The organism is Massilia pseudoviolaceinigra, assembly GCF_030846505.1.
Classification (GTDB): domain Bacteria; phylum Pseudomonadota; class Gammaproteobacteria; order Burkholderiales; family Burkholderiaceae_D; genus Telluria_A; species Telluria_A violaceinigra.
This window is the reverse complement of record NZ_JAVCWL010000036.1, coordinates 1-57,671: the sequence shown is the minus strand read 5'-3', so window position 1 is coordinate 57,671 and position 57,671 is coordinate 1. Positions and strand designations below refer to the sequence as shown.

47 protein-coding genes and 2 tRNA genes (1 of these 49 running past the window's edge) are annotated in these 57,671 nt (G+C 63.9%); 13 read left to right on the top strand and 36 right to left on the bottom strand.

Annotated features, from left to right (window positions below; genetic code table 11):
* From RBA40_RS27570 to RBA40_RS27560, 3 genes are all read right to left on the bottom strand, one after another.
* Window positions 1-393: the 5' portion of a recombination-associated protein RdgC gene (locus RBA40_RS27570; RefSeq protein ID WP_306651574.1), read on the bottom strand. 504 nt of this gene lie to the left of the window's left edge; only the first 393 of its 897 coding nucleotides appear in the window; its start codon is at window positions 391-393; its stop codon lies off the left edge, out of view.
* Between the two features lie 282 nt (window positions 394-675).
* Window positions 676-1,749, bottom strand: coding sequence for a DNA polymerase IV (gene dinB / locus RBA40_RS27565; RefSeq protein WP_306651572.1), 1,074 nt, complete (start codon window positions 1,747-1,749; stop codon window positions 676-678).
* Between the two features lie 150 nt (window positions 1,750-1,899).
* Window positions 1,900-2,577: a TetR/AcrR family transcriptional regulator gene (locus RBA40_RS27560; RefSeq protein ID WP_306651570.1), complete on the bottom strand. Its 678-nt coding sequence runs from the start codon at window positions 2,575-2,577 to the stop codon at window positions 1,900-1,902.
* Between the two features lie 298 nt (window positions 2,578-2,875).
* Here RBA40_RS27560 and RBA40_RS27555 point away from each other — a divergent pair, with 298 nt between their 5' ends.
* On the top strand, window positions 2,876-3,787 hold the full coding sequence (locus tag RBA40_RS27555) for a lipase family alpha/beta hydrolase (protein ID WP_306651569.1): 912 nt from the start codon (window positions 2,876-2,878) through the stop codon (window positions 3,785-3,787).
* A gap of 10 nt (window positions 3,788-3,797) precedes the next feature.
* On the top strand, window positions 3,798-4,715 hold the full coding sequence (locus RBA40_RS27550) for a lipase secretion chaperone (protein ID WP_306651567.1): 918 nt from the start codon (window positions 3,798-3,800) through the stop codon (window positions 4,713-4,715).
* 91 nt (window positions 4,716-4,806) lie between these two features.
* Here RBA40_RS27550 and RBA40_RS27545 read toward each other — a convergent pair whose 3' ends face one another.
* Complete coding sequence (locus tag RBA40_RS27545) at window positions 4,807-6,630, bottom strand: S8 family serine peptidase (RefSeq protein WP_306651565.1); 1,824 nt, start codon at window positions 6,628-6,630, stop codon at window positions 4,807-4,809.
* A gap of 222 nt (window positions 6,631-6,852) precedes the next feature.
* Between RBA40_RS27545 and RBA40_RS27540 the strand changes: the two genes are divergently transcribed.
* Window positions 6,853-7,026 carry a hypothetical protein gene (locus RBA40_RS27540; RefSeq protein ID WP_306651563.1) on the top strand — a complete coding sequence of 58 codons (174 nt, stop codon included), beginning with the start codon at window positions 6,853-6,855 and terminating at the stop codon, window positions 7,024-7,026.
* 796 nt (window positions 7,027-7,822) lie between these two features.
* Here the strand turns inward: RBA40_RS27540 and RBA40_RS27535 are convergent.
* The 5 genes from RBA40_RS27535 to RBA40_RS27515 form a co-directional block, all read right to left on the bottom strand.
* Entirely contained in the window at window positions 7,823-9,640 is a 1,818-nt protein-coding gene (locus RBA40_RS27535) for a S8 family serine peptidase (protein ID WP_306651561.1), read from the bottom strand.
* 808 nt (window positions 9,641-10,448) lie between these two features.
* Window positions 10,449-12,668 (bottom strand): TonB-dependent receptor, encoded by a 2,220-nt coding sequence (locus RBA40_RS27530; protein ID WP_306651559.1) that lies wholly within the window; start codon window positions 12,666-12,668, stop codon window positions 10,449-10,451.
* Between the two features lie 206 nt (window positions 12,669-12,874).
* On the bottom strand, window positions 12,875-13,750 hold the full coding sequence (locus tag RBA40_RS27525; RefSeq protein WP_306651557.1) for a helix-turn-helix domain-containing protein: 876 nt from the start codon (window positions 13,748-13,750) through the stop codon (window positions 12,875-12,877).
* Between the two features lie 145 nt (window positions 13,751-13,895).
* Window positions 13,896-14,732 (bottom strand): alpha/beta fold hydrolase, encoded by an 837-nt coding sequence (locus RBA40_RS27520; protein WP_306651555.1) that lies wholly within the window; start codon window positions 14,730-14,732, stop codon window positions 13,896-13,898.
* An 84-nt stretch (window positions 14,733-14,816) separates the two neighbouring features.
* The gene (locus RBA40_RS27515; RefSeq protein ID WP_306651553.1) at window positions 14,817-16,097 is read right to left on the bottom strand and encodes a glycerate kinase type-2 family protein; all 1,281 of its coding nucleotides are present in this window, start codon (window positions 16,095-16,097) and stop codon (window positions 14,817-14,819) included.
* Between the two features lie 103 nt (window positions 16,098-16,200).
* Between RBA40_RS27515 and RBA40_RS27510 the strand changes: the two genes are divergently transcribed.
* The 5 genes from RBA40_RS27510 to RBA40_RS27490 all read left to right on the top strand — a co-directional run bounded on the left by RBA40_RS27510 (window position 16,201) and on the right by RBA40_RS27490 (window position 20,475).
* Complete coding sequence (locus RBA40_RS27510; protein WP_306651551.1) at window positions 16,201-18,333, top strand: S9 family peptidase; 2,133 nt, start codon at window positions 16,201-16,203, stop codon at window positions 18,331-18,333.
* A 158-nt stretch (window positions 18,334-18,491) separates the two neighbouring features.
* Window positions 18,492-18,567, top strand: a tRNA-Val gene (locus RBA40_RS27505).
* A 48-nt stretch (window positions 18,568-18,615) separates the two neighbouring features.
* Window positions 18,616-18,692 (top strand) — tRNA-Asp (locus tag RBA40_RS27500).
* Window positions 18,693-18,769: 77 nt separating this feature from the next.
* Window positions 18,770-19,855 (top strand): hypothetical protein, encoded by a 1,086-nt coding sequence (locus tag RBA40_RS27495; protein ID WP_306651548.1) that lies wholly within the window; start codon window positions 18,770-18,772, stop codon window positions 19,853-19,855.
* Window positions 19,846-20,475 carry an ABC transporter ATP-binding protein gene (locus tag RBA40_RS27490; protein ID WP_306651546.1) on the top strand — a complete coding sequence of 210 codons (630 nt, stop codon included), beginning with the start codon at window positions 19,846-19,848 and terminating at the stop codon, window positions 20,473-20,475. The genes RBA40_RS27495 and RBA40_RS27490 overlap by 10 nt, the downstream gene beginning before the upstream one ends.
* Window positions 20,476-20,540: 65 nt before the next feature.
* On the opposite strand, the gene RBA40_RS27485 is transcribed toward RBA40_RS27490, so the two are convergent.
* Window positions 20,541-21,701, bottom strand: a complete 1,161-nt coding sequence (locus tag RBA40_RS27485; RefSeq protein ID WP_306651544.1) for a GGDEF domain-containing protein — start codon at window positions 21,699-21,701, stop codon at window positions 20,541-20,543.
* Between the two features lie 256 nt (window positions 21,702-21,957).
* On the opposite strand from RBA40_RS27485, the gene RBA40_RS27480 reads away from it, so the two are divergent.
* Both RBA40_RS27480 and RBA40_RS27475 read left to right on the top strand, forming a co-directional pair.
* Window positions 21,958-22,440, top strand: coding sequence for a cyclic nucleotide-binding domain-containing protein (locus tag RBA40_RS27480; protein WP_054265216.1), 483 nt, complete (start codon window positions 21,958-21,960; stop codon window positions 22,438-22,440).
* Window positions 22,437-23,555: an AI-2E family transporter gene (locus tag RBA40_RS27475; protein WP_099872879.1), complete on the top strand. Its 1,119-nt coding sequence runs from the start codon at window positions 22,437-22,439 to the stop codon at window positions 23,553-23,555. The genes RBA40_RS27480 and RBA40_RS27475 overlap by 4 nt, the downstream gene beginning before the upstream one ends.
* Here the strand turns inward: RBA40_RS27475 and RBA40_RS27470 are convergent.
* The 24 genes from RBA40_RS27470 to RBA40_RS27355 form a co-directional block, all read right to left on the bottom strand.
* The gene (locus RBA40_RS27470) at window positions 23,524-26,394 is read right to left on the bottom strand and encodes an EAL domain-containing protein (protein ID WP_306651542.1); all 2,871 of its coding nucleotides are present in this window, start codon (window positions 26,392-26,394) and stop codon (window positions 23,524-23,526) included. The two genes, RBA40_RS27475 and RBA40_RS27470, sit on opposite strands and share 32 nt — an antisense overlap.
* A 200-nt stretch (window positions 26,395-26,594) precedes the next feature.
* Complete coding sequence (locus RBA40_RS27465; protein ID WP_510184489.1) at window positions 26,595-28,874, bottom strand: YgiQ family radical SAM protein; 2,280 nt, start codon at window positions 28,872-28,874, stop codon at window positions 26,595-26,597.
* A gap of 163 nt (window positions 28,875-29,037) precedes the next feature.
* Entirely contained in the window at window positions 29,038-29,409 is a 372-nt protein-coding gene (locus tag RBA40_RS27460) for a DUF4404 family protein (protein WP_306651538.1), read from the bottom strand.
* 10 nt (window positions 29,410-29,419) lie between these two features.
* The gene (locus RBA40_RS27455; protein WP_099872889.1) at window positions 29,420-29,632 is read right to left on the bottom strand and encodes a VF530 family protein; all 213 of its coding nucleotides are present in this window, start codon (window positions 29,630-29,632) and stop codon (window positions 29,420-29,422) included.
* Window positions 29,633-29,668: 36 nt separating this feature from the next.
* Window positions 29,669-30,130 carry a hypothetical protein gene (locus RBA40_RS27450; protein WP_306651536.1) on the bottom strand — a complete coding sequence of 154 codons (462 nt, stop codon included), beginning with the start codon at window positions 30,128-30,130 and terminating at the stop codon, window positions 29,669-29,671.
* Window positions 30,123-30,614: a DUF4279 domain-containing protein gene (locus RBA40_RS27445; RefSeq protein ID WP_306651534.1), complete on the bottom strand. Its 492-nt coding sequence runs from the start codon at window positions 30,612-30,614 to the stop codon at window positions 30,123-30,125. The genes RBA40_RS27450 and RBA40_RS27445 overlap by 8 nt, the downstream gene beginning before the upstream one ends.
* 25 nt (window positions 30,615-30,639) lie before the next feature.
* Window positions 30,640-31,107 (bottom strand): hypothetical protein, encoded by a 468-nt coding sequence (locus tag RBA40_RS27440; RefSeq protein WP_306651532.1) that lies wholly within the window; start codon window positions 31,105-31,107, stop codon window positions 30,640-30,642.
* A gap of 70 nt (window positions 31,108-31,177) precedes the next feature.
* Window positions 31,178-31,744 carry a metal-dependent hydrolase gene (locus RBA40_RS27435; protein ID WP_306651531.1) on the bottom strand — a complete coding sequence of 189 codons (567 nt, stop codon included), beginning with the start codon at window positions 31,742-31,744 and terminating at the stop codon, window positions 31,178-31,180.
* Window positions 31,732-32,007, bottom strand: a complete 276-nt coding sequence (locus tag RBA40_RS27430) for a hypothetical protein (protein WP_306651530.1) — start codon at window positions 32,005-32,007, stop codon at window positions 31,732-31,734. Before RBA40_RS27430 ends, RBA40_RS27435 begins: the two co-directional genes overlap by 13 nt.
* Before the next feature lie 22 nt (window positions 32,008-32,029).
* Entirely contained in the window at window positions 32,030-32,671 is a 642-nt protein-coding gene (locus RBA40_RS27425; RefSeq protein WP_306651529.1) for a hypothetical protein, read from the bottom strand.
* A gap of 103 nt (window positions 32,672-32,774) precedes the next feature.
* Window positions 32,775-33,323, bottom strand: coding sequence for a prolyl hydroxylase family protein (locus tag RBA40_RS27420; RefSeq protein WP_306651527.1), 549 nt, complete (start codon window positions 33,321-33,323; stop codon window positions 32,775-32,777).
* Between the two features lie 10 nt (window positions 33,324-33,333).
* Window positions 33,334-34,608: a tetratricopeptide repeat protein gene (locus RBA40_RS27415; RefSeq protein ID WP_306651525.1), complete on the bottom strand. Its 1,275-nt coding sequence runs from the start codon at window positions 34,606-34,608 to the stop codon at window positions 33,334-33,336.
* A gap of 33 nt (window positions 34,609-34,641) precedes the next feature.
* Window positions 34,642-35,979, bottom strand: coding sequence for a hypothetical protein (locus RBA40_RS27410; protein WP_306651523.1), 1,338 nt, complete (start codon window positions 35,977-35,979; stop codon window positions 34,642-34,644).
* A 14-nt stretch (window positions 35,980-35,993) separates the two neighbouring features.
* Window positions 35,994-38,123 (bottom strand): M3 family metallopeptidase, encoded by a 2,130-nt coding sequence (locus RBA40_RS27405; RefSeq protein WP_306651521.1) that lies wholly within the window; start codon window positions 38,121-38,123, stop codon window positions 35,994-35,996.
* A gap of 100 nt (window positions 38,124-38,223) precedes the next feature.
* Window positions 38,224-40,374: a M3 family metallopeptidase gene (locus RBA40_RS27400; RefSeq protein WP_306651519.1), complete on the bottom strand. Its 2,151-nt coding sequence runs from the start codon at window positions 40,372-40,374 to the stop codon at window positions 38,224-38,226.
* A gap of 145 nt (window positions 40,375-40,519) precedes the next feature.
* Entirely contained in the window at window positions 40,520-40,723 is a 204-nt protein-coding gene (locus RBA40_RS27395) for a SlyX family protein (protein ID WP_167086071.1), read from the bottom strand.
* Window positions 40,724-40,765: 42 nt separating this feature from the next.
* Window positions 40,766-41,635 (bottom strand): DUF4214 domain-containing protein, encoded by an 870-nt coding sequence (locus RBA40_RS27390; protein WP_306651517.1) that lies wholly within the window; start codon window positions 41,633-41,635, stop codon window positions 40,766-40,768.
* 59 nt (window positions 41,636-41,694) lie between these two features.
* The gene (locus tag RBA40_RS27385) at window positions 41,695-43,317 is read right to left on the bottom strand and encodes a DUF4214 domain-containing protein (RefSeq protein WP_306651515.1); all 1,623 of its coding nucleotides are present in this window, start codon (window positions 43,315-43,317) and stop codon (window positions 41,695-41,697) included.
* Between the two features lie 238 nt (window positions 43,318-43,555).
* A complete protein-coding gene (locus tag RBA40_RS27380; RefSeq protein ID WP_306651513.1) occupies window positions 43,556-46,072 on the bottom strand; it encodes an Ig-like domain-containing protein in 2,517 nt (838 codons plus the stop codon).
* Between the two features lie 336 nt (window positions 46,073-46,408).
* The gene (locus tag RBA40_RS27375) at window positions 46,409-48,859 is read right to left on the bottom strand and encodes an Ig-like domain-containing protein (RefSeq protein WP_306651512.1); all 2,451 of its coding nucleotides are present in this window, start codon (window positions 48,857-48,859) and stop codon (window positions 46,409-46,411) included.
* A gap of 165 nt (window positions 48,860-49,024) precedes the next feature.
* Complete coding sequence (locus tag RBA40_RS27370) at window positions 49,025-49,360, bottom strand: cache domain-containing protein (RefSeq protein WP_306651615.1); 336 nt, start codon at window positions 49,358-49,360, stop codon at window positions 49,025-49,027.
* The gene (locus RBA40_RS27365) at window positions 49,357-49,509 is read right to left on the bottom strand and encodes a hypothetical protein (protein ID WP_306651510.1); all 153 of its coding nucleotides are present in this window, start codon (window positions 49,507-49,509) and stop codon (window positions 49,357-49,359) included. The genes RBA40_RS27370 and RBA40_RS27365 overlap by 4 nt, the downstream gene beginning before the upstream one ends.
* Window positions 49,510-49,598: 89 nt before the next feature.
* On the bottom strand, window positions 49,599-51,659 hold the full coding sequence (locus tag RBA40_RS27360; protein WP_306651509.1) for a UvrD-helicase domain-containing protein: 2,061 nt from the start codon (window positions 51,657-51,659) through the stop codon (window positions 49,599-49,601).
* A gap of 155 nt (window positions 51,660-51,814) precedes the next feature.
* Window positions 51,815-52,807: a zinc-binding alcohol dehydrogenase family protein gene (locus RBA40_RS27355; protein WP_306651507.1), complete on the bottom strand. Its 993-nt coding sequence runs from the start codon at window positions 52,805-52,807 to the stop codon at window positions 51,815-51,817.
* A 100-nt stretch (window positions 52,808-52,907) separates the two neighbouring features.
* Between RBA40_RS27355 and RBA40_RS27350 the strand changes: the two genes are divergently transcribed.
* On the top strand, window positions 52,908-53,828 hold the full coding sequence (locus RBA40_RS27350; protein WP_306651506.1) for a LysR family transcriptional regulator: 921 nt from the start codon (window positions 52,908-52,910) through the stop codon (window positions 53,826-53,828).
* Here RBA40_RS27350 and RBA40_RS27345 read toward each other — a convergent pair.
* On the bottom strand, window positions 53,825-54,361 hold the full coding sequence (locus tag RBA40_RS27345; protein ID WP_306651504.1) for a DUF1003 domain-containing protein: 537 nt from the start codon (window positions 54,359-54,361) through the stop codon (window positions 53,825-53,827). The two genes, RBA40_RS27350 and RBA40_RS27345, sit on opposite strands and share 4 nt — an antisense overlap.
* Window positions 54,362-54,505: 144 nt before the next feature.
* On the opposite strand from RBA40_RS27345, the gene RBA40_RS27340 reads away from it, so the two are divergent.
* A complete protein-coding gene (locus tag RBA40_RS27340) occupies window positions 54,506-54,991 on the top strand; it encodes an SRPBCC family protein (protein ID WP_306651503.1) in 486 nt (161 codons plus the stop codon).
* Between the two features lie 112 nt (window positions 54,992-55,103).
* Here RBA40_RS27340 and RBA40_RS27335 read toward each other — a convergent pair whose 3' ends face one another.
* On the bottom strand, window positions 55,104-56,546 hold the full coding sequence (locus tag RBA40_RS27335; protein ID WP_306651501.1) for a dihydrolipoyl dehydrogenase: 1,443 nt from the start codon (window positions 56,544-56,546) through the stop codon (window positions 55,104-55,106).
* Between the two features lie 174 nt (window positions 56,547-56,720).
* Here RBA40_RS27335 and RBA40_RS27330 point away from each other — a divergent pair, with 174 nt between their 5' ends.
* Complete coding sequence (locus tag RBA40_RS27330; RefSeq protein WP_306651500.1) at window positions 56,721-57,644, top strand: ArgP/LysG family DNA-binding transcriptional regulator; 924 nt, start codon at window positions 56,721-56,723, stop codon at window positions 57,642-57,644.
* Window positions 57,645-57,671 lie beyond the last annotated feature (27 nt).

The following is a 57,671-nucleotide window of genomic DNA, read 5'->3' as shown; positions in this document are numbered from 1 at the left end:
GTTGACCGGATCGATCCAGGTGAAGGTGTTGCTGCGGATGCTGAAGGCGCGCGGCAGCAGTTCATCGGCCACGCGCTCCTTGAGTTCCTTCATGGCTTTCTTGCCCGGTGCAAAGCCCTGGGCTTCTTCCAGCTCGGCCGCCTTGGCCTTGGCCACCTGGTTGATGACCGACGATGGCAGCAGCTTCTTTTCGGTGCCCAGCAGAATCAGCATCTGCTTGTTGACGGTGTGAACCAGCATGCCGTTATTGCGCGGCGAATCCCAGCCCTGGCGCAGCAATTCGTTACTGGTGGCCGGAACAAAACTCATGGGCGCCAGCGCCGCTTCGAGTTGCTCAGGAGTGAAGGCCCACGGTGCGGGAAGACGGTAAATCTGAAGATTCTTGAACCACATTGTGCTTTACCTTGTTTGAGTCAGTATTTACAGCGGGGTGAAGCAGGAAGTCGCGGCAAACCGCTTTCACTCCCTGCGTAACGGCCTGCCCACGAGAGCCTGGCGTTGACTTAAGCGCCGTCTCCCCCGCGCCGGCGGGGGGCCATAGCACCGATGATCAGCAGTGCTATGGATTCCCGCCTGCGCGGGAAAGACGGTTTTATGGTCGCCGGCAGCTCCAACCGTGGAAGCAGGACTTGCGTCATCCCAGCGACAAATCATCTGTGCGAAGGGAACGACATTTTACACGTCCGCATCGGCGAACAGGCTTAACTGTTCGAGGTTTTCGGCCTCGCCCAGGCGCACCCCGACGCCCAGCAGGCGCACAGGCTGCTTGCCGCGCGCATAGCCGGTTTCCATCAGTTTGGCGTATTGCCCCATGTGTGGCGCGGTGCCAACACATTCCACGGTGGTCTGGTGAAAATCGGCGAATTTGAGTTTAACGAACAGCTTTTGCACGCTTTTCTGGGCCCCGGCACGGGCAATGCGGGCGTTGAGGTTGTCGAACAGTTCCGGCAGCAGGGCGATGCAGGCCGGCAGGTCCGGCACGTCCGGCGTGTAGGTTTCCTCGACGCTGACCGACTTGCGTTCGCGCTCGTTGCACACGGCGCGGTTGTCGATGCCGCGGCACAAATCGTGGAGGCGCGTGCCGAACGTGCCGAAGTGGTGTTGCAGTTCGAGCAAGGTCCACGTGCGCAGGTCGGCGCAGGTTTGCACGCCCAGCTTGTTGAGCTTGGCGGCGGTGACCTTGCCGACGCCATGCAGTTTCTTGACCGGCAAGGCGGCGACAAAGGCGTCGACCTCGTCCGGGCGCACCAGCCACAGGCCGTCGGGCTTGTTCCAGTCGCTGGCGATCTTGGCCACGAACTTGTTGGGCGCCACGCCGGCCGACGCGGTGATGCCGACGGTATCGAAGATGCGCTTGCGGATTTCCTGCGCGATCAGGGTCGCGCTGCCTTTGCAGTGGGGCGAGTCGGAAACGTCGAGATAGGCTTCGTCGAGCGAGAGCGGCTCGACCAGGTCGGTGTAGTCGCCGTAGATGGCCAGGATCTGGCGCGAAGCGATGCGGTATTTCTCCATGGCCGGCGGGATGACCACCAGGTCGGGGCACAGCTTGAGGGCCTGGGCGGTGGCCATGGCCGAGTGGATGCCGTAGCGCCGCGCTTCGTAGTTGCATGTGGCCACCACGCCGCGCTGGCCCGGCTGGCCGCCAACGGCCAGCGGCACCTCGCGCAGGGCGGGATTGTCGCGCATTTCGACGGCTGCGTAGAAGCAGTCGCAGTCGCAATGGATGATTTTTCGGGCTGGGGCGTTCACGCGGGCTGGTGTGCCCGGATAAGGGCAACTACTGTAATTGCATACAGTATTCACTGAAATGGGATTTGTTGCAAGTTGGAAGGACGCAGGGAGACGCGCTCGCGCGTCGCTCGCGCTAGCCCGTCGTTCCCGCTAGCCCGTCGAGGGAGCCTAACTCAAGTGGCTGCGGATCATCGCCAGCGTGCTATCCGCAAAATCATCCACATGCACCTTGGCCGCGCGGTACTTCCAGCGCTTGATATACCAATCCTGGAACATCGCCACGATATGCGCCGCCAGCAAGTCCGGCTTGCCGGACGGCACCGGCGTGAGCTGGCTGATCATGTCGGCAATTTCAGCCTGGATCGACAACTCCGAATTTTTCGCCATGCCGCGCTGCTCGAAACTGAGCACGCGCGAATCCATGTACACGAAGTAAAACCACGGCTGCAAAATCTCGGACAGGTAAATCGTCGCCCGCACCAGCGATTCGAGCCGCTCCAACGGCGCCTGCACATGCTGGAACATGCGCGGCAATTCCTGGCTGGCATGCCGCACCACATCCTCGATCATTTCCGCCAGTTGATCCTTGCTCTCGATGTAGCCGTACAGCCCGCCCATCGACAAGCCCGTCTCGCGGCACAGGTCGCGCAAGCTCATCGCGCGAAAGCCGACCTCGTTGGCCAGGCGGAAGGTGGCGCCGAAGATTTTTTCCATGTTTTCCAGCGCCGGCTTGCGGCGCTTGACGCCGATCCGCTCGGCGTGGTGGTCAACAATGTAGGCCCAGATCGTGTCGCCGTTGAGCGGCGTCATCTTTTCAAACTGGGCAAAGTCGAAGCGGGTGGACACCAGCGTTTCCATATGTGCATCTACCGCTAGAGTTGGTTTCGGGAATGATTATAGCTCGTTAAAACGACACATCAATTCAATGGGCAAAAGAACACCTCCAGATGCTGCACTGCGCGATGCTTTATCCGAAAGCCAGTGCTACATTAAAAAAACCGAGCGCTCGCTCTAATTCGTATTTTTCTCTTGCAACAGCTGGAAGCAAGGGTGGTCGCCCGGTAGCCGGAGGAATGCCCAGCTCGCACTGTGCAACTCCAGTTCCAGTAATCGACTTCAATCAAAAAACCATTATGGAGACAACATGAAGAATCGCTTTTGGAAGTGCCTGTCCGTTTTTCTCATCGCTATCCTCGTCGTTCCCACCCAGGCCCTGGCCGCGGGTTACACGCAAACCAAATACCCCATCGTGCTCGTGCACGGCCTGTTCGGTTTTGAGAAACTGGGGCCGATCGAATACTTTTACCAGATCCCCACGGCGCTGCGCAGCGGCGGAGCACAGGTGTTTACCGTCACCGTCTCGGGCGCGAACAGTACCGAAGTGCGCGGCGAACAATTGCTCTCGCAAGTGAGGCAGATCATGGCCGCCACCGGCGCCGCCAAGGTCAATCTGATCGGCCACAGCCATGGCGGACCGACCGTGCGCTACGTCGCCTCGGTGGCGCCCAGCCTGGTCGCCTCGGTCAGTTCGGTGGCCGGCGTGAACAAGGGTTCGGCGATTGCCGACATCCTGACCGGCAACGCCCCCAACGTGGGCAATGCGCTGGCCAACGCGGTGGCCGCGATGATGGACTTCCTGTCGGGCCGCTCGGGCTTGCCGCAAGATGGCGAAGCCGCGCTCAACTCGCTCACCACGGCCGGCTCGATCGCCTTTAACAAACGTCATCCGCAGGGCGTGCCGACGAGCGCGTGCGGCGAAGGCGCCAACCATGTCAACGGCGTGTATTACTTTTCGTGGAGCGGCGCCAAGCCGTACACCAATATGTTCGACGCGATCGACCCGTTCATGGCGCTCACCGGCCTGGCTTTCGGCGGCAAGAACGATGGGCTGGTGAGCAGCTGCTCAAGCCGCCTGGGGCGCGTGATCCGCGACGACTACGCCATGAATCACCTCGATGAAGTGAACCAGTTCATCGGCATTGTCAACCTGTTCGAAACCAGCCCGGTGACCGTGTTCCGTCAGCAAGCGAACCGCCTGCAGGCGCTCGGTCTGTAAGGAGGCCGCCATGACCGCACGCACGCAATGGAAAAGGTTCGGTGCCGGCGCCCTGGTGGCCGGCGCGCTGTACTACGCTTATCCGAAGCCGGAGGTGGCCGCCGTGGCGGCAGCGCCGCCGCAGTCGGATCCGTTCGCGTTCGTGCGCTCGATGGAAGGCACCAGGCCGGACGGCGAGGTGCGCCAGAGCGCCGAAGGCCAGCTGGTGGTCGATGCCGAACTGGGGCATCTGTTCGACTACTATCTGGCCGGCCTCGGCGAGAAGGATTTGCAAGCCATCCGCGCCGAAATCGAGCGCGAGCTCGATCGCCGCCTGGCGCCCGGCCCGGCGGCCCAGGCCAAGCGCCTGCTGACCAGCTATCTCGATTACAAGCGGGCCCTGGCCGATGCGGAAAAGTCGCTGGTGCCGCTGGCCGACCTGGCCAAGGCGGGGCGTGCGCGGCTGGAACTCAAGCAGCGCCTGCGTCCGCAGTTTTTCAGCGCCAGCGATGCGGCCGGCTTGTTCGGTGCCGGCGACGCCTACGATGCCGACGCGCTGGCGCGGCTCGACATCGAGCAGAACGGCACGCTGACGCCGGCCCAGCGCGAGCTGCAGCTGGCAACGCTCGACAAGCGCATGCCAGCGACGCTGCGTGAAGACCGCGAAGCGCCGACCAAGGTAATCCGGACCGAAGCGTCGGTGCAGAAGCTGCGCGAGCAGGGTGCCGGCGACGACGAGGTGTACCGGCTGCGGGCGGCCGCGTTTTCGCCGGATGCGGCCGGCCGGCTGGCCGAGCTTGATCGGGAAGAAAACGCATGGAAGGGACGCATCAAGACTTATCTGGCGCAGCGGGCCAACCTCGGCGCGGTGCCGGAAGCGATGCTGCAGCAAGTGCGCGACCAGCATTTTTCAGCGGAGGAGCAGCGCCGGCTGGGCGCCTACGAGTAGGGAACGTCGACGATCGATAAAAAAAGGGGACGAGTGGCAAGCCACTCGTCCCCTTTTTCATGCAGCGGCCAGGCCGCTGCATGAACTTACATTACCACGACAGTTTCAGCGAGTAGGCGCCGCTGGTTGCGCCCGTGCCGCCGCTGTAGTACTTCACGCGCACATAACGGGTGAGCGTGGCGGTACCGGTGTTGGTGGTGCTCAGGCTGTCGGCTACGCCGGCGCCGTTTTCACTCATTGCCACCTGCGTCGTGCCCGTGCTGTTGTAGGCATACAGATCGTAGTCGGCGGTGGTGCTGCCGATGGTCATTGTTGCCGTCAGCGTTTTGCCAGCTGGCAGTTGAACAGCGAAGTAGTCGGAGTCGGTGCTCGTACCCATGTTGCCCTTGACCAGCGTACCGCTGACCGTCACCGCATTGGCCGACGTGTACGCGTTGTTCGACTCGGTTTCATTGATGGTGGTGCCGGCTGGCGGCGTGGTGCCACCGGTGACCGACTTCACGGCAGCCAGCGCATCGACGATACCCGTGCCGCAGCTGTTGCAGGTTGCCGGGAAGGCGCGTGCGGTCGACTTCAGCTTGCTTTCGATTTCATCTGGCGTGAGGGCCGAATTTTTCGACAGCATCAGCGCGGCAACACCGGCCACGTGCGGGGTCGCCATCGAGGTACCGGCGTAGTTGGCGTAGTTGTCGGCGCCTGGAGCACCGGTGCCGGCGTTCAGGGTCGACAGGATCAGGCCGCCGGTGTCGCCACCAGGTGCCGCCACGTCGATCAGGGTGCCGTAGTTCGAGTACGAAGCGCGGCCGCCGGCTTTCGTGGTTGCGGCGATCGCGATGACGCCCGAGCAGTTCGCCGGGCTCGATCCACTCACGTTCACATTGTCGTTACCAGCGGCGACGATCACCACGGTGCCGCGCGAACGGGCGCCGGTGATGGCGTTCTGGGTCGTGGAGTCGCAAGCGCCACCGCCGCCGAGCGACATGTTGATCACTTTCGCCTTGTTGGCATTGACCGGCACGCCGGCGACGCTGCCGCCCGATGCCCAGGTGATGGCGTCGGCGATGTCGGAGGTGTAGCCGCCGCACTTGCCCAGCACGCGCAGTGGCAGGACCTTGGAATTGAATGCCACGCCGGCGACGCCGAGACCGTTGTTGGTCTTGGCGGCGATGGTGCCGGCCACGTGGGTACCGTGCCAGCTCGACGGCTGAGCCCGCAGCGGCTTGCCATTGCCGCACTCGCCGGCGGCGACGGCGTCGCCCGTATCGCTGGCATCACTGTCGCGGCCATTGCCGTCGTTGGAGATGAAGGTGTCGGTGATGAAGTCGTAGCCGCCGACGAACTGGCCGGACAGGTCGGCGTGCGGACGGAAGCCGGTATCGAGCACAGCGACGACGACGCCGGTGCCGGTGGCGATATCCCAGGCTGCCGGCAGGCGCAGGCCGCCGGTGGTGTCACCGTAGTGCCACTGCTCCGAGTAACGCGGATCGTTCGGGGTGAACAGCGGGTGCATGATGCGGTCCGGCTCAGCGTATTCGATGCTGGTATCGCGCTCCATCAAGTCCTTGGCGATGGCTGCCACGTCCTTCACGTCCATTTTTTTGTCGAGCTTGAGAATCTGGGCGCCGTTGGCGGTGGTGTGCAGCGCCTTCATGGTCAGGCCGAACTGTTGGCCGGAACGCTGAACGATGGCCAGGCGCGCCTGGCTTGGGCCTGCCATGAGGGCGGCACCCGGCACGGCAGGGCCGGTCGCCTTGTATTTGACGATCATGCGGTCGGTGGTCGTGGCAGCAGGCTGGACCGTTGCGTTCATGTCCAGATCGCCCACGCTGGCGTGTGCGAATACCGGGCCGGCCGTGATCACGGCGGCGACACAAAATTTCAAAAAGGATGGGTACTTCGATTGCGAATGCTTCATTGTCGTTCCTTAAGTTTTCCGATGAACATTTTATAAAGGAGAGGTGGCTGCGTTTAGCTGTCGCCCTTCCAGTGTCTCCACGTTGTTCTGCAACGTAGCCCCGCCTTTTGTCGGCGAGCGTTGTACATTACTGCGATTCATGACCAATTTTGGAAATTTCCAACAGGATTCGGCTGTTTCGCAACACAAAAAGCCAAAAATTTTTCCTAAAGCAAAGTAAATTTGGCAATTATTGCCTTTTTCCAAATGCAAACCAGTTCATTTCTGTCTATTTCTGAACATTTGATTGAAAAATGTCTAAATATGAACAGTTTTTTAGAGGAAATGAACCTTGCGACTTCCGGAAAACAACCAGATGGGATGAATGATTCAGAACAATTTCCTGTGCTACCGTGAATATGCTGTAGACCGTGGGAATCGGCTGAAAGTTCGCGTGGATGCATATACAAGATCTGGTTTTTTGACGGAATCGCGGTGTCGATATGCAAATGAAAAAAAAGCGACGAACATGCGCGGCAAAGCTTTTTTTCCCTCTGTATTCCCTATGATGGGAGCGCTTTTTCCGGAAAAAAACCGGGTATTGCAGACACGAGCTCATCCACTATTTCGGCGCCGCGTCCCACATGCTGACATGGTGGCGGCCTACTTCACCCCGGTCTTCGATCCGACAGCTTGGGCACGAAGTTGTCCTAGCAGAGTTAAGCGTCGTCCTAGCTGTTAATCAGATATTTCAGACAGAAGCTCATCAAGATTCGTGCTCGCGGGCGATCGGGATAGGGGCGCCTCTGCTGACTTCTCGCTCCGGGTTGCCCCGTCGTCCTTTCAGACATGAGGCGAGATCTCCCCAGGTAAGAACGCACTCCTTCCCTGCGCAACCGCCGGATTTACGCTGCTTCGCCTTGACCACAAGAGCTTCACGGTTTTATGCCCGTTCGCCCTGCCCGGCAGCGCCTTTTATCCGATTCTTGTCCATCGGCTCGCAGTTTCGCTCCGTGCCGTGCCGCATGCGGCACGTTTCCACACTCGGTCACCCTCGTGCAGTTGCGCTTCACTTCGCCCACTGTGGTCAGCTCGCGGCGGGACTTTCACCCACAAGAGTGCGCCCATGCTGGGCGCACATAAAAAAGGGGACGAGTGGCAAGCCAGTCGTCCCCTTTTTTATGCAGCGGCCAAGCCGCCGCATGAACTTACATTACCACGACAGTTTCAGCGAGTAGGCGCCGCTGCTTGCGCCTATGCCGCCGCTGTAGTACTTCACGCGCACATAACGGGTGGTGGTGGTGGTACCGGTGTTGGTGGTGCTCAGGCTGTCGGCCACGCCGGCGCCGTTTTCACTCATTGCCACCTCCGTCGTGCCGTTGCTGCTGTAGGCATACAGATCGTAGTCGGCGCTGCTGCTGCCGATGGTCATTGTTGCCGTCAGCGTTTTGCCAGCTGGCAGTTGAACAGCGAAGTAGTCGGAGTCGGTATCCGTACCCATATTGCCTTTGACCACCGTGCCGCTGACCGTCACCGCATTGGCCGACGTGTGTGCGTTGTTGGTTTCCGTTTCGTTGATGGTCGTGCCGGCTGGCGGCGTGGTATCACCGGTAACCGATTTGACGGCAGCGAGCGCATCGACGATACCCGTGCCGCAGCTGGTGCAGGGGGCCGGGAAGGTGCGGACGGTCGACTTCAGCTTGGCTTCGATGTCATCCGGCGTGAGGGCCGAATTTTTCGACAGCATCAGCGCGGCAACACCGGCAACGTGCGGGGCCGCCATCGAGGTGCCGGCCGAGTTGGCGTAGCTGTCGGCGCCTGGCGCGTTGGTGCCGGCATTCAGGGTCGAGAGGATTAGGCCGCCGGTGTCGCCACCAGGGGCCGCCACGTCGATCAGGCTACCGTAGTTCGAGTACGAAGCGCGGCCGCCATCTTTCTTGGTTGCGGCAATCGCTATCACCCCCGAGCAATTCGCCGGGCTGAAGCCACTCACGTTCGTGTTGGAGTTACCTGCCGCGACGATCACCACGCTGCCGCGCGAACGGGCGGCGTTGATGGCGTCCTGGGTCGTGGTGTCGCAAGCGCCGGGGCCGCCGAGCGACAGGTTGAGCACTTTCGCCTTGTTGGCATTGGCCGGCACGCCGGAAACGGCGCCGCCCGATGCCCAGGTGATGGCATCGGCGATGTCGGAGGTGTAGCCGCCGCATTTGCCCAGTACGCGCAGCGGCAGGACCTTGGCATTGAATGCCACGCCAGCGACGCCGAGACCGTTGTTGGTCTTGGCGGCGATGGTGCCGGCCACGTGAGTGCCGTGCCAGTTCGAGTTGCGCTGCGGCTTGCCGACGCCGCACTCGCCGGCGGCGACGGCGTTGCCCGGATCGCGGGCATCGCTGTCGCGGCCATCGCCATCGTTGGCGGTGGCGAGGTCGGTGACGAAGTCGTAGCCTGGCAGGAACTGGCCGGCCAGGTCGGCGTGCGGACGGAAGCCGGTATCGATCACGGCGACCACGACGCCGCTGCCGGTGGCGATATCCCAGGCCGCAGGTAGGCGCAGGCCGCCGGTGGTGTCACCGTAGTGCCACTGCTCGAAGTACATCGGATCGTTCGGGGCGAACAGCGGCTCCATCATGCGGTCCGGCTCGGCGTATTCGATGGTGGTATCGCGCTCCATCAAGTCCTTGGCGATCGCTGCCACGTCCTTGACGTCCATTTTCTTGTCGAGCTTGAGAATCTGGGCGCCGTTGGCGGTGGTGTGCAGCGCCTTCATGGTCAGGCCGAACTGCTGGCCGGAACGCTGGACCACAGCCAGGCGCGCCTGGCTTGCGCCTGCCATGAGGGCGGCACCCGGCACGACCGGGCCGCTGCTCTTGTACTTGACGATCATGCGGTCGGTGGTCGTGGAGACAGGCTGGGACTTGGCAGTCAGGTCCAGATCGCCCACGCTGGCGTGTGCGAATACCGGGCCGGCCGTGATCACGGCGGCGACGCAAAATTTCAAAAAGGATGGGTACTTCGATTGCGAATGCTTCATTGTCGTTCCTTTAGTTTTCCGATGAACATTTTATAAAGGAGAGCTGGCAGCGTTTCGCTGTCGCCCTTCCAGTGTCTCCACGTTGTTCTGCAACGTAGCCCCGCCTTTTGTTGGCGAGCGTTGTACATTACTGCGATTCATTACCAATTTTGGAAATTTCCGACCGGATTTGGCTGTTTTGCAACACAAAATGCCAACAATTAATCTGTGAGCAAAGTTAACTTGGCAATGTTTGCCATTTTCCAAATGTAAGTTTGCCCATTTTTGTCTATGTCTGAACATTCGACTGATAATTGTCTAAAAATGAACAGTTTTTACTAGGCAATGAACGTTGCTGTTTCCGGAAAACGACGAGATGGGATGAATGATTCAGAACAATTTCCTGTGCTACTGTGAATTCGCTGTAGACCGGAATCGGCTGAAAGTTCGCATAGATGCAGAGACAAGATCTGGTGCCTTGACCGGAGCACGGTGCCGAAAAGACAAGCGAAAAAAAAGCCTCGAGCATGCGTGGCAAGGCGTTCTTTCACGCTGTTTTCCCTCTGACGGCAGCTTTTTTCGTGAAAAAAGCCGGCGTATTTCAGTCACGAGCTCATCCGACATCCCGGCGCCGGGACATGTCGACGTGGTGGCGGACTACCGTGCCTCGGTCTGCAATCTGACAGCTGGGCCAGAATTTCTCTTACATTTGATAAGCGTAATCCTATATGTTAATAAGACAATTCAGACATGCGTTCATCAAGGCTCTGTGCTTGCGGGCGAAAAAAAAGCCGCGATCGCTCGCGGCTTGCGTAACACTCGGCAACGCTTAGAAGTTGCCCTTGAACTGCACGCCCCACAGGCGCGGTTCGTTGGTAAAGCCGGTCAGGTTGTTGAAGTCGATGCCGCCGACAATGCGTTCAGTGCCGGTGATATTGCGGCCATACGCGGCCACTTCATACTTGCCGCCATCCCAGGTGTAGCCCACGCGCAAGCCGCCTTCGACCAGCGGTTTGCCGGTGAATTCTTTCGCTTCGTACAGGAAGAAATTAATCTTGCTGCGGTACGCCCAGTCGGTGAACACGAACATCTGGCCTTCGCCCAGGTCCATCGAGTAACGCGCGGTGCCATTCGCGATCCACCTTGGCGCCTGCGGCAATGGATTGCCGTCGATGACGACGCGGCCCGCCGCATTGAGCGGGTTGGTAATTGTGCACTGCGCGCACTTGTTGACCGACAAGCTGGCGTCGCGGATCTCGGTGAAGTTGTAGCTGCCGCCAAGCGATACCTTGAAATTGCTGGTGACGAAGCCCTCAAAGTCGAGCTCGGCGCCACGGCCGTTGGTCTTGGCCGCGTTGATCAGGCGATTGACGTTGGAGTTGCCGCCGACCACGGTCAGCTGCTGGTTCTTGACCTGGTAGTCGTACACGCTGAACGCCACGCGCGCGCGCCGGTTCAGCAAGTCGGCTTTCACGCCCGCTTCCACCGAGGTGATGGTTTCGGCGTCGGCCACGGTGATCGGCACCGATGCCGAGGCCGTCGCGATACTCGGCGCGCGAAAGCCCGTCGCCACGCGGGCATACACGTTGACATCCTTGTTCAGCTTGTAGGTGCCGCTCAAGTCCCAGTTGGCCTTGTTGCTGCTGACGCCGACCGCAGCCGGTCCGATCTGCACCACGTTGACCGCCGACACGGTGTTGAAGTCTTTCTTGTCGTTGGTGTAGCGCAGTCCGCCGCGCACCGTGAAGGCGTCGCTGAAGGCATAGTTGACCGAACCGAACGCCGCCCAGGCGCTGTTTTCCTGGTGGCTGGCCAGGTGCGAGGTTTGCGCGCCGGTCGTGCTGTTGTAGTTGTTGGAAAAGCCGTTGGCATCTTCGTTGTAGTAATACACGCCAGCCTGCCAGTTCATCGGGCCGCTGTTCTTGGACTCGACCCGGAATTCCTGGCTGTATTGCTTGACGTCGGCGATGCCGCCGGCGGTTTCAACCTGGAATGGAATCACGCCCGGGCCGCTTGGGACGCCGCCGTCGATGTCGCCGCGGCTCAGGTAGTGGTCCACGCCTTCGTAGCCGGTGATCGAGTACAGCTTGACCGCGCCTAGGTCCCACGACAGGCGCACGTTGGCGCCGTTGGTGCGCAGGGCCTGGAAGTTCAGGCCGTTGTTGGCGATCTTGTCGGCGTCGAAACCGTCGACCAGCTCGTTCGTGCCTTTTTTGATGATATTGGCGCGGAACAGGCGCGAGCTGCCCGTGGTCGAACGCTGGTGCGCATTGAACAGGGCATTGAAGCCGGCGCCCGGGTTGTACAGCACTTGCAGGCGTTCGGCATGCTCGTTGTAGCCTTCGAGCGCGTCTTCCTGCCCGGTGAAGGTATTGTCGACGAAATCGTCGCGGTGCTGGCGCAGGGTCGAGAAGCGCGCTGCCCATTCTTTGCTCAGCGGAACGTTTACGGCGCCATCGACGTTGACCGTGTTGTGGGTCGCAACGGAAGCGTTGTAGTAGCCGCCGAATTTGTCGAGCTTCGGTTTTTCCGATTCAAACTTGACCACGCCAGCCGGGGTGTTGCGGCCGAACAGGGTGCCCTGCGGACCGCGCAGCACTTCCACACCGGCCAGGTCGAAAATCGGGAAGCCTTTCAGGATCGGGTTCTCTTGCACGACATCGTCGTAGATCAGCGACACCGGTTGCGAAGCGAAGGTGTTGAAGTCGGTGTTGCCGTAGCCGCGGATGTAAAAGCGCGGGAAGGTGCGGCCGTTCGACGATTCCACGTTCAAGCTTGGCACTTTACCGGCCAGCACGCGAATGTCCTGGCCGCCGGAAACGATCACGTCGAGCTTCTCATCCTTGAGCATGCTGACCGACACCGGCACTTCCTTGATGTTCTCGGTACGGCGCTGGGCGGTCACGGTGACGGTTTGCAGTTCCGGAGCGGCTTGAGTCTGGACTTGGGCCTGGGCCATGGCCGACGCGATCGGCAGCAGTGCGGTCAGGGCCAGCACGGCGCCGTGCGCGCCGATAACGCGCTTGTGCATCTTGGACATCTTAATCATTCGAGTTCCCTGGAAAAAGTTGATGAAGCGTACGACGAAGGTATTCTTGTCTCCTGCTCTACTCTTTTTCTGGACGTTCTCGCATGCAGCAAACGCGCGCGGCGATGGACGCCGTCGGCACTGCATCTTGTCGATGTCTATGTTGCCGACCTGGTAAGACTGAAGGCGGTATTTTCTGTCATCACTGCTGTGAATGGCAAGGAAGTTCAGATACCGCGTGATCTTAACGCAACATTTTTTGCAATAAACCACGCTTTGCTGCGTTCATCGGCGGGAAAAAGCGATTCAATCCGCAATTCATGCACCGTCACATCGTGCGGCGTACCCATGGTGGTGATGGTGGTAAACACGTTCAGTTCCACGTCGTCCTTGCGGATCGTCAGCGGCAGGAACGGCAGCGCGCGGCGGTCGAGGTTGGGCGCGTGGGCGGCTGTGCCGATGGCGTCGATGCCGGGCATGGCGGCCAGTTCCGCCAGCAGGGTGGTCGCTTCGCTGCCGGGACCGTCGCCCATGGCTTCGCGCTGGATCCAGTGCAGCGCGTCGGCGCACACGGCTTCCCAGTTGACCAGATAGTGACGCAGGCCGGCGGGGTCGAGCATCAGCCTGAGCACGTTGAGCGCGCCGTTGCCGGGAATCGCCTGGCCGGGGGGCAGGCCGAGCAGCCAGCCGAACAGGTGGGCGGCGGGTTCGTTGTGGAGTTGGAGATTCCACAGGCGGTCGACCACCAGCGCGGGATACGGCGCCTGCTGCGCCAGCATGAAGTCGAGCGCTTGCCGCACCGAGGCCAGTTCGGGATCGGACAGGGTGCGCTCCTGGTAGGCGGGAGCGAAGCCGGCGGCCAGCAGCATGATGTTGCGCTGCCTGAGCGGCACGTCGAGCGCGACGCCGAGCCTGAGGATCAGTTCCTTGCTGGGCTGCGCGCGCCCGCTTTCGAGGAAGCTGATGTGGCGCTGCGAGACCTCGCTGACGGTGGACAGATGCAGCTGGCTATAGCCACGTTTGCCGCGCCAGTAGCGCAGCGCCGCTGAAAAATCACCGAAGTACTGATCGCGCGAGGGGGTCGGTTGACTTGGTGCTGGCATGGTGTTTTCCTGTTGTCCCGTATTCGATACCGTCATATGCCGCCGCTCCCCCGTCGTCCCTGGCATTGCCAGAAACGACTTCCCGCGCCAAGGCGGCACTCGGCGGGAACGACCGCAGGCGGTGGCGGGAACTTCGGGCACCGAATCAGCGCACCCCAGCACCAATAAACTCCATCAAATCCGCATTCACCCGCTCCGCGTGCGTCACGAACATTCCGTGCGCCGCGTCATCGTACACCGCCAGGCGCGCCCCTTTTATCAAGCCCGCGGTGGGCTGCGCGGTCAACGCCAGCGGCGCACTGACATCGAGCGCCCCCGCGATAATCAAGGCTGGCACCTGCACCCGCGCCAGCTCCGCGCGCATGTCCGCATGCTCAACCGCCACATGGCAATCGTGCAGCGCCTTGTGCGAGCAGGCCAGCGCCATCTGGCGCAGCCACCTGATCATTCCCGGCGAGGCATCCGGCGTCAGGAACGGCAGCGCGTTCTCGTCGATCCAGCGCGGGAAATCGCGGTTCAGCTGCTGCTCGCGAAAGAGCTCGAACAGCGCGCCATCGAGGCCCTCGGGATTGTCGTCAGCGCGCATGATCATCGGCGTCATTGGCCCCATCAACACAATCCGCGCCACCCTTGCGCTGCCGAACCGGCTCAGATAGCGCACCACCTCATTGCAGCCCATCGAATGGGCGACCAGCGTTACGCCGTGCAGGTCGAGCGTATCGATCACGGCGGCCAGGTCGCCGGCCAGGGTATCGAAGTCGTAGCCTTTGCCCGGATCGCTGGAACGGCCATGCCCGCGGCGGTCGAACGCGACGCAGCGCAGCCCTTGCCGTGACAGCGCCAGCATCTGGTAATTCCATGCATCCGACGGCAGCGACCAGCCGCCCACGAACAGCACCGGCGCGCCGGTGCTCCAGTCGCGGTAAAACAGGTCGACGCCATCAGCGGTGCGGATAAAGCCGGGGGTGGTGGAATGGGTCATGGCAGGTCTCCTTGGTTGGGCAGCGGGATGCGGTGACACCATTGTCGGATACCCGCACCGGCGCGGCGATTACCTCCCAGGTAATCAATCCGCCGGCGCCTCGACCAGAATCGCGCGAAAGTCGTTGACGTTGGTGCGCGTCGGCCCCGTCACCACCAGGTCGCCCAGCGCCGCAAAAAAGCTGTAGCCATCGTTATCAAGCAGCCGCGCGCCCGCATCCACCCCGGCTAGCGCGGCGCGGGCCAGCGACTGCGGATCGAGCAGCGCCCCCGCGTTGTCTTCGGTGCCATCGATGCCATCGGTATCGCACGCAATCGCATGCACGCCCGCCATGCCCTTGAGCGCAACGCCAAGCGCCAGCAGGAATTCGGCATTGCGCCCTCCCCGCCCGCCGCCGCGCACGGTGACCGTGGTCTCGCCGCCCGACAAAATCACGCACGGCGCCGCCACCGGCTGCCCATGGCCTGCCGCCTGGCGCGCAATGCCCGCGTGGACGATGGCCACTTCACGCGCCTCGCCTTCCATGGACCCGCTCAGGATCAGCGGTGTGTAGCCGGCCGCGCGCGCCGCGCTGGCCGCGGCATCGAGCGCGCGCTGGGCGCTGGCGACGACCACCGTCCGATTGCCGCACAGGCGCGCGTCGTCGATTGCCGGCGCGGCCAGTGCCGCATCCTCCAGCACCGCGCGCACCGCTGGCGACACGGCGATACCGTATTTACCGAGCACCGCCAGCGCATCGGCCGCACAGCTGCCATCGGGGATGGTCGGCCCGGACGCCACCACCGCCGGATCGTCGCCCGGCACGTCGGAGACCACCAGCGTTACCACGCGCGCCGGATGGCATGCCAGCGCCAGGCGCCCGCCCTTGATTGCCGACAGGTGGCGCCGCACGCAATTGATCTCGCCGATCGGCGCGCCGCTGGCCAGCAGGCGGCGCGTCAGTTCGCGCTTTTCATCGAGCGTGATGCCGGGTGCCGGCAGCGACAGCAGCGCCGAACCGCCACCGGACATGAGGCACAGCACCAGGTCGTCCTCGCCCAGGCCGCGCACCAGCGCCAGCATGCGCTGCGCGGCCGTGGTGCTGGCCTCGTCCGGCACCGGATGGCCCGCCTCGATCACCTCGATATGCCGGGTTGGCGCGCCGTGGCCGTGGCGCGCGGCGACCAGGCCGGCGATCTCGCCCTGCCAGTGCTGCTCGACCGCCTGCGCCATGCGCGCCGCCGCCTTGCCGGCGCCGATGACGATGGTGCGCCCCTTGGGTGGAGGCGGCAGGTGCGGTGCCAGCACCGCCAATGGATCGACCGCCGCCAGCGCGCTGTGAAACAGCTGCAGGAGCAAGGCACGCTGGGGGCTCGTTTGATTCATCTGGGTCCTCGGTGGGTGGGCCGCAACGCCGATTCGAAATCGCTATGTTTTTTGTAGTCGCGGGCCTATGATATTGACACAAAAATATCTTCCAGGAGTGTTCGTGCCTTCCCAAAAAATCCCCGCCATCCTCACCGCACTGATGATCGCCATGTCCGGTACCTTCCCGGCCTTCGCCGCCGACAGCCCGGCGCCACCCGTGGCAGCCAAGGCCGCGTGGCAGGAAACGCGCCACGGCGACGTCGTCACCGACGACTACCGCTGGCTGCAAAAGAAGGAAGACCCCAAGGTCATCGCCCACCTGAACGCCGAAAACGCCTACACCGAAGCGATGACGGCCGATATCGCCCCGCTGTCGGACAAGCTGTTCGCCGAGATCAAGGGCCGCATGCAGGAAGTGGACCTGTCGGTGCCGGCGCGGAACGGTAAATACTACTACTACACGCGCTTCGAGGCAGGCAAGCAGTACCCGATCAACTGCCGCCGCCTGGCCGGTGCCAACCTGGCCTACGACGAGAAGGCGCCCGAGGAAATCCTGCTGAACCAGAACGAGATGGCCGAAGGCCAGAAGTTCTTCGCCGTCGCGGGCACCTTCGTCAGCCCGGACGACTCGCTGCTGGTGTACACCACCGACACCACCGGCTACCGCCAGTTCGAACTGCACATCAAGGACCTCAAGACCGGCAAGCTGCTGGCCGACAGCGTGCCGCGCGTGACGTCGGTCGCGTGGGCGCTTGATAACAAGACCATCTTTTTCACCCAGGAAGACGCCACCACCAAGCGCTCCGACCGCCTGTTCCGCATGACGCTCGGCAGCAAGCCGGTCGAGGTGTACCACGAGCCGGTCGAGCAGTTCAGCATGCAGGTGGAAGCCTCGCGCGACGGCAAGTTCATCGTGGTCGATTTCCACTCCACCGATACCACCGAGGTGCGCATGCTGCGCGCCGACCAGCCAAAAGGCGAATTGCGCTCGGTGCTGGGACGCGAAAAAGGCCACCGCTACGGCGTCGAACACCGCAACGGCGAATTGTTCATCACAACCAACAAGGATGCGAAAAACTTCCGCCTGGTGCGCGCGCCATTGGCCACGCCCGGCCCCAAGTTCTGGAAAGAGCTGGTCAAGCACGACAAGGCGGTCATGGTGCGCGAAGTCGACGCTTTCCGCGACTTCCTGGTGGTGATGGAAAAATCGAATGCGCTCAACCGCGCGCGCATCTACAACTTCAAGACCACATCGTGGAAGACGGTGCAGTTCGACGATCCGGTCTACATGGCCACGCGCACGCGTACCCCTGCCTACGACGCCACCAGCTACCGCATGGCGTACCAGTCGCCGGTAACGCCGTCGACCGTGCTCGATGTGGACATGGCCAGCGGCGCGCGCACGGTCCTCAAGCGCGTCGAGGTGGTGGGCGGCTACGATCCGACCCGCTATGAAAGCCGCCGCCTGTGGGTAACCGCGCGCGATGGCGTCAAGGTGCCGCTGTCGGCCGTCTACAAGAAGGGCGTCAAGTTCGACGGCAGCGCGCCGCTGCTGCTGGCGTCCTACGGTTCGTACGGCATTCCGACGGAAGCCAATTTCTCGATCAACCGTCTCAGCCTGCTCGAGCGCGGCGTGATCTACGTGCAGGCGCATATCCGCGGCGGCACCGACATGGGCCAGGCCTGGCACGACGACGGCATGCTGATGAAAAAGAAGAACACCTTCTACGACTTCATCGACGCCGCCGATTACCTGGTCAAGGAAAAATGGACCAGCCCGAATCGCCTGATCATCCAGGGCGGCAGCGCCGGCGGCCTGCTGATGGGCGCCGTGGTCAACATGCGCCCGGAGCTGTTCCACGGCGTGCATGCGGCCGTGCCGTTCGTCGACGTGATGAACACCATGATGGACGCCACCCTGCCTTTGACCACCGGCGAGTACCTCGAATGGGGCAACCCGACCGAGAAAGCCGCCTACGACTACATGCGCAGCTACTCGCCGTACGATAACATCGAGCGCAAGGCCTATCCGGCCATGCTGGTGACCACGGGCCTGAACGACAGCCAGGTGATGTACTGGGAGCCGGCCAAGTACGTCGCCAAGCTGCGCGCGTACAAGACCGACACCAATCCACTGCTGCTCAAGACGAACATGGGCGCCGGCCACGGTGGCGCGTCCGGGCGTTACAACGCGGTCAAGGAAGGCGCCTTCATCATGGCCTGGATGCTGTCGCGGTGGGGCATCAAGGAGTAATCAGGCGGTCGATCCGGAGCGTCGGGCGCCGGGGATTTTGCGAAATTCTGCACTTTTTTCGCAAAAACCCTTGCGCACTTTCCGAACTCTAGCTATGATTCGTGCCTCTTCAGACGTGGTGACAAACGTCGGATGCAGTCTCTGAGGTAAGCGAGTTTGGGTGCTTAGCTCAGTTGGTAGAGCAGCGCCCTTACAAGGCGCGGGTCGGGAGTTCGAGCCTCTCAGCACCCACCACCATCAGAGACGGGGCATCATGATCAGCAGTACCGATCAGAGTAACACGGAGTGGTAGTTCAGTTGGTTAGAATACCGGCCTGTCACGTCGGGGGTCGCGGGTTCGAGTCCCGTCCGCTCCGCCAGCATCAAAGAAGGGCCCGATTCGTCGGGCCCTTTTTCTTTTCTCCTTTTAGTTTTTTCCTTCATCTTCGGAACCGCCTTGGCCCACGCCTACGTCACGTTTCGCCGTCGCCTCGCCATTCACGCGTTCCAGCGCTTTGCCGCCAGCCTGAAAAGCTCGGCCGAGATCATGCTGCTGGTGTTCGCCCAGGTTCTCATCGGCCTGTTCGCGCTGGTCGCCCTGCCCCCCATGTACGCCGCCTCCCAAAGCGCCCTGCTAGCGATTGGCCTGCTCATTGCGCACGGCCTGACGATGGCCCTGCCGGCGGTCCTGCTGCGCAAGCGCGTGCTGCCGCTCGACGTGGTGTACTGGGTGCGCCGCCTGCCGGTGCCGCCCGCCACGCAACTGGCGGCGGACGCGCTGGTGGCCGGCATGATGGTCGGGCCGCTGGCGCTGCTGTACGCGGTATCGGCGGCGGTCTGGCTGTGGCAGCGGCCCGACTGGCTGCTGCCCGTGCGCGGCGTGCTCGGTACCGTGTTCTCGCTGATGCTGACGTATGCCTGCACGGTCGCGGTGCTGTCGCTGCGCGCGCGCCGCGCCCCGTCGAGCGCGCGCTGGCAGCGCCGCCTGGCGCCGCCCCCGGTGCGCTATGAAGCGCGCCACTGGCGAGCGCGCGTGCTCATGCTGTGGCATCGTCTGTTCTGGCTGCCCTTCTGGCGCAACGAGAACATGGTCGGCCGCCAGCAAACCCTGTTGCTGGCAGCGGCCGTGGGCGCGGCGCTGCCGTGGATGCAGGCGCCGCACGGCATCGTGCGCGCCGTGCTGGCGCTGGCCACCAGCGCGCTGATGGTGCTGCTCACCGACCGTGGCGACAAGGCCGTGCGCGAGCAGCTCGCCGCGCTGCGCCCTGTCATGGCGGCCTGGCCGCTGCAACAGCGGTCGGTGGCGCTGGCGGCGCGCGCATTTGCGCTGCTGCCCGCGCTGCTGGTGCTGGCGATCGTGTTCGCCGGCGGCGCGGCCCATGGCCTGTGGGGACGCCCCGCCGGCCGCGCCTACCTGATCCTCGGCTGCGTAGCCCAGGTGCTGCTGGTGGCGATCCCGCGCTTTACGGCGCGCGGGCGGGTAGGCCTGGTGGCGGTTCAGATTCTGGTATTGACTGCGGTGGGGAGCGAATTATGGGAGTAGAACAGCAAGCGGTACTGCGCATCGAGGGTTTGCATTTTCATTTCGATACGCGTCCGGTGTTCAGCGATTTTTCGGCGGCGATCGAGCCGGGCATCACCTGGCTGCGCGGCGCCAACGGCATGGGCAAGACCACCTTGCTCAAGCTTGTGGCCGGCGCGCTCACGCCCAACCGCGGCACCATTGCGCTGGGCGGCGTCGATTGCGCGGCGCAGCCGCTGGCCTACCGGCTGGCCACGTTTTACTGCGGCGGCGACCTGCCGGACCTGCCGTGGCTGACCGTGCAGGAATTCCTCGACCTGCATCTGGCGCTGTATCCGGATACCGAAGCGCGCCTGGTCGAGCGCCAGCTGGAAGCGTTCGGGGTCACGGGCACGCTGGAACAGGCGCTGTCGACCTTGTCGCTGGGGCAGCACAAGAAGGTACAGCTATCGCTGGCGCTGGCCTTGCCGGTGCGCTTGCTGCTGCTCGACGAGCCGTTCAACGGGCTCGATGCGGCGGCCGTGGAGTACCTGCGCGGGCAGCTGGGAGAACGGGGCACAAGGCAGGATGCGTGCGTGCTGCTGACCAGTCACCTGGAGCCGCTGGTGGAAGTGAAACGGATGCTGGATCTGGATCGGTGACCTCAGCGCCGTCGTTCCCGCGGAGAGGGAGCGGAAACGACGGTGGTGATGGGGAACGACAAAGTTTAAGCGCACTGCCTCACCGGCGGTCCCGCCTCGATCCGGTTGCGCCCCGCGCTCTTGGCCACATACAGCGCCTGATCGGCGCGCGCCAGCGCGGCATTGATATGCTCGCCCTCCTCGATCGCCACCACCCCGATACTGACCGTCATCGCGTAGGCATCCTCCAGGGCCGGTACGGGTGCCGCGAGCACCGCGAGGCGCAGCCGCTCGGCCGCCTGCAGCGCACCCGTCAGGCAGGTCCCCGGCATCACCAGCGCGAACTCCTCGCCACCGAGCCGGCCCATGATGTCATGTTCGCGCAAGGTCGCCTGCGCGGTGGCGCTGAACACGCACAGCGCGTTGTCGCCGGCGGCATGCCCGAAACGGTCGTTCAAGCTTTTAAAATGGTCCAGGTCGAGCATCATCAACGCGACCGGGCTGCGAAGGCGCGCGGCGAACATGCGTGCGCTCTCGGTACGCTCGAAAAACGCGCGCCGGTTGACCAGACCCGTGAGGCTGTCGGTGGTGGCCAGCAGCGCCATCGCGCGGTCGTCCTTTTCCTTGCATAGCAGCAGAAAACCGAAGCCGTTCACGATCATCAGCAGGTAGCCGGCGATATACGCGACACTTTGCAGCACGCCCGGTGTGCCTGCGCCGAGCACCACGCCGGCCGAACTGAAACAGGCGCGCAGCGCCATCGCCACCGAGAACACCAGGTTGTTGATGCCGATAATGCGCTGCAGGTCCGATGCCGCGCGGCCCGGACGCAGCAGCGCGGCCGCCATCGCGGCGGTGAACAGGGCGATCATCAGCGACAGCATCACACCCAGGTCGCGCGCGCTGGCGCCGGTCAGCGCCGCCAGGTAGTACAGCAGCAGCGCCACGGCCGTGAGCGGATACAGCAGGCGCCGCCAGCGCTGATAGCCGAAGAAGGCGCAATAGGCCGCCGCTTCGATCATGATGCCCAGCACCAGCACCGTCGACGCGCCGATGCCCATCCATAGCGGCACGCCGTCAGTCTGCAGGTAGGCCAGCAGATTGGCCATGCCCTGCACCACCTTGGCCCACTTCCACATGCGCATGGCCGGATGGGCCGAGCCGGAACGCACGTAACCCGCCATCAGCATGGCGAAGGCAATATTGCCCACGGCCATTACCAACATGAAGGTTTTGATATCGATCACTGCGCTTTCCTCGTGGATAAAACACGGCCGCCGCCGCAGGCGTCGCATCGACGCGGCCCGCACACAGAGAATGAGTATGTAAATGTTAATGAGTATTACTAAGAGGCATCATATTACACTAGTTATTGCTTCGCTTCTTACTGTGGCAAAATTATGGTAAACACGGACGAGAGTAGCCCAGCGGCAAATCTGCTGCACACGCCAGTTGCATGGCGCATAATCGAGCTCGTGCGTGTCATCCCCCTCTGGAGTTAATTTGATCTTTGGTTTTCTGAAATCGCCGCCGCTGTCGCCACGCCTGCACCGCCTTAAAAGTTCGGTCCTGTTCAATTCCCTGACCCCGCTCGAACTGAAAATCGTCGATGGCCTGATGCATGAGCGGCGCTACCTGACCGACGAAATCGTGTTCGACCAGGGCGAGGAAGGCCAGGCCCTGTACCTGGTCACGTCGGGCAAGGTGGCCATCAGCCGCGCCAAGGGCAGTGCCTTCATGGTGGTGTCCGAACTCGGGCCGGGCAGCGTGTTCGGCGACATGGCGCTGCTGGACGACTCGCCGCGCACGGCGCAGGCGCGCGCCATGGAGAACTGCGAGCTGGCGGTGTTCTTCCGCGCCGATTTCCTGGGGCTGATGGAAACCGACGCCGTGATCGGCTACAAAATTTCGCTGACCCTGGCGCGCCTGGTCGGCCAGCGCCTGCGCGACTGGATGGGCGGCAGCCCGCAGGTGGAAGCCTTATGAACTCGCGCGATCGCGCCGGGCCCGTGGTCTGGTGCGGGATCATCGCGGTCACCTGCCTGCTCCTGATCCTGCTCGAACACACGCTGTGGCTGGCCATTCCCTTCATCTTCGGCACGGTCCTGTACTACATCCTGCTCGCGCCCATGCAGCGCCTGATCCGCGCCGGCGTCGGCCAGGATCTGGCCGCGCTGACCGTGGGCGGCGGCTTCGTGGCCGTGCTCTCGCTGGTGCTGGTGCTGGTGTTCTCGTACGTGGCGGTGCCGGAGGAATCGTGGCAGGCGCTGCTCGGGCACTACCTCGATGGTGGCGTGACGTTTGTCCGCAACACGATGCAGCTGCTCGAGAAAAAATTTCCGGTGTTCGAACAGATGCACCTGACGCGGCTCGTGAACCGGCGTTTCAAGTCCTTCACCGACAATTTCGCCCAGCAGCACCTGGCCGGGCTGCTGGTGGTGATCGCCGGCTGGCTGCCATCGCTGCTGCTGGCGCCCTTCCTGACCTTCTTCTTCCTGCGCGACGGCGCCAGCTTCAAGCGCTTTTTGGCGCGCGCGGTGCCGAATGCGTTTTTCGAGAAGACCCTGTTCCTGCTGCACGAAGTCGACCAGACCGCGCGCCGCTATTTCCAGGGCCTGATCAAACTGACCGTGATCGACACCATCATGCTGGCGCTCGGGCTGTGGATGATCGGCGTGTCCTCGCCGCTCGCGCTGGCGCTCATTTCGGCGGTACTGGCCTGGGTGCCGTTCGTCGGCTCGGTGGCCGGCTGCATCATGGTGGTGGTCGTGGCCGCCACCGACGCGCCGTCCAATCCGGTGATCGGCTACGGCGCGATCGGCGTGTTCGTGGCGGTGCGCCTGCTGGACGACTTCATCTTCATGCCGCTCACGCTCGGACGCAGCCTGCAGATCCATCCGCTCATGACGGTGCTGATGATCTTCGTGGGCGGGTCGCTGGCCGGGGTGGCCGGGCTGATGCTGGTGCTGCCGCTGCTCGGGGTGGTGATGGTGGTCGGCGAAACGCTCGGCTGCCTGGTGACCAATGCGCGCCTGCGTGCGCGCCACCGCAATGCGATGGCGCTGCGGGTCAGGCAGGCCAGCGTGGGGCTGGCGAAGTAAGGTCCGCGCTGGCCGCCATGGCGCGCGTCTGCGCCATCAGCATGGCGTCGAATTCCTCGGCCGGGACCGGGCGCGCGAACAGGTAGCCCTGGGCGTAGTCGCAGCCGGCTTCGAGCAGCAGGTCACGCTGCTCGTGCGTCTCGACGCCTTCGGCGATCACGCGCAGGCCGAGCTTGTGGGCCATGACGATGATCGCTTCCGACAGCGCCATGTCGCTCGACTCGGGCGCCAGGTTGCGGGTGAAGGAGCGGTCGATCTTGAGGTAGTCGATGTCGAATTTTTTCAGGTACGACAGCGACGAATAGCCGGTGCCGAAATCGTCCAGCGCGACCTGGATGCCGGCGTCGCGCAGCTGCAGCAGCTTGTCGGTCACGCCGCTGCTGGCGTCGAGCAGCAAGCCTTCGGTAATCTCGACCACCACCGCCTGGCCGGACAGGCCCAGTTCGCGCAGGTGCGCCAGCCAGCCTTCGTAGCCCTTGCCTTCACGCTGGAATTCGAGCGGCGACTGGTTCACGCTGACCTGGAACTCGGGATGATGATCGCGCCGCCAGCGGCTGGCCCAGCGCGCCGACTCCATGAACACCCATTCGCCGATCTCGATAATCAGGCCGCTCGACTCGGCCAGCGGAATGAACTCCAGTGGGCTCACCAGCCCGCGCTGCGGATGCTCCCAGCGGATCAGCGCTTCGGCCTTGTGGATCTTCCCGCTGCGCAGGTGCACGATGGGCTGGAAATACACGCGGAACTGGCCGCCCTTGAGGGCACTGCGCAAGTCGTTGGTCATGCGCATGCGGTTGATCGCCGCCACCTGCAGGGCCGGCGTGAAATAGCTGAAACGGTTGCGCCCCGCGTTCTTGGCCGCGTACATGGCCTGGTCGGCGTGCTTGAGCAGGTCGTCGATATCGCGCGCGTCGTCCGGATACAGGGTGATGCCGACGCTGGCCGAGATATACGCCTGCTCCTGGCCCAGTGTGAACGGCGCCTGCAGCACATCGAGGATCTTTTGCGCGATCACGCCCACGCTGCCGGTTTCGCCCAGCTGCGGCAGGATCACGGTGAACTCGTCGCCGCCCAGGCGCGCCACCGTGTCCGAGTCGCGCACGCAGCCGCTGATGCGGCGCGCGGCGTCGGCCAGCAGCACGTCGCCTTGCTGGTGGCCGAGCGTGTCGTTCACTTCCTTGAACTGATCGAGGTCGATGAACAGGATCGCGATGCGGGTGCCCTCGCGCCGGCAGCGCAGGATGTCGTGTTCGAGGCGGTCGTGGAACATGCGCCGGTTGGGCAGGCGCGTGAGCGGATCGAAATTGGCCTGCTGCCAGATCAGTGCTTCCGAGGTTTTCTTCTCGGTCACGTCCTCGATCATGCACAGGTGGTGCGCGCTGGCATTGGCTGCGGCGTCGATGGCGGCGATCGACATGTCGACCCAGACCACGGTGCCGTCGGGGCGCAGCAGGCGGCGCGCGCTCTTGAAGCCGGCGATGCTGCCGGCGCCCAGCTGCGCCATGCGCGCGGCCTCGCCGGCCACGTCGTCGGGGTGGGTGATGTCGTCGCAGCGGCCGCGCTTAAGCTCTTCCGAGGAGCGCCCGGTGATCTCGGCGAAGCGCGGATTGATGTCCTTGAACTGGCCGCTGACCGAATCGATCAGGGCGATGCCCATCGGCGCTTCCTCGAACATGGTGCGAAAACGCAGTTCGCCCTGGCGGATGCTTTCCTCGGCGCGGCGCCGTTCGCGCGCTAGCAGCGACACGTGCACGGCGGCGCCGCCGATCAGCAGCAGGCCGGCCGCCAGCAGCGCGCGGTACAGCCAGGTCAGGTAATCGGCGGCGGGGTCGGTGCTGTACATGAAGCCGTCGAAAGAGGCGCCGCGCGGCAGCATGCCCAGTTCGGCGTAGATATCGGCGATATGGCGCCAGCGGTCCGGATTCATGTAGCCGATTTCGACCAGCACCGGCTGCACCAGCGGCTCCATCTGGCGCGCCTCGAACAGCAGGTGCTGGCGGTCGTGGCGGCGCGTGTACTTCGACAGGATCAGGTCCGCGATCTCGCCCTGGTTGGCCATGGCATAGGCCCAGCCCTTCATGCTGGCGGCGCGGAAGGCGCGCACGCGCTCGGGGTGGGCGGCGATCTGGCGCTCGCTGGTAAACAGGTTGTCGCCGTAAAAATCGATGCCGGCCGCGCGCGGGCTGTGCACGTCGTAGGCGAAGCCGATACGGTCCAGGTAATCGGGTTCGTTGGTGATGTAGGCCGAATAGGCCTCGATCTTGCCCTTGGCCAGGTCGTCCGGATTGAAGCTGTGTTCGACGCGCACCAGGCTGCTGAGGGGGACGCCTTCCTTGTTCAGGTAAGCGATCAGCTCGTCGGCCTGGGTGAGTTCATCAATGAGCGAGCCGATCATCACGCGCTTGCCCTTGAGATCGCGCACGTCGGGCGTGCCGTTGCGCTTTCCCACCAGCAACACATAAGGCGAGTGCTGGAACACCACACCCAGCACCACCAATGGTTTGCCGGCCATGCGCGCCAGCAACAGGCTGCTGCTGCCGACCCCGAATTCGGCCTTGCCGGCGCTGACATTGCGTTCGGGCTCGTTGCCGTCGGTGCCCTCGGAAATGAGCACGTCGAGGCCGGCGTCGCGGTAAAAGCCTTTTTCGAGGGCGGCATAGTAGCCGGCGAACTGGAACTGGTGGGTATGCTTGAGCTGGAGGGTGACTTTATCGAGCGCGCGGGCGGGCAGGCTGACGCACGTGGCGAGCGCAAAGACGAACGCCACGGCGAACGAAGTGGCTTTCGGCGCGGGCGCGAAAGCCGTCGACACGCGGCGGGCCAGGTGGAATCGGATCATCAGTCTGTCACACCGCTAGGTGTGCACTAAAGCAACGTATGGATACGATTGTACTGACCTTCCCGGCCGGGACAGCGAAAAATGCGAACTGTGTGCGTGGCACAACAATTGGGGTGTTGCAAATGCGACGGCCGGCATCCTCGACCCCGTCGCCCGCGCGCCAAGGCTGCACCCGGCGCGCGCGGCGACGAATTCCCGCCTTATTTGCGGCGGGCGCCGGCCTTTGCCGCGGGCGCGGCCTTTGGCTTGGTCTTGATGGTCGCCAGAATCGACGGACGCACCTTCGATTCCGGCGCGATGAACGGCGTCGGCGCCAGTGCCCGCTCGGTCTTGCGCTTGGGCGCGGCGACGAACTTGTCGAGCGTGCCTGCACCCGAGGTCTGGCGCTTGCGCTCGCCAGCCGCCAGGCCGCCGTCTTCCGACGCCTGCCAGCTCGGCACCAGGTGACGGTCGCCATTGCCGATCAAATCGCCACGGCCCATCTTGACCAGCGTCTCGCGCAGGATCGGCCAGTTGGCCGGGTCCTGGTAGCGCAGGAACGCCTTGTGCGAACGGCGCACCTTGCCGCTCTTGGCCGTTTCCACAATCTCGGAATCTGCCGTCACTTTTTTCAGCGGATTCTTGCGCGAGTGGTACATGGTCGTCGCCATCGCCATCGGGGTCGGCATGAAGGTCTGCACCTGATCGAGCTTGAAGTTGTTTTTCTTCAGCCACAGCGCCAGGTTGAGCATGTCTTCGTCAGTCGTGCCCGGGTGGGCCGCGATGAAATAAGGAATCAGATACTGCTTCTTGCCCGCTTCCAGCGAGAAACGGTCAAACATTTCCTTGAATTCGTCGTAGGCGCCGATGCCGGGCTTCATCATCTTCGACAAAGTACCTTCTTCGGTGTGCTCAGGAGCAATCTTGAGCAGGCCGCCCACGTGGTGGGTCACCAGTTCCTTGACGTATTCCGGCGAACGCACGGCCAGGTCGTAGCGCAGGCCCGAGCTGATCAGTACTTTCTTGATGCCCGGAATGGCACGCGCCTTGCGGTACAGCGAAATGAGCTTGCTGTGGTCGGTACCCAGGTTGACGCAGATGGTCGGGTACACGCACGACAGGCGGCGGCACGATTCCTCGATCGCCTTGTCCTTGCAGGCCAGGCGGTACATATTGGCGGTCGGGCCGCCCATGTCGGAAATGGTGCCGGTGAAACCCTTGGTCTTGTCGCGGATATGCTCGATTTCGCGCAGGATCGACGGCTCGGAACGGCTCTGGATGATGCGGCCCTCGTGCTCGGTGATCGAGCAGAAGGTGCAGCCGCCGAAGCAGCCGCGCATGATGTTGACCGAGAAACGGATCATGTCCCAGGCCGGAATCTTGGCCTTGCCGTAGCTCGGATGCGGGGCGCGCGCGTAGTTCATGTCGTACACGCCGTCCATCTCGTCCATGGCCAGCGGCAGCGGCGGCGGATTGAGCCAGACGTCGCGCTCGCCGTGCGCCTGTACCATCGCGCGCGCATTGCCGGGGTTCGATTCGAGGTGGAACACGCGCGAGGTGTGCGCGTACATCACCGGGTCGTCCTTGACCACGTCGTAGGACGGCAGGCGCACCACGGTCTTGTCGTGCTTTTCCTTGGCCATGGCCAGGCGCTCTTCGCGCGACATGATGCGGATCGGCTTGATCACTTCCTTGGGCTGGGCGTTGTCGGTGGCGCAGGCCGATTTGTCTTCCTGGGCCATCGCGTACGGATCGTGGTGGGCGTCAACCTTGCCGGGCACGTCGACCCGGGTCGAGTTATGTACGCCCCAGTCCTCGCCCGGCAGCCAGCCTGGCGGCACCATGAAAGCGGTACCGCGCAGGTTGCGGATATCCTTGATGTTCTCGCCAGCCGCCAGACGGTGGGTCAGGTCGACCAGGGCGCGTTCGGCGTTACCGAACAGCAGCATGTCGGCCTTGGAATCGGGCAGCACCGAGCGCCGCACCTTGTCGGACCAGTAATCGTAGTGGGCGATGCGGCGCAGCGACGCTTCGATTGAGCCGATGATCACCGGCACGTCGGGAAACGCTTCGCGCGCACGCTGGGCGTACACGGTGACGGTGCGGTCCGGGCGCTTGTTCGGCTCGCCGTTGGGCGTATAGGCGTCGTCGGAGCGGATCTTGCGATCGGCCGTGTAACGGTTGACCATCGAGTCCATGTTGCCGGCGGTGACGCCGAAGTACAGGTTGGGTTTACCGAGCACGCGGAAGGCCTCGGCCGAGAGCCAGTCCGGCTGGGCGATGATGCCGACCCGGAAGCCTTGCGCTTCGAGCAGGCGGCCGACCAGGGCCATGCCGAAACTCGGATGGTCGATGTAGGCGTCGCCCGTGACGAGGATGACGTCGCACGAATCCCAGCCCAGGGCGTCCATTTCGGCGCGGGACATGGGAAGGAAAGGCGCAGCGGGAGCGCGGCTAGACCGTTTCGGGACGGTCGCAAACAGGTTGGTTGGGGAGTTCATTGGGCAGTATTGTACCGGAAAACCATCCGGAGCAACTTGCCTCCGCCCTTTTTCAAGGGCGATTGCAACGAAAAAACGTCTTATGTTTCAATAACTTGTGACGTTTGTGCCACATTAACAGGCAGCTGACGGGGCGAGCGCGAAGGCGCTTGTGCCCCGTTGTTCAAATACCCATGTTCGACAGCATGCGGCCCAGCTCGCGCAGGGCGGGTTCCAGGCGCGGGTGTTCGGCGGCGAATTTGGCCGTGATTTCCTGGGTCCGCTCGGCCAGGCCGTAGGTGGTGGTGTCGGCCGGTTCGGCCAGCAGGTAGGCCGCCGGGTCGGCCGGTTCGGCCGCTTCGGCTTGCTCGGCAAGCGCATCGTCGCTGATGGTGGCCTGCGCGGCGGCGGCGCGCTTGTCCAGCAGGGCCTGGATGTCGCCGTCGAGCTGCATCAGCAAGCCTTGCAGTTCTTCATCGACCTGATCCGTCTGCGCCAGGTTGGCATGCAGGGTTTTCAGGTGCGACTTCAGGTTCGCCGTGTCGTCGTTCAACATGTCATCCTCGTTAGTTGTCAAAAGTGGTCGCCAGATACAGTTCTTCGACCTTGGTTCGCGCCCACGGGGTCTTGCGCAGGAACTTCAGGCTCGACTTGATGCTCGGATCGCTGATGAAACAGTTGATATCGATCCGCTTGCCGAGCTCATCCCAGCCGTAATGCGCGACCAGCCTGGTTAACAGCGATTCTAAGGTAATACCGTGTAAGTCGTGAACACTCATTGCTGCGCTTGATCCTATGGCGGTTGGGGGGAAACACTATACCGTCCTTATACACCCAAATGACGGTGCGATCCATCGCCGAGCGCAGCAAGCTTGAGCGCCGAGGCGCCGGCTTACGCACGGAAAATGCGTACCTCGGTCCCGCTTTTCCCCGGCCAGTTCGACCATGTGAACGGTGCCGCGCGCAAAGCCGGGTTTGCCGTAGTCTGCGTGGAAAGCCAGCACCAGATCGATGCCGGTAGCTAACATGCGTTCGTTCAGGCCGCGCCAGGCTTCGCCGGGAAAGGCGCGCTGGTCGGCGCGGTTCTTTTTCATGCACTGCACGCTCAGGCCCAGCCCGGTAGCCACGGCAATTGCGCAGGCATCGGCGCCCGGGGTGTCGCCGGTGACGATCACGCTGTGCGGCGGCAGCTGCGACAATGCGCGCCGCACCGTCTCCGGCTTGTCCCAGGTGGTCGAGCCGGTGACCAGCACGCGCAGGAAAGGCCGCTCAGACACAGGTGAAGTTAAACATGAGCTCCAGATCGAAGCGCTTGATCAGCTCTGTTGTCGACTTCCCGGTGGCAATCATCGGGTACGGCACTTCCGAGAGGCATCCCAGGCACAAATCGGCCGAGCCGGCTTGTGCGATCACGCCGGTCAGGAAATCGGCATGCGGAGTGAGGGTTTCCAGCAGCCAGTCGACATGGTCGTCGAGCGGAACGTGGTAACCGAGCGGCGAAGAAAGCGTCCACACATCCTGCTTGTGAAGGAGCGTTGAACGAGGAAAGCGGGGCTCACCGGCCAGGCCAAGTTTTGTTGGCACAAGGCCGGTGACCGCATTCATCTCGTCATGGAACTTGCCTGCCCCAAAAATGCGGAACGACGCGTCATATTCAAAGAAAGGCGAGGTGTGTCGCACAAGTTTCTCAGTGGAGACGCGCTCCTGGCGCTTGTGAAGCCGGCTCAGTTTTCGCTTGAGCGACGCACGTACATGGGACATCGGTATTTTCCTCGCAACGGCAATCTTATTTACGGAACAGCCATTCGCCGCTGGCCTGGCGCTGCAGTTCGTGACGCGACTTGCCCGACTCGCCGCTGCTGTCGGAGACGTACACCACCTCAAAGCGCAGGGCGTTCTTGGCCGGCATGTCCCAGCCATGGATGCGCACTACCGTGGCGCACTCGCCCTTGGTGTGACGGCGCATGGTCGGCAGCGGGCCACCGATGTAATTGTTGTTCGGATAGGTCTTGCCCGGCGCCGCGTACACATTGAGCGCGCTGGCGTCGTAGCCGCCGAGGCAGGAATTCGCCTTCAGGAACGGGGCAATGGTCGGTGCCGCTTCCGCGACCGCCTGCTCCAGCGCCTTGTTGGTGGTTTTAACTTGCAGTTCCGCATCGATCTTGGCTGCCTGGGCATCGGTGATCGACGCAAGCTGAGGCCCTTTTGCCAACGACGTCGCGGCAGCGCACAGCAGCAGGGGGAGGAGGAACATGTTGATATGGCGGCGCATAATACCTTTGTCGCAATGATGTTTGGATTGCATTATTTTAACATTAGCCAGGTCAACCATGGATGCGCAGCGACCAGACCACTGCCAGCGCCCAGCAGGGGCCAGCCACAAGACTTGCCACGGCCATCCTGCGCCATGCCACCTGGCGGGCCAGCGCCACGATGATGGCGCACGGCGGCAGCAGCACCAGGCATTCGATCAGCAGGTTGCGCCACAAATAAATGTTGGTGAAGCTCAGGCGCCCGGCGCTGGGCAGTAGTCCGATGGGCGACTCGACCTGCGCCAGCGGCAAGGGCCAGAACAGGGGAACCGGGTGCACCCCGACCAGCAGGTCGAGCAGCGGATGCGAGCAGGCCGCCAGCGCCAGCGCCGCAAACGGCAGCGCGCCCCGTAGCGCCAGCCACGCCAGCAGGCTGGCGCCCAGGCCGAACAGCAGCGAGTGCGACCAGCGCGGCTCGCTGTCGATGCCGAACAGCCAGAATGGCAGGTAATCGAGGTCGGGCAGCAGCGCCAGCGACACCAGCAGGACCAGCGCCATTCGCGAGCGCGGGGGAGCACCCGGCGCATGGGCGAGGAACACGGTGGCGCCGGCTGCGGCGTGGCCGATCAGCGACGACACAGGCGCACCAGCAAAACCGCCACGCTCCACCAGATGGCAGCCCAGAACAGCACCACGCAGGCCCAGCCCAGCAGGGATGGCGCGGCCCAGCCGCCGGACGGCCAACCGCCGAACACAGGCAGCTTGATCGCATCGAGCACGAACAAGGGGCCGTAGATGGTGGCGGCGATGGCCGGCCCGAGGGTGCTGGTGCCGGCCCAGATCCAGGCGACCAGGGCATGGACACTCGCCAAGCCGACGAACAGCACAGTACGCAGTCGCATGGTGTCCACTCGTCTGGATGGTTCAGCCGGGCGCGTGCGGGCCAGAACGGCTTGCTTGCGCTTCGGCGGCAACAGCCAGCCGTTCAAGCAAACGCAGCTGCGCGTCGAGGTGGGCGCTCTGCGACTCCAGCAGCACCATCATCCTGTTTTGCGGGGAATCCTTGCCGTTCGCACGCTTGATAAAGTAAATGTACACGCCAACTAACAGCAGCATCGGCCCCCAACTGTATAGAAAATCAAGAACTCGGGACATCACCGATGGCGACGGCTTGCGGTGCGGCTTGATCGCCTCGGCCGAGACGATGCGAATTTCCTGCGATGCGTAAGCCTCTTTGGGCCGCGAGGCAAGATCGCTAATGCGGAATGCAACCTCACCGGACGCCGGCACGACAAGCTCATCGACCGACTGGGTTACGGTATCGATGAGGACGTGGCTGGCGTCGAAGTATTTCACTTCCAGCATGACATCCCTGACACTGTCGGCGGACGCATTCTTCAGCGTTGCCAGGGACGTGACCATGCCCGCTCCATCCGACACGCTGAACGAGGTCTTGCTGATCGAGAGCTTGTCGACCTCGGCGGGAGAAGCGTTGTGGTAGCTGCAGGCAAGCGCCGAAGCAGAGAAGGCCATCAGGCATGCCGACCGTGCGATAAATTGTTTCATGGGGGTCCACATGGGGTGAATTGAAAAACGGTACTGGCCCCGGAAAGGGTGCCGGTATGGCGCCGAAGCGGCAAAAATTGTTTTCGGGATTATCCCGATCCTGCTACGGCGTGTCCGGGCTGTACAGCACATCCGAGCGCAGCACATACTTGATGCCGCCGGTCAGCGCGGCGCCTTCATGCCAGGTGTCGTGCACGAACAGCAGGGCCGAACCTGTCTTCGGCGTGACGCGAAATTCCTTGAACACCGTGTCGCCGCCCTGGTAACCGTCGTTCAGGTACACGAGGAAGGTCAGCTTGCTGCTCAGGCCATCTTCGCTCCACGGGCCATCCTTGTGCATCTTGAAGCGCTGCCCGGCCGAATACTTGTAGAAGCGCAGTTCGCGCGGCAACCCAAGCGCAGCCTGGCCATCGAGTTCGGGCATGCCGGCCCCCGCCAGGCGCTGCCACAGCAGGGCGATCCAGTCGGGCGCCTCGAACTGGGCCCGCTCGTTATTGCGGATCGTCGGCATCGGCTTGGCGCCTTGCGCGGTGCGCACGCCGGCGGCGGCAAAACCGCGCGCCTCTGCCAGCGCGACCAGCTCGCCGCACTCGCGCGCATCGAGAAAACCATCGATGGAAAACACAGTCGGCGCGTGCGTGACGACCGGCATGCGGCTCAGCTCACTTCTTCTTGCGCGCACCACGCGGCGCCGGCAGCCCGCACTTTTCACTGAAGACCGACGCGCCGGCCACGTACTCGCGCGCGTCCGCATCCTTGTCCATCGACGCACGCAAGTGCGCGGCGATGGACTTCACTTCCGCATCCAGCGCGCTGGCGCCGCCGCAGCCGGCGACCCTGCGCTTGAGCGTGGCGGCCAGCATGGCCGAGCGGCCGTGCTTGACCGTATTGGGCATGGTGACGCGCCGGATCGCCAGCACTTCCTCGTAGCGCAACAGGGCGGCCGGATTCTGGCCCTGATGCTCGTGCATGCCGCCGATATCGTTGATGATGGCGACCGTTTCCTCGGACTGCGCGCCGAAGGTTTGCACGGCCTGCGGCAGCATCGCCTCGAACAGCTCCTGGGCGCGCTTGTGGTTGCGCTCCGCGCTGAAACTCATCGCATGCGCGGCGCGTACTTCCAGCGTCACCGGGTCGGCCATGCCGAGCGTGGTGCCATACACCGCGATGGCGCGTTCGTACCATTGGCGGCCGGTCGGATTGTCGTTCTGGCGCATGTAGCTGCCGCCCAGGTTCACATAACTCATGCCGACGTGGTAGCTGTCCTCGCCATGGATCTTGCGGCGCAACTCCAGCGCCTCGGTCAACAGGCGGCGCTCGGCGGCCACGTCGCCCGTCAAGCCCATCAGGCGTCCGAGCGCGTCCGCGGCATCGGCTTCGAGCTGCGCATTGACGTTTTTGCGCGCCTGCGCCAGCACCTCGGTCATGTCGGCCTGGACGTTGCCGAGTTCCTTCATCTGCATGCGCTGCTCGGCGCTGTCGAGCAAGGCCTGGGCAACCTGGTTCGATTCCTTGCCGAAGCCGGCGCGGCAGGCTTGCACGGCGGCGGCGTAACCGGTGCGGCCGGCGGCCTGGTCGCCGCTGTCGCTGGCGCGCTGGGCGTCGAGCCCGTACGCGTGGCACAGCACCGCCGACGCGTCGTGCGCGCGCACCTTCTCGGAGCGGGCCCCGGCAATGGCTTGCTGCAGGGCGGCCGTCGAGGCGGCGCTCTTGCCTTCGTTGTCCAGCGCCAGCGCATTGCAATACAGGCGCTGCGGCCCGAATTCGAGCGCTTCGGCATCGGTACAACAGTCGGCGCCGCTGCAGCGCGGGCCGGACTCGCCCGGCTCTTCGGTCAGCTGTACTTCGGGAGGCCGTACAGGTGTGGTGGTACAGGCCGCCAGGCCAAGGGCGCACAGCAGGACGGACGCGAGCGGGAGAAAGCGAGGTGTGAGCATAAAGGCAACGTTCGGAAAGAGGGACGTGCCTGATTATAGAGCATTGTCGCTATACCAATTTTTATCAAGGAAGCTGGGACGTACCGGCGCTTGCATCAGATGGCCGATGAGGCGCTCGACATGGCGCACCTCGTCGATGCCCAAAAAACCGTGGCGCTGGAAACAGTGCACGTGAGACGACATCTCCTCCGATACCGCTTCGAGCAAAAGGTCGCCGCTGTCGTTGCGCCGGCCGATGCACACGGCATGCATCAGGCCGGCCGGTGTATAGATGCGCGTGATCAGCGGACCGTTGGCGTCGATCGTCAGGGCGCGTTCGGTGGTGATGGCATGCACCACGCCGAGCGCATCCCTGCGCATCTTGAACGGCTGATACAGTCGGTAAAGACCAATCGACAGAAACGACAACGGCACGCCCATCATCAATAGGTCGATGGTTCCCGGCCGATGGGTTTGCCATATTGCCGGGACCAGAAATCCGGTGAGGAGCAAGCTGACCAGCGTCCACGTGATAAAAAAGGATTGCTCCGTGAAACCTCTTTTCAGGTAACTGTTGGGGATGGGCTGCGCGGCCCAGACCAGCCGTTCGCCCGGCGCCATTTCCGCGCGCAGCGCCTGGCGCAGCTTGTCCGGCAAGGGCCCGATATCGGGCGTGATGAGGCACCGCTGGAAGCTGGCATGCGGTGTGTTCGGCGCCAGCGGCAGCGTTTTGGCCAGCGCCGCGATGAGTCCATGCACGCGCCGGACCCCGGCAATGCCGAGCATGCCGTAGCGGTTCGTCGTATAGCTGTCACCGTCGTATTCGTGTTCGGTTTCCAGTATCAGGTCGCCCCAGCCGCCGGCATGCTCGGTGCGTTCGATTTGCTGCAACTGCGTGTGACGATACGATCTGATCGTTTCGGGATCGTTGCCGCCCAACAGGATGACGCGCGCGCTGGTGATGGCGTACACCACGAAGCGTGCTTCTTCCTCGAACTTGGACGGCGCCCGCAATCCGAGCACGCCGCCCAGCAGAAACGGCACGCCGATCAGCGGCAGGAAATCGAAGTCGAGGCCGTGCAGGAGCGTACGGGCGATGCCGCCGACAATCCACAGCAGCCCGATTACCACCATCGCTACAAAAGCGGTACGAAGCTCGTATGCCTCCCGTTTCCTATAGTGCTGGGCGACCGGCTGGCCGACCCAGACCAGGCGCTCGTCCGGTCTCAACGCCGCCTGGAGGCGGTTCTGCAGATATTTGGGAAGTACCGCGATGTCGGTCAATATGGCTCCATGGAGGAAATTGGCGCCACCATTATGGCGCATCGGCGCATGCGGCCGGAAAATGCTCCGGGCAAAAAAAATGCCGTTCTGAGCGAACGGCATTTTCAAGGGTTCATGCAGGCTTACTTGGCGTTCAGTCCACGACGCTCCAGCAGCGGCTCGATGGTCGCATCGCGGCCGCGGAAGTTGCGGTACATCTGCATGGCATCGAGCGTGCCGCCTTTCGACAGCAGCGTCTTGCGGAAATGGTCGCCATTCTTGCGCGACAAGCCGCCGTTTTCATTGAACCAACCGACGGTATCGGCATCGAGCTTTTCACTCCACAGGTAACCGTAGTACCCGGCCGAATAACCGCCCGAGAACACGTGCGAAAAGTAGGTGCTGCGATAGCGTGGCGGCACCGGCGCGAAGTCGACACCGGCCTCTTTCAATGCGGCCGCCTCGAAGGCCACCACATCAGCCGGAATCTGCGCCGCGCTCAACTGGTGCCAGCGCTGGTCGACGATGGCCGACGCCAGGTACTCGGTGGTGCGGTAGCCTTCGTTGAACTGCTTCGACGCGATCACCTTGTCGAGCAATTCCTTGGGCATCGGCTCGCCGGTCTTGTAGTGCTTGGCATAGTTGGCCAGCACTTCAGGCCAGACGGACCACATTTCATTGACCTGCGAGGGGAACTCGACGAAGTCGCGCGGCACGCCGGTGCCGGCGAAGCGCGGATATTTCACCTCCGAGAACATGCCGTGCAGCGCATGGCCGAACTCGTGGAACAGGGTGCGCAGTTCGTCGTAGGTAAGCAGGGTCGGCTCGCCCGCGGGCGGCTTGGGAATGTTCAGGTGGTTGCCGATGACCGGGCGCGTGCCCATCAGGTGCGACTGCGGCACGTAGGCATTGGCCCAGGCGCCGCCGCGCTTGTTGCCGCGCGCGTAAAAGTCGGCCACGAAGATGGCCAGCGGCTTGCCGTTGGCATCGATCACGTCGAACACGCGCATGTCGGGGTCGTACACCGGCAAGTCCTTGCGTTCCTTGAAGCTCAGGCCGTAGACCTTGCCGGCGGCGTAGAACACGCCGTTGATCAGCACATTGTCCAGTTCAAAATAGAGACGCAGCTGGCTCTGGTCGAAATTGAAGCGTTCGGCGCGCACCTTGTCGCTGTAGAAGGCCCAGTCGTGGGCGGCCAGCTGGAAGCCGCCCTTGCCGGCGTCGATGACTTTCTGGATGTCGGCCGCTTCCTTGCGCGCGTTCGCCACCGCCGGCTTGGCCAGCTCGCTCAAGAGCTTGTTGACCGTGCCGGTGTCCCTGGCGGTCTGGTCTTCCAGCATGTAGGCGGCATGGTTGGCGTAGCCGAGCAGGGCTGCGCGTTCGGCACGCAGCTTGGCGATCTTGAGCACAACGCCGGTGTTGTCGAACTCGCCGCCGCGGCTGCCGCGCGCGAGCGATGCCGCCAGCAGGCGCTCGCGCACCGCGCGGTCGGTCAGCACCGACAGCGGCGCCTGGCCGGTCGTGTTGGTGACGGGAATGGCGAACTTGCCTTCGAGGCCGCGTTTTTTGGCGACGCCGGCGGCGGCATCGATGGCGGCGTCGGACATGCCGGCCAGTTCGGCGCGGGTATCGACCACCAGCGCGGCGGCGTTCGCTTCGCTCAGCACGTTCTGGCTGAAGGTGGTTTGCAGGGTGGCCAGTTCGGCGTTATAGCCTTTGAGCTTGTCCTTGTCGGCGGCGTTCAGTTTGGCGCCGGCGCGCACGAAGTCCTTGCGGTAGCGTTCCAGCAGAAACGCCGATTCGGCATCCAGGCGCAGCTTGGCGCGCTTGGCGTACAGGGTGTCGATGCGGTCGAACAGTTTTTTATTGAGCAGCATGGCATCGCGGTGGGCGGCCAGCTTGGGCGCCAGTTCGCGCTCCAGGCCCTTGATGGTGTCGTTGGTGCTGCCGCCGGAAAAAATGCCGAACGCGGTACCGGTGCGCGAGAGCAGCTTGCCCGAGCGTTCCATCGCGACGATGGTGTTCTCGAAGGTGGCCGGCTTGCGGTTGTTGGCGATGGCCTCGACTTCGGCGGCGTGCTGGCGCATGCCTTCGGCAAAGGCCGGGGCGAAGTGCTCGTTCTTGATCTTGTCGAAGGCCGGGTAGTTGAACGGCAGGGTGCTGATGCTGGCGAACGGGTTGGCGGCGTCGAGCGCGGCGCAAGCGGGCGCGAGGAAGGCGAAGTTAGCCGCGGCCAGGCTGGCCGCGATGATCATCAATGAGGGACGTGTCATGGCGTTTTGCGGAGAAAGAGGGGGAGCCGCCGTCCCCGCGCCTTGGCGCGGGAACGACGGTTTTAAAGATGCAGGCCCGGGCAGATGCCCAGGCGCGGTCTTAGTTGGCGTTCAGGCCGCGACGGTTCAGCAAGGGCTCGATCTTCGGCTCGCGGCCGCGGAAATTGCGGAACAGGTCGAGCGCGTCGGCCGTGCCGCCGCGCGAGAGCAAGGTCTTGCGGAAATGGTCGCCGTTCTTGCGCTGCAGGCCGCCATTTTCCTTGAACCATTCGACCGTGTCGGCGTCCAGCTTCTCGCTCCACAGGTAAGCGTAGTAACCGGCCGAGTAACCGCCCGAGAAACTGTGCGAGAAGTAGGTCGTGCGGTAGCGCGGCGGCACCGGCGCGAAATCGACGCCGGCTTCCTTCAGCGCGGCCGCTTCAAACCCGAGCACGTCGCTTGGCACTTGCGCCGCGCTCAGCTGGTGCCAGCGCTGGTCCACCAGCGACGCCGCCAGATATTCCGTGGTGAGGAAGCCCTGGTTGAACTTTTTCGAGGCGATGACCTTGTCCAGCAACTCCTTCGGCATCGCTTCGCCGGTCTTGTAATGCTTGGCGTAGTTGGCCAGCACTTCCGGCGCGATCATCCACATTTCATTGACCTGCGAGGGATACTCGACGAAGTCGCGCGGCACGTTGGTGCCCGAGAAGCGCGGGTACTTCACGTTCGAGAACATGCCGTGCAGCGCGTGGCCGAATTCGTGGAACGTGGTTTTGACTTCATCGACCGTCAGCAGGGTCGGCTCGCCCGCCGGCGGCTTGGGAATGTTCAGGTGGTTGGCGACGACCGAGCGGGTGCCCATCAGGCCCGACTGCGATACATATTCGTTCATCCACGCGCCACCCTGCTTGTTGCTGCGCGCGTACATATCGGCCAGGAAGATGGCCAGCTGCTTGCCGTTGGCATCGAACACATCGTACACGCGCACGTCCGCGTGGTACACCGGCAAGTCCTTGCGTTCCTTGAATGTCAGGCCGTACAGCTTTTCGGCCGCGAAGAACACGCCGTTGACCAGCACGTTGTCGAGCTCGAAGTACGGCTTGAGCTGGTTTGCATCGAAGTTGAAGCGCTGGGCGCGCACCTTGTCGGTGTAGAAGGCCCAGTCGGCCGCGCCGACCTTGAATCCGCCCTTCTCAAGATCGATGACCTTCTGGATATCCTCCGCTTCCTTGCGTGCGTTGGTCACGGCCGGCTTGGCCAGTTCCGACAGCAGCTTGTTGACGGCGCCCGTGTCCTTGGCGGTCTGGTCTTCGAGCGAGTAGGCGGCGAAATTCGGGTAGCCAAGCAAGGCGGCGCGGTCGGCGCGCAGCTTGGCCAGCTTGACGACGACGGCGCGGTTGTCGAATTCGCCGCCGCGGCTGCCGCGCTGAAGCGAAGCGCTCATCAGGCGTTCGCGCACGGCGCGGTTGGTCAGCACCGCCAGCGGCGGCTGGCCGCTGGTGTTGATCAGAGCGACGGCGAACTTGCCATCGTGGCCGCGCGTCTTGGCGTCGGCCGCGGCGGCGTCGATCGCCGCATCGCTCATGCCGGCCAGTTCGGCGCGGGTGTCGACGATCAGCGCCGATGCGTTGGTTTCCTTGAGCACGTTCTGGGTGAACGTGGTCTGCATGGTGGCGATTTCGCTGTTGAACGCTTTCAGCTTTTCCTTGTCCTCGGCCGACAGCCTGGCGCCGGCGCGCACGAAGTCCTTGTGATAGCGCTCGAGCAGGTGCTTCGATTCGGCGTCCAGGCCCAGCTTGGCGCGCTTGTCGTACAGGGTCTTGACGCGCTGGTACAGCTTGGCGTTGAGGAAGACCGCATCGTTGTGCGCGGCCAGCTTGGGCGACATTTCACGATCGATGGCGTCCAGCGTATCGTTGGTGTTGGCGCCCTGCAGGGCCGAGAAGGTGGTCGCCACGCGCGTGAGCAGCTGGCCCGAGCGCTCCAGCGCCACCACGGTATTGTCGAACGTCGGCGCCTTGCGATTGTTGGCGATGGTGTCGACTTCACGCAGGTGATCGCTCATGCCGGCCGCGTAGGCGGGCAGGAAATGCTCATCCTTGATCTTGTCGAATGCCGGGTAATGGAACGGCAGCGTGCTCAGTTTGGCGAAGGGGTTGGTCGCGACCAGGGCGGTGGCCGGCGCGACAGGTGCGGTAGCCGACGCGGCGATGGCGGCGACATTGACCAGCGCCAGGCTGGCGGCAACGATAAGCATGTTTGGACGGTTCATGGCATCTTTCACGAGCGCTAAGTAAAGCTGCCGACGGATAGCCGGCAGCGCATGAGCGCACGATCATATCAGCATGCCATCGCTGCGTCATCCGCGACGATGTATGCATGCCGGCGCCGGCAACGCCGTATTGACGGAGGAAAGATCAGTAATGCGGCGGGCGGTCGTTGACCGGATTCGGTCCCGACTGGGCATTGTTGCGGATGTGTTCGGCCAGCTTGGCGACCATCGCATCGAGCTGGTCGATGCGGCGGCCTTGCTGGTACACCATCTGGTTCAGGGACTCGACCAGGTCTTCCTGGTGCGCGAGCTTGATCTCGATATCGACAAAACGGTCTTCCTGGCTCACGGCGGCGTCCTTGGGGGCAAAGCCGCCATTATGCCAGTGCGCTCAGGCCAGTCCGCCTTCCCATGCCGCCGGCGCCACGCCCACCAGCAGCAGCGGGGGCGCGTCCGGCGACTCGGGAGCGTCCAGGGTGGTATGCAGTTCGCCCGACATGACCGCCAGCATGGTCTTGATTACCGCGTGAAACGCCTCGACATCGCTGCCGGCGGTGACGGTGGCCAGCATGGTGCGCACCATCGAAGCGGCCAGGGTGGTGCCGTAGCCGGCGATTTCGGCCGGGCGGTCGATCGCCAGGGTGAAATCGGACGCCACCGCCAGCGTATTGCCGATGCGCTGGGCGTCGAGCAAGCCCTGCGGCGTGAGGTTTTGCAGGGCGCCGGACATGATCGACATGGCGGCGTTGGCGCGCGAGAGCGCGCCGCTGTCGATGGCTTCGCTCCAGAACGCCAGGCCGGCCTCGGCCGGGCTGCGGCCGAGCACGTTCTTGAAGACCGCCTCGACAAACGCGCCGGTGCCGTCCGGATACAGCGCATCCGATTCGGCGCTGGCGCTGAAACTGTCGATCAGCTTGTGCAGGCCGGGATTGGTGTTGTAGGCGGCGCTGATGCCGGCGATGTCGCGCGGCGCGCCCAGCCTGGCCAGCTGGTCCTGGAAGCTCTGCATGCCGGCATGGTCGGCGGCGCGGCCGAAATAGGCCACGTACAGGGCTTGCACGACCGAGTCGTATTCGACATTGACGGTGCTGTCGCTGAACTTGAAGCGCTCGACATTGGCCAGCAGCTTGAGGCCGCCGATGGCGCCGCTCTTGGGCAGCACGGCGTAACCGCCGGCGCCGGTGGTGATGTTGTAGTCTGCCCGCAAGCCGGCGAAACCGACCGTGTCGACGCCACTGCCGCCGTTGATATCAACCAGCATGATCCATTCCTTCGATGTTGACCCGCCGGCGCTGCCACTGCGGCCCGCGCCCGTGTTAACTATACCAGCGTCTGCTCCCACGCCTGGAAGCCGATGCCAATCAGGTCGGCGTGGGCGATAGGCAGGTCCCCAGGCGTATCGCCAGCGACGCGCACCGCGCCGGTCATGGCGCCCAGAGTCGCCTTGATGGTGCTCTGGTAGGCAGTCAGGTCGGTGGTGGCGGTGACCGCGCCGAGCATGGTGCGCACCGAGGCCGCCGCCGCCTTGGTGCCGTAACCGGCGATCTCGGCCGCGGTATCGATGGACAGGGTAAAGCCCGAGGCCACCGCCAGCTTGTTGTTGATCAGCTTGGCGTCGAGGATACCCTGGACGGTCTTGTTGTCGAGCGCGCCGGACATGATCGACAGCGAGGCATTCGCCTTGGACAAGCCCTTGTGGTCGATCGCATCGGTCCAGAAGGACAGGCCGGCGCTGGCCGGGGCGCGTCCGAACACGTTCTGGAAGATGCCCTTCACAAACGTGGCGGTGTCGCCCGGATACAGGGCGGCCGATTCGGCGCTGCCGGCGAAACTGTCGATCAGCGCGTGCAGGCCGGCATCCTTGGCGTAGGCCGCCGCCAGCGCGCTCATGTCGCGCGGCGCGCCCAGGGTGGCCAGCTGGTTCTGGAAGCTGAGCATGCCGTTGTAGTCGGCGGCGCGCCCGAAATAGCCCACGTACAGGGCTTGCACGACGGCTTCGTAGTCGAGCGACACGTTGCCGTTGGAAAAGCGCAGCGTTTCGATATTTGTCAGTACGTCATAGCCTTCGTCGCCGGCGTGGTCGGACACCACATAGCCGGCCGCGATCTTGGTGAGCTCGTAATTGGCGCGCGGCCCGACGTAATAGGCCACATCGTTGCCGGCGCCGCCATCGATATCGTCGTCGCCGCCCGCCCCTTCGATCACTTCGCTGTTGTAGGTGCCTGTGAGACGCTCGGCGATGTCGCGCCCGGTGAAGTAATCCTTGCCGCTGCCCACGCCATAGGTGCCGCCCAGGCCGTCGCGGCCGTACAGCCAGTTGAGCGCGGCGATATCGTAGGGGCTGTAGGTCTGGTACGGGCCGTCCAACCAATCGTAGGACATCAGGGTGTTGCCGGTGTGGTCATCCTCGTAGGGCAACTGCTCGTCGCCCTCGAAGGGGTGCTTCAGGCCCAGCATGTGGCCCAGTTCGTGCAGCAGGATTTCGTAGCCGGGGCCGCCCAGGCTCAGATCAGCGTTTTGGGCGCGAAACTCCACATTGTCGAGGTAGATATACGCCTTGGCGGTCAAATCGCGCACCGTGGTGCCGTAGCTCGGCGGCGTGTAGCTCGTCATCCAGCTGCACAGGCCCATGGTATCGGCGTCGGCGATATTGATCGAGGCCATGTGGATCTGGGCGCGGCTGCCGTCGGTCGTTTCGGTAAAGCCGATCCCGGTCAGCGAGGTGATGTAGGCTAGCGCCGTGCGCGTGGCGCTTTGCTGGGCCGGCGAAAACGCGGCCTGCCCCGTCTGGCTGGCTTCATTGCCGCTGGTAACGGAAAAAGTGTAACTCAGCGAGCGGGCGCCGGTGCCGAGGAAATTCCAGCCCGGTCCCGAGCTCAGCAGGGCGTCGATGTTGTTGAAGCCGGACAGGCGGACGGTTTCGATATCGGAAACGATAGTCATGCGGACACTCTGAAAAGGGGTGATTGGCCGGACACGCGCGGCTGGCGCGGGACAGGCTGACGGAAAAGCGGGCCGGCATTGTTACCAGCGATTACCGCAAGTATCCCAAAAGCAAGTATTTACGTCAAACCCGGTTACAAATCAGGCGCCCCGTTTCGCTAATAAACCACAAAAAACGGGCGCCTTACCCGGAATGGGTAAGACGCCCGCTATGGCCGAGCCTGGAAAAGGCCGCGCTTTACATCACCGCGTCGATCAGGCCGCCGTGCTGCACGCCGACCAGGGCGAGCGGGGTGCCGGGCAGGCCGGTGTCGAGATGCACGGTGTCGAGCTCCATCTTTCCGGACCCGGTCTGGGCGCCGATGCCGGGCAGGGACGCGAGCGTTTTGGCGATGATGGCCTGGAAAGCGGCGATATCGGTGCTGGCCGTCACGCTGGCGAGCATGCCGCGCACGGCGGCGGCGGCTTTGATGCCGACGTAACCGGTCACTTCGGCCGGATTGTCGATGGCCAGGGTGAAGTCGGAGGCGACGGTGATCTTGTTGTTGACCAGCTTGGCGTCGAGCAAGCCCTGGGTACTGGTGTTTTCCAGCGCCCCGGCCATGATCGAGAGCGAAGCATTGGCGCGCGACAAGCCGGCGTTGTCGATCGCATTGGTCCAGAACGACAGGCCGGCGGCGGCCGGGGCGCGCCCCAGGATGTTCTGGAACACGGCCGTGACGAAGGCGCTGGTGGCGCCCGGGTACAAGGCGGCCGATTCGGCGCTGGAACCGAAGCTGTCGATCAGGCTGTGCAGCGCGGCATCGGTGGCGTAGGCGGCGGTGACGGCCGAAAACGTCAACGGCGCCTTGAGTCCGCCCAGCTGGCTCTGGAAGGCCGCCAGGCCGCCGGAATCGGCCGCGCGGCCGAAGTACGCCACGTACAGCGCCTGCACCACATCGTCGTATTCGAGCTTGAGGGTGGTGTCGCCGAACTTGATCGACTCGACATTGCGCAGCAAGTCCGTGCCGCCGGCGCCGCTCCTGGCGGTGACCACGAAGCCGCTGCTGTCGCGCACCACATGGTAGTTGCCGCGCGCGCCGGGGAAGCTGACCGTGTCGGTGCCGCCGGCACCGTCGATGAGGTCGTTGCCCGGGGTGGACAGCAGCGAATCGTCGCCGGCCGTGCCGGTGACGGCGGTCACGTCGGTCGGCCCGAGCGTAAACAGCAGGTGCTTGGCGGCGGCGGTGGCGTTGCCGGCCTTGTCGAGCGAACTCACGGTGACGTCGTACTTGCCGTTGGCAAGGGTGCCGCCGCCCAGGCTCCAGCTGCCGTCGGCCGCGACCGTGCCTTCGGCGATGATGGCGTCGGCGTTGCTCAGGCGGATCGTGCTGCCCACTTCGCCGGTGCCGCTGAACTGCACGCCGCCACTGGCCGCGACCAGCACGCTGGCGCTCGGCACTGCCGGCGCCTTCGTGTCGACATTGAACTGCAGCGCGGCGCTCGGGGCCGAGACATTGTTGGCGGCATCGGTGGCGCGCGCCGTCAGGGAGACATTCATGCCGTCGGCCAGGGCCGAGGTGGCAACCGACCAGGCACCATTGGCGCCGGCGGTGGTGGTGGCGACCAGGGTGGCGCCGCTGTACACCTTGACCGTGGCGTTCGCTTCGGCGCTGCCGCTGACCACCGGCTTGTCGCCGGCCACATAACCGTTCGGGTTCTTGCTGACGGTCAGCGTCGGCGCGGCCGGCGCGGTGGTGTCGCCTGCGGGCGGGATAGGCGGCAGGTTGACCACCGGCGGCGGCGTCACCACTGGCGGCGGCGTGACGGCCTGGGGCGACTGCACGCTCTGGTCGTCGAACTTGAGCACTTCGACCGAGGTCAGGGTGTCGGTGCCGTCGGCGCCGCTGACGCGCACTTTGCCGCCGCCGAGGTTGGTGACCGTGTAAGCGGCGTAGTTGCCGCGGAAGACGGCGGTATCGGTACCGTTGCCGCCGTTGAGCGCATCGTCGCCGCCGCCGCCTTCGAGGCGGTCACTGGCGGCGCTGCCGGCCAGGCTGTCGGCGCGATTGGTGCCGGTCACATAGCGTCCGCCACCGGTCGAATTGATGCCGAGCGCGCCGCGCAGGCCGTCGCCGCCGTACAGCCATTTCAGGGCCGCGATGTCGTACGGGCTGAAGTTGCTGTAGGGACCGCCTTGCCCGGTGTAGGACAGCAGCGTGTTGCCGGTGTTGTCCTCGGCGCCGGGCAAACGGATATCGCCATCGAACGGATGCTTCAAGCCCATCATGTGGCCCAGTTCGTGCAGCAGGATCTCCAGGCCGCCGGAGCCGGGCGCCAGGTTGGCGTTCTCGGGAGCGGCGGCGGCGACATCGTCCAGATACACATACGCCTCCGCGCTAAAGCTGAGCAACTCGTCGCCCGAGTAGGAATGGCCGGACCCCCAGCTGGCCAGGCCCGCCGTGCCGCCGCCCAGATCCTTCGACGCCAGGTGCACGTCGGCGACGTTGCCATCGGCCGTTTCGGCGAACACGATGCCGGTGATCGCACTGAGCGTCGCCATGGCCGCCCGCGCGCCGGCCTGCTGGCCCGCGCTGAAGGCCAGTAGGCCGGTCCCGGCGTGGTTATCGTGTTCGTTGTTGGAAGCAATCGAGAACGTGTAGCGGATCGTATTGCCGGCAGGCGTCAGAAAGTTCCAGTCGGGTCCTCCGCCGAGCAGGGAGTCAATATGGTTCAGACCGGAGAGGACGGTGTCGAGATCGGATAGCTTAGGCATGAAGATAGGCTTGCAGTAGGCGTGCAGTGAAATGGAAAGGATTCCAAATCATGCCGGATAACGGAGGTGAACGCAACCGCAGGCAGGTTTGGAACGTTGCCGGGTATTGCTCGACATGCGCGGCAGTATTTCAAACTTGAGTATTGCCGTCAAACAAATTTCATGTCATGTGCAAATATAGCAACTAAATATTGCTCAGGAGAATTTGAATGCTGGCGTGCGCCGAGGTCTGGCGGGCGCCAGCCTGGCGCCGCCCATGGACCATAAAAAACGGGCGCCTTACCCCGGAAAAGGGGTAAGGCGCCCGTGCTGGCGGAGCCGGAAAACGGCCGCGCTTTACATGACCGCGTCGATCAGGCCGCCGTGCTGGACGCCGACCAGAGCGATCGGGGTATCCAGAGCGGCGCCGGACTGCACGCTGTCGATCTGCATCATCCCGGCGACGGTTTGCGCCCCCAGGCCCGGCAGGGAAGCGATCGTGCTGGCGATGACGGCCTGGAAAGCCGCGATATCGGTGCTGGCCGTCACGCTGGCGAGCATGCTGCGCACCGTGGCGGCGGCATTGATGCCGACATAGCCGCTCACTTCGGTAGGATTATCGATGGCCAGCGTGAAGTCCGAGGCGATGATGATCTTGTTATTGACCAGCTTGGCGTCGAGCAAGCCCTGGGTGCTGGTGTTTTCCAGCGCCCCGGCCATGATCGAGAGCGAAGCATTGGCGCGCGACAAGCCGCCGTTGTCGATCGCATTGGTCCAGAACGACAGGCCGGAAGCGGCAGGCGCGCGCCCGAAAATATTCTGGAACACGGCCGTGACGAAGGCGCTGGTGGCGCCCGGGTACAAAGCGGCCGATTCGGTGCTGGAACCGAAGCTGTCGATCAGGCTGTGCACCCCGGTATCGGTGGCGTAGGCGGCGGTAACGCCCGGAAACGTCTGCGGCGCCTTGAGGCCGCCCAGCTGGCTCTGGAAGGCCGCCAGGCCGCCGGAATCTGCCGCGCGTCCGAAGTACGCCACGTACAGCGCCTGCACCACGTCGTCGTATTCGAGCTTGAGGGTGGAGTCGCCGAACTTGATCGACTCGACATTGCGCAGCAAGTCCATGCCGTCGGCGCCGCTGCGGGCGGTGACCACGAAGCCGCTGCTGTCGCGCACCACGTTGTAGTTGCCGCGCGCGCCGGTGTAGCTGACGGAGTCGGTGCCGCTGCCGCCATCGATGACATTGTTGCCCGGGGTGGACAGCAGGGAATCGTCGCCGGCCGTGCCGGTGACCGTGGCCGCCGAGCCGACCGCAAACAGCAGGTGCTTGGTGGCGGTGGTGTTGTTGCCGGCCTTGTCGAGCGAACTGACGCTCACGTCGTAGCTGCCGTTGCTCAGGGTGCTGCCGCCCAGGCTCCAGTTGCCGTCCGACGCGACCGTGCCTTCGGCGATGATGGCGCTGGCATTGGTCAGGCGGATCGTGCTGCCGGCTTCGCCGGTGCCGTTGAACAGGGCGGCGCCACTGGCCGAGACCACCACGCTGGCGGTCGGTGCCACCGGCGCCACGGTGTCGACGCTGAACAGCAGCGCGGCGCTCGGGACCGAGACATTATTGGCGGCATCGGTGGCGCGTGCCGTCAGCGACAGATTGATTCCGTCGGCCAGGGACGAGGTGGCAACCGAATACGTACCGTTGGCGCCGGCGGTGGTGGTGGCGACCAGGGTGGCGCCGCTGTACACCTTGACCGTGGCGTTGGCTTCGGCGCTGCCGGTGACAATCGGCTTGTCGCCGGTCACATAGCCGTTCGCGTTCTTGGTGAGCGCAAGCGTCGGCGCGGCCGGCGCGCTGGTGTCGCCCGCCGGCGGCGTGACCACCTGGCCCGACTGCACGCTCTGGTCGTCGAACTGGAGCATTTCAATCGAGGTGAGGGTGTCCATGCCGTCGGCGCCGGTGACGCGCACGCTGCCGCCGCCCAGGTCGGTAACGGTATAGGAGGCGTAATTGCCGCGGAACACGGCGGTATCGGTGCCGTTGCCGCCGTTGAGCGCATCGTCGCCGCCATCGCCTTCGAAGCGGTCGTTGCCGCTGGAGCCGCTCATGGTATCGGCGAAACTGGTGCCGGTGATGTAGCGCCCGCCGGTCGAATTGATGCCGAGCGTGCCGCGCAGGCCGTCGCCGCCGTACAGCCAGTTCAGGGCCGCGATGTCATACGGGCTGAAGTTGGCGTAAGGGCCGCCCTGGCTGGTATACGACATCAGCGTGTTGCTGGTGTTGTCGTCACCGGTTTCCAGGTGGGCGCTGCCCTCGAACGGGTGCTTGAGGCCGAGCATGTGGCCCAGTTCGTGCAGCAGGGTCTGGTAACCGCCGGTGCCGGGAGTCAGATTGGCATTCTCGCCGGCGAACTCGGCGTTGTCGAGATAGACATACGCTTGCGCATCGTAGCTGTTGAGGGTGGTGCCGGTGTAGCCATAGCTCGAATTCCAGCTGCACAGGCCGCTCACATTATTGCCGGAGATATTCACCGCCGCCAGGTGCACATCGGCCGACGTGCCGCTGGCCGTTTCGGTAAACGTGATGCCGGTCAGCGCCGAGATGGCCGCGAAAGCGGCGCGCGTATGCGTCTGCTGGGAAGCGGAAAACGCGGTCTGGCCAGTCTGCCCCGCTTCATTGCCGGATGCCACAGAGAAGGTGTACAGGATCGTGTTGCCGGCAGGCGTCAGGTAGTTCCAGTCCGGTCCCGTGTCGAGCAGGGCATCGATGTGGGTCAGGCCGGAGGTGGGTGTTACGGTGATGTCGGATACGGTCGCCATGCTGTGTGCTCGTCAATTGGAAGTGAAGGGAGTCCAAACGACGCGCAACCAGGCAACGCTGCCGGCAGGCGGATCTGGAAGGGTGCCGTGCTTGCGCCCGGCGGTGAATTCAGTATTTCAAAGTCGGAAGTTTCCGTCAAACAAAATTTGAATCGTGTGGGCAATTTATCGCAAATAAACACCACCGCAGATGATCACATCGTCGCTGGGCTGGCAATACATTGCCTTCGGTTCAATCTTCCCGCTGACGGGATTGGTGAACTTATATTCTTGCCAAAAAGAAGGATTCTTTTTAGCCATCTCGACCCGTTCGCGCACGAACGCCTTGGCGTCGATATCCTTCAATCCCATCAGGTTCTTGCCCAGCATCTTGGGATTGGCGCCATGCGCGCGCACCACGCCGTCGAAGCCGTAAGCGACCATGTACAGGTCGCGGATGGTGAAGGGACCATCCTTGCGGTTGATCTCGCTGTACGTCTTGTCCTTGCCGTTGGCCTTCATGAACACGATGGTCTTCTTGACATGGCTTCGGCTTCGGCTTCGGCTTCCGGCTTGGTGGCAAACTCATCGGCAATGGCGGGCGCGGCAATGGCCCAGGCCAGCATCGCGGGAACGATAGCGCCGCGCGCTGCGCTACTAAATGTCGACATGAAAACTCCCTTCGGCAAAGCGCGCCACGCCGGCGCGTCGGGTTAATGCTAGCACGCATGTTCCGCGCTGCCGAGTGTTAAGTTGGACGCTAGGTTTTCGCCGTTGCAAGCAGCGCCTTCAAGCTGGCCAGGCGATCCTTGGGTGAAATGGTTTCCGCTTCGGTGGGCGGAGCGTCGCCGACGTCGAGCGCCATTTCCTTAATGAAACGCGACACATCGCAATGGACTTGCTCGCCGGCACGTTTGCGTTTCTTGCACCACGTAATGTACAAGGTACGCTGGGCGCGCGTGATGCCTACGTACATCAGGCGCCGTTCTTCCTGGATGCGCGCGCCGATGGTTTCCACCGACGCGTCCGGGTCGCCCTTGTGCGGCAGGATGCCCTCTTCCACGCCGACCAGGAATACGTGTGGAAACTCCAATCCCTTGGACGCGTGCAGGGTCGACATGCGCACCGCGTCCGGCTCCTCGTCCTTGCCTTCCAACATGCTCATCAAGGCTACCATCTGGGTCAGTTCCAGCAGGTTTTTTTCCTCGCCCGATTTATCCTTGCCGCCGCAGCCGCGTTCCTTGAGCCAGTTGGTAAATTCGAGGACATTCTGCCACTTGCTTTGCGCGGCGCGGTCATCAAAAGTGTCGTACAGATAACTCTCGTAGGCGATCTCCTTCATCATGTCGTCGAGCACGGCGGCCGCGTTCTCGCCGCTGCCGGACGGGCCGGGGCGGCTGGCGCGCGCTTCGAGCTGGTTGATGAAGTTGCAAAAGGCGCGCAGCGGCAGCAGCTGGCGGTCCGGCAGCTTCGCTTCGATGCCGCCCTTGAAGGTGGCCTCGAACAGCGAGCAGTTCCACTGCTTGGAAAACGCGCCCAGCACTTCCAGGGTGGCCATGCCGACGCCGCGCTTGGGCGTGGTGACGGCGCGGATGAAGGCCGGATCGTCCCCGTCGTTGGCGATCAGGCGCAGGTAGCTGATGATGTCCTTGATTTCAGCCTTGTCGAAAAAACTCTGGCCGCCCGAAATCGTGTACGGAATGCGCTCCTTGCGCAGGCATTGCTCGATCACGCGCGCCTGGTGGTTGCCGCGGTACAGGATGGCGTAATCGGACCACTTGTTCTTGCGCTGGAAGCGGTCGGCCGAAATCATGATGGCCACCTGCTCGGCTTCCTGGTCGTCGGTCTGCATGCCCAGCACGGTAATTGGCTCGCCCAGGCCGTGTTCGGACCACAGGGCTTTCTCGAACAGCTTGGGATTGTTCGAGATGACCGCGTTGGCCGCCTGCAGGATGCGGGTGGTGGAGCGGTAATTCTGTTCCAGCTTGATGACGCGCAGGTCGGGGAAATCGTCGCCCAGCGTTTTCAGGTTTTCCACCGAGGCGCCGCGCCAGGCGTAGATGGCCTGGTCGTCGTCGCCCACGGCGGTAAACATCGGTTTCTTGCCGATGCCGGTGACGAGCAGCTTGACCAGTTCGTACTGGCAGGTGTTGGTATCCTGATACTCGTCCATGAGCAGGTAGCGCAGGCGGCGCTGCCACTTGTCGCGGATCGGATCGTTGTTGCGGAACAGCTCCACCGGCAGGCGGATCAGGTCGTCGAAATCGACCGCCTGATAGGCCGCCAGGGTGGCCACGTAGCTACGGAACACGCGCGCGGCCTGGGCTTCGTCTTCATCCTTGGCGTTCTTGACCGCGTCTTCAGGGTCGATCAGGGCATTTTTCCACAAGGAGATCGCATTCTGGATGCTGCGGATCAGCTGCTTGTCGGTGGTGATTGCCAGATCCTGGACCAGGCCGAAGCAATCGTCGCTGTCCATGATCGAAAAACGGTCTTTCAGGCCCACGCCGGCCGCTTCCTGGCGCAGGATTTTCACGCCCAGCGAGTGGAAGGTCGAGACGGTCAGCTGCTTGGCCTGGCGCGGCTGCTTGAGCAGCTTGGCGATACGCTCCTGCATTTCCAGCGCGGCCTTGTTGGTGAAGGTCAGCGCCGCGATGGTGCGCGGATCGTAGCCGCGGTCTTCGATCAGGTGCGCGATTTTCTGGGTGATGACGCGCGTCTTGCCCGAGCCGGCACCGGCCAGCACCAGGCAGGGGCCGTCAAGATACATGACCGCTTCGCTCTGGGGAGCGTTCAGGCCGAAATTGGGAGTGGAGGACATCGGGCGGGGCAATCTGATGGGGGACGACCGGCCATTGTAACGTACGCCGAACGTCGTTCGCCCGTCGTTCCCGCGCAGGCGGGAACGACGGTGGTGGCGGGTACGACGGTGGTGGCGCGAACGACGGGAGGTGGCGCAATCCGCCCAAGCCGGACTTAAAACCCCGACAACACAATCTTGCCAATCGTCCGCCCCGCCTCCAGCGCCGCGTGGGCGCGCGTCAGGTTGGACGCATCGATCCTGCCGCCGTTTTCCCCCACGGTGGTGGTCAGCACCCCCGCATCGACCAGCTCAGCGACCGCATTGAGCAGCTTGTGCTGCTCGATCATATCGGCCGTCCCGAACATAGAACGGGTAAACATCATCTCGAACACCACCGTCACGCTCTTGCCGAACACCAAGTCCATCGGCAGCGGCCGCTCGTTGCGCACGATCGCGCAGATCTTGCCCTGCGGCGCGATCGCCGCCGCCATCGCCGCAAAGTGCGCATCGATATCGTTCAGGCACAAAATATAGTCGACCTGCGCCAGCCCCAGCGCGGCCAGCTGCGCCGGCATGTCGCCATGGTGATCGATCACATGATCGGCCCCCAGCGCCCTGCACCACTGTTCCGACGCCCGGCGCGAGGCGGTCGCGACCACGTTCAGCCTGGCCAGCTTCTTGGCCAGCTGGATCGCGATCGACCCCACCCCGCCGGCGCCGCCGATGATCAGCACCGACTTGCCCTCGTCCGCCCCGCCGCGCGCCACGCCCAGGCGCTCGAACAGCGCTTCCCACGCGGTGATGCTGGTCAGCGGCAGCGCGGCGGCCTGTTCCACGCTCAGGCTGGCCGGCTTGCGCCCCACGATGCGCTCGTCGACCGCATGAAACTCGCTGTTGGCGCCCGGACGCACCACGCTGCCCGCGTAATACACCGCCTCGCCCACCTTGAACAGGCTGGCCTGGGGACCGACGGCGCTGACGGTGCCGGCCACGTCCCAGCCGACCAGGCGCGGCTCGCCATCGTGGGCGGCCGCCTTGCGCTGCTTGTAGTCGACCGGATTGACCGAAATCGCCTCCACTTTCACCACCAGGTCGCGCCCTTGCGGCTGTGGCACAGGCAACTCGACGTCGTGCAGGGTTCCGTTAATGACGGCAATGGCTTTCATGTTGTTTCCTTGTTTGGTTGACAGATGAGCCAGTGTAGTCCGCATCGATTCGATTGATAATTGGCATAATGATTGAATATCTCTTCACCAAAACAACACAATGAACCTTGACCTGACCGATGTGGCCCTGTTCGTGCGCGTCTGCGCCACCCGCAACCTGTCCGCCGCAGGGCGCGAATTCAGCCTGTCGCCGGCGGCGTCGAGCGCGCGCATGGCCCAGCTCGAACGCCAGCTCGGCGCCCGCCTGCTGCACCGCACCACGCGCCAGATCGCCCTGACCCAGGATGGCGAAACCTTTTTGGAGCGCGCCGTGGCCCTGCTCGACGCCGCCGAACAGGCGCGCGCCTCGGTCGGAACCGGGCGCGAACCGCAGGGCTTGCTGCGGGTGGCGGCCTCGGTCTCGTTCGGGCGCTTGCACCTGATGCCGTGGCTGCCCGCCTTCATGGAACGCTACCCCGGCCTGCAGCTTGACCTGCGCCTGTCGGACCGGGTGATCGACCTGGCCGCCAACGGCATCGACGTCACCATCCGCAACGGGCCGCTGCACGATTCGGCCCTGATCGCGCGCGTGCTGGCGCCCAGCCGCCTGCTGCTGGTGGCCTCGCCCGCCTACCTGGCGCGGCACGGCACGCCGCAGCGCCCGCAGGAACTGGCCGATCACCAGTGCCTGGTGCTGGAAGGGGTCAATCCTTGGAATTTCCGGGATGTCGATGGCAGCCTGATCAGCGTGCGGGTGGGAGGACGGATGCGCAGCGATAACGGCGAAGCGATGCGCGACGCCGCCATGGCGGGCCTGGGGATCGCGCTGCAATCGACCTGGGCGGTGTATCAGCAGCTCAAGAGCGGCGCGCTGGTGCCGCTGCTGGCGGCGTATCCGATGGCCCTGAACTCGGTGGTGTCGGCCCAGTACCTGAACCGCAATTTCCTGCCGCCCAAGACGCAAGCCTTCATCGATTATTTCGCCGCGCGCTTCGGCCCCACCCCGTACTGGGACGAAGGCTTGCCGGGGATCGGGAATTAGGTAGGGACCTTGTTGTCCTCGCACAAGGCGTTGAGCAGGCGCAGCTGCTCATGCTGCATCTCGAGCAGCTGCAGCTTGAAGGCATCCATCTTTTCGTGCAGGGCCATGATTTCCAGCTCGGCCTTGAGGTTGATCTCGTAATCGTTCTGGGCATTCAGGCGGTCGATTTCACCCTGGCGGTTCTGCGACATCAGGATCACCGGCGCCTGGATCGAGGCCAGCATCGACAGGAACAGGTTCAGCAGGATGTAGGGAAAAGGGTCGAACGGCTTGGCGCCGCCGCGCGTGAGCAGGAAGGAATTGAGCACCACCCAGGACACCAGCACCAGCGCAAACAGCATGATGAAGGTCCAGGAGCCGCCGAAGCGCGCCACGGCATCGGCCGCGCGCTGGCCGAAGGTGGCGTCGTCCTCCGGATCGGGCTGGCTGGGTGTCAGTGCGCGCCGTTCGGCGATGTGCTTGGCGACCGTGTCGCCGCTGCGTTTTTGCAGCTCTTCGATATGCGCCAGATAATCTTTGCGTGTGGTCCTCATGCTGTGTTCTTTGCTGGTAGTGCCGACCGATTGTCTGCTCGATAAGCAGTGTATCCGCAAGTCACTTTCCAGCGCGCACAGATCGCTTGCGTTACCATCCCGGTATCCGGGCTGCGATGCCCTTCACCGACGAGTTAAAGCACCATGAAATTTGAACATCTGATTGAAATCAACGATCCCCTGAATCCGCTGATCGACACCCTCACGCGCGAGCAGGTGTGGCGCGGGCTGGTGCTGTGCGCCGAGTCACCCAAGCTGTTCGTGCCGCATCTGGACGAGTGCACGATCGACGAGCGCGAAAGCGGCAGCTTCCGCCGCAGCCGGCGCTTCGGCGAACTGGTGGTGATCGACCGCGTGCTGCTCACACCGCTGCAAGAGGTGCGCTACGAAGTGCCCGAGCAGGGCGAAATCGCCGCGTCGAGCCTGACCGTGACGATCGAAACGCCGGCCGAGCACACCATGTTCGTGCGCTTCAAGTACGACGACGGGCATGATGCCGAGACCGACAAGGCCAATGCCATGTATGACGAATACAAGAAGTCGGCTTACCAGGAAGCCGATATCGACACGATACGCATCGTGCGCGAGATGGCGGGCGCGGGGCGGCTCGACGCCAGTTACCTGAACTAAGCCAGGCGCGCGACGGGGGCATCGAAACGTTTCTCATCCGAGCTCTGAACCCGGTTAAGAAATGTTTCGCGCCGGAAGCCGCACCCGGTCAGGAATCCGCGGCGTCCGGCATCTACACGCCCGGTGTGTTGTCCGGCGCGCTGCCCGCTTTCGGGGCGCCCTTTTCCAGCTCCGCCGCCAGGTCGCGCAGGGCGGTGCGCACGCCTTCTTCGATCACCGGATGGTAGAACGGCATGTCCAGCATCTGCGCCACCGTCAGGCGCGCCTGGCAGGCCCAGGCCAGCAGGTGGCCGAGGTTTTCCGCGCGCGGCCCGATCATTTCGGCGCCCAGGAAACGGCAGGTGCCGTATTCGCCGTACACGCGCAGCATGCCGTGGTTCTGCAGCATCACCCGGCTGCGGCCCTGGTTCTCGAACGACACCTTGCCGATTGCGAACTTGGGCTTGCCTTCGGCGCACAGCTCCTTGTAGCTCTCGCCCAGGGTGGCGATCTGCGGCTCGGTGAAGGCAATCGTCAGCGGCGTGCGCCGCAGGCCGGGACGCACATCGGGATAGCGGCCGGCATTGTCGCCCGCGATCCTGCCGTGGTCGGCCGCTTCCGGCAGCACCGGGCGTTCGTTGTTGGCATCACCCGCGATGAAAATGTGGCTGGTGCCGCACTGCATGGTGGTGGCGTCGAACAAGGGAATGCCGCGCTCGTCCAGTTCCAGGCCGGTGGCATCCAAGCCGATCTTGTCGACGTTGGGCATGCGCCCGGCCGCCACCAGCACGTAGGCGAAGCGGTCGGTGTTCTCGGCGCCGGCGGCGTCGCGCGTGACCAGCACCACTTCCTCGCCCTGCTGTTCGGCGCTGACGATGCGTTGCTGGAAGCGCAGGTCGAGCTCGCGTGCCAGGGCCTTGGCGGCCACGTGCAGCACTTCCGGGTCGCTCAGCTGCGCCACGCTGCCGCCGCGCGCGAACACGCTCACGCGCACACCGAGGCGGTGCAGGGCCTGGCCCAGTTCCAGCCCGATCACGCCGGTGCCGATCACCGCCACCGATGCGGGCAAGTCGGTCCAGTCGAACACATCGTCGCTGACGATGATGCGGTCCCCCACATCCTTGAGCTGAGGCAGCATGACCGGCGTGGAACCGCTGGCGATGACGATGCGCGAGGCGTCGATCGTGGTGTGCTCGTCCACCTGCAGCGATTGCGGCCCGGTGAAGCGGGCGTGGCCGCGCAGCTTGTCCTGGTCCGGGATGTTATCGACGCTTTCCAGCACGAAGCCGACGAAGCGGTCGCGTTCGCTGCGCACACGCGCCATCACGGCCTTGCCGTCGATGCGGACGGGACCGGGATGGACCCCGAATTGCGGCGCCAGCGCCAGCATGTGGGCGGCCTCGCTGGCGGCGATCAGCAGTTTGCTGGGCATGCAGCCGACGCGGGCGCACGTGGTGCCGTAAGGGCCGCTTTCGATCACGACCGCGGTTTTCCCCTGGGCCCGGGCGGCGCGGTAGGCGGCAAGACCGGCGGTACCGGTACCGATGACGGCGACGTCGACGTGTAACTTGTTCATGGCGGACTCTTCTTCAACTTGAGGTACAAAATGGGATGCCGGGGACTGGTGTTTTCAGGCGTCAACGATACGCCAAATTTCAGTTCACCGTGGCGCGCCGCTATTGCGCGTTGGCAGCACCGGCACAAGCGTATTAGTATTGCTCATCAAAATCACCATGGACCAGATCTACTGATGAGTAATCTCGACTATCGCGGCCTGGCCGTGCTCGACGCGGTGGCGGCGAGCGGCAGTTTCGACGAGGCGGCGACGCTGCTGGGAATCAGCCAGCCGGCGGTAGCGGAGCGCATCAAGGCGCTGGAAGACACGTGCGGGCGCCTGCTGATGGTGCGCGGCACGCCGTCGGTGCCGACCGGGCTGGGGCAGCGGCTGCTGGTCCATTTCCGCCATGTCAGACTGATGGAAGCGGCGCTCGACATCGATCTCGGGCGCGACACCAGCCTGCCCGCGCTGGCGCTGGCGCTCGACGCCGACAGCCTGGCGACCTGGTTCGCGCAAGCGCTGCCGCCGCTGCTGTCGCCGCCGCGCTGCCAGTTCCACATCGAAACGGCTGACGGCGAGCGCGCGCTGCGGCTGGTGCGCGAGGGCGCCGTGTTCGCCTGCGTGGCCGCGGCCGAGGATGCAGGCGAAGCGGCGGTCGGCACCACGTCCACGCCGCTGGGGCTGTTGCGCTACACCTGCGTGGCCACGCCCGCGTTTGCGGGGCACTGGTTCGGCGACGGCTTCATTGCCGAGGCGGTGGCGCTGGCACCGGCGGTGACCGGCGAGCGCGGGCAACTGGCGTATTTCCTGGCGCGCGAGTTCGGCGCCGAGGTGCGCTTTCCCCATCACACCATGCCGGTCTCGGCCGCACTGGACAACTGTATCCTGCACGGCGTGGCCTACGGCCTGATGCCCGAGCTGAGTGCGCTGAGCCGGATTGCCACGGGACAGCTGGTGGATCTTGCGCCGAGGCGGACCTGGAGCACGGCGCTGTCGTGGTATGCGTGGAACATCGACACCCCCTTCACGCACGCCCTGACCGAGCACATCGTCACCAGCGCCCGGCGCTACCTCCCCCAACCCTCAACCGGGGTCAGAGCTCTGACTAGCAATTGATTGCCCAACAGCCCTAAACACCGCATC

Bases quoted from the DNA above. Each gene is read 5' to 3' on its own strand.
- RBA40_RS27365 (WP_306651510.1), bottom strand. From the start codon at position 49,509: ATGTCGACATTTAGTAGCGCAGCGCGCGGCGCTATCGTTCCCGCGATG.
- RBA40_RS27545 (WP_306651565.1), bottom strand. From the start codon at position 6,630: ATGAAGCATTCGCAATCGAAGTACCCATCCTTTTTGAAATTTTGTGTC.
- RBA40_RS27550 (WP_306651567.1), top strand. From the start codon at position 3,798: ATGACCGCACGCACGCAATGGAAAAGGTTCGGTGCCGGCGCCCTGGTG.
- RBA40_RS27355 (WP_306651507.1), bottom strand. From the start codon at position 52,807: ATGAAAGCCATTGCCGTCATTAACGGAACCCTGCACGACGTCGAGTTG.
- RBA40_RS27470 (WP_306651542.1), bottom strand. From the start codon at position 26,394: ATGATCCGATTCCACCTGGCCCGCCGCGTGTCGACGGCTTTCGCGCCC.
- RBA40_RS27465 (WP_510184489.1), bottom strand. From the start codon at position 28,874: ATGAACTCCCCAACCAACCTGTTTGCGACCGTCCCGAAACGGTCTAGC.
- RBA40_RS27360 (WP_306651509.1), bottom strand. From the start codon at position 51,659: ATGTCCTCCACTCCCAATTTCGGCCTGAACGCTCCCCAGAGCGAAGCG.
- RBA40_RS27520 (WP_306651555.1), bottom strand. From the start codon at position 14,732: ATGACCCATTCCACCACCCCCGGCTTTATCCGCACCGCTGATGGCGTC.
- RBA40_RS27475 (WP_099872879.1), top strand. From the start codon at position 22,437: ATGAACTCGCGCGATCGCGCCGGGCCCGTGGTCTGGTGCGGGATCATC.
- RBA40_RS27345 (WP_306651504.1), bottom strand. From the start codon at position 54,361: ATGAGGACCACACGCAAAGATTATCTGGCGCATATCGAAGAGCTGCAA.
- RBA40_RS27440 (WP_306651532.1), bottom strand. From the start codon at position 31,107: ATGTTCCTCCTCCCCCTGCTGCTGTGCGCTGCCGCGACGTCGTTGGCA.
- RBA40_RS27555 (WP_306651569.1), top strand. From the start codon at position 2,876: ATGAAGAATCGCTTTTGGAAGTGCCTGTCCGTTTTTCTCATCGCTATC.
- RBA40_RS27425 (WP_306651529.1), bottom strand. From the start codon at position 32,671: ATGAAACAATTTATCGCACGGTCGGCATGCCTGATGGCCTTCTCTGCT.
- RBA40_RS27350 (WP_306651506.1), top strand. From the start codon at position 52,908: ATGAACCTTGACCTGACCGATGTGGCCCTGTTCGTGCGCGTCTGCGCC.
- RBA40_RS27405 (WP_306651521.1), bottom strand. From the start codon at position 38,123: ATGACACGTCCCTCATTGATGATCATCGCGGCCAGCCTGGCCGCGGCT.
- RBA40_RS27525 (WP_306651557.1), bottom strand. From the start codon at position 13,750: ATGCCAGCACCAAGTCAACCGACCCCCTCGCGCGATCAGTACTTCGGT.
- RBA40_RS27420 (WP_306651527.1), bottom strand. From the start codon at position 33,323: ATGCCGGTCGTCACGCACGCGCCGACTGTGTTTTCCATCGATGGTTTT.
- RBA40_RS27380 (WP_306651513.1), bottom strand. From the start codon at position 46,072: ATGCCTAAGCTATCCGATCTCGACACCGTCCTCTCCGGTCTGAACCAT.
- RBA40_RS27515 (WP_306651553.1), bottom strand. From the start codon at position 16,097: ATGAATCAAACGAGCCCCCAGCGTGCCTTGCTCCTGCAGCTGTTTCAC.
- RBA40_RS27390 (WP_306651517.1), bottom strand. From the start codon at position 41,635: ATGCTGGTTGATATCAACGGCGGCAGTGGCGTCGACACGGTCGGTTTC.
- RBA40_RS27430 (WP_306651530.1), bottom strand. From the start codon at position 32,007: ATGCGACTGCGTACTGTGCTGTTCGTCGGCTTGGCGAGTGTCCATGCC.
- RBA40_RS27400 (WP_306651519.1), bottom strand. From the start codon at position 40,374: ATGAACCGTCCAAACATGCTTATCGTTGCCGCCAGCCTGGCGCTGGTC.
- RBA40_RS27530 (WP_306651559.1), bottom strand. From the start codon at position 12,668: ATGATTAAGATGTCCAAGATGCACAAGCGCGTTATCGGCGCGCACGGC.
- RBA40_RS27455 (WP_099872889.1), bottom strand. From the start codon at position 29,632: ATGAGTGTTCACGACTTACACGGTATTACCTTAGAATCGCTGTTAACC.
- RBA40_RS27330 (WP_306651500.1), top strand. From the start codon at position 56,721: ATGAGTAATCTCGACTATCGCGGCCTGGCCGTGCTCGACGCGGTGGCG.
- RBA40_RS27535 (WP_306651561.1), bottom strand. From the start codon at position 9,640: ATGAAGCATTCGCAATCGAAGTACCCATCCTTTTTGAAATTTTGCGTC.
- RBA40_RS27375 (WP_306651512.1), bottom strand. From the start codon at position 48,859: ATGGCGACCGTATCCGACATCACCGTAACACCCACCTCCGGCCTGACC.
- RBA40_RS27370 (WP_306651615.1), bottom strand. From the start codon at position 49,360: ATGAAGGCCAACGGCAAGGACAAGACGTACAGCGAGATCAACCGCAAG.
- RBA40_RS27460 (WP_306651538.1), bottom strand. From the start codon at position 29,409: ATGTTGAACGACGACACGGCGAACCTGAAGTCGCACCTGAAAACCCTG.
- RBA40_RS27335 (WP_306651501.1), bottom strand. From the start codon at position 56,546: ATGAACAAGTTACACGTCGACGTCGCCGTCATCGGTACCGGTACCGCC.
- RBA40_RS27385 (WP_306651515.1), bottom strand. From the start codon at position 43,317: ATGACTATCGTTTCCGATATCGAAACCGTCCGCCTGTCCGGCTTCAAC.
- RBA40_RS27415 (WP_306651525.1), bottom strand. From the start codon at position 34,608: ATGCTCACACCTCGCTTTCTCCCGCTCGCGTCCGTCCTGCTGTGCGCC.
- RBA40_RS27445 (WP_306651534.1), bottom strand. From the start codon at position 30,614: ATGTCCCATGTACGTGCGTCGCTCAAGCGAAAACTGAGCCGGCTTCAC.
- RBA40_RS27340 (WP_306651503.1), top strand. From the start codon at position 54,506: ATGAAATTTGAACATCTGATTGAAATCAACGATCCCCTGAATCCGCTG.
- RBA40_RS27490 (WP_306651546.1), top strand. From the start codon at position 19,846: ATGGGAGTAGAACAGCAAGCGGTACTGCGCATCGAGGGTTTGCATTTT.